The organism is Streptomyces sp. NPDC028305, from assembly GCF_055569495.1.
In genome coordinates, this window is sequence record NZ_JBVHTN010000014.1 from 171,514 (window position 1) to 212,930 (window position 41,417).

35 protein-coding genes (1 of these 35 running past the window's edge) are annotated in these 41,417 nt (G+C 74.1%); 14 read left to right on the forward strand and 21 right to left on the reverse strand.

From position 1 onward, the window contains the following. Window positions 1-157 carry the start of an acyl-CoA dehydrogenase family protein gene (locus ACZ4WQ_RS45020; RefSeq protein ID WP_311728095.1) on the reverse strand. It extends 983 nt beyond the left edge of the window, so only the first 157 of its 1,140 coding nucleotides appear in the window; its start codon is at window positions 155-157; its stop codon lies off the left edge, out of view. A 228-nt stretch (window positions 158-385) separates the two neighbouring features. Between ACZ4WQ_RS45020 and ACZ4WQ_RS45025 the strand changes: the two genes are divergently transcribed. After that, window positions 386-826, forward strand: coding sequence for an Lrp/AsnC family transcriptional regulator (locus ACZ4WQ_RS45025; RefSeq protein ID WP_311728096.1), 441 nt, complete (start codon window positions 386-388; stop codon window positions 824-826). A 66-nt stretch (window positions 827-892) separates the two neighbouring features. On the opposite strand, the gene ACZ4WQ_RS45030 is transcribed toward ACZ4WQ_RS45025, so the two are convergent. Continuing rightward, window positions 893-1,585: a ribonuclease H gene (locus ACZ4WQ_RS45030; protein WP_398377165.1), complete on the reverse strand. Its 693-nt coding sequence runs from the start codon at window positions 1,583-1,585 to the stop codon at window positions 893-895. 59 nt (window positions 1,586-1,644) lie between these two features. Then, complete coding sequence (locus tag ACZ4WQ_RS45035) at window positions 1,645-2,865, reverse strand: serpin family protein (RefSeq protein ID WP_385342868.1); 1,221 nt, start codon at window positions 2,863-2,865, stop codon at window positions 1,645-1,647. A 221-nt stretch (window positions 2,866-3,086) separates the two neighbouring features. On the opposite strand from ACZ4WQ_RS45035, the gene tal reads away from it, so the two are divergent. The 5 genes from tal to gnd are packed head-to-tail and all read left to right on the forward strand — an operon-like array spanning window position 3,087 to window position 9,252. Continuing rightward, window positions 3,087-4,205: a transaldolase gene (gene tal, locus ACZ4WQ_RS45040; protein ID WP_398377164.1), complete on the forward strand. Its 1,119-nt coding sequence runs from the start codon at window positions 3,087-3,089 to the stop codon at window positions 4,203-4,205. Between the two features lie 3 nt (window positions 4,206-4,208). Further along, window positions 4,209-5,750 carry a glucose-6-phosphate dehydrogenase gene (gene zwf / locus ACZ4WQ_RS45045; RefSeq protein WP_311728100.1) on the forward strand — a complete coding sequence of 514 codons (1,542 nt, stop codon included), beginning with the start codon at window positions 4,209-4,211 and terminating at the stop codon, window positions 5,748-5,750. Next, entirely contained in the window at window positions 5,747-6,712 is a 966-nt protein-coding gene (gene opcA, locus ACZ4WQ_RS45050) for a glucose-6-phosphate dehydrogenase assembly protein OpcA (protein WP_311728101.1), read from the forward strand. The genes zwf and opcA overlap by 4 nt, the downstream gene beginning before the upstream one ends. After that, complete coding sequence (gene pgi / locus ACZ4WQ_RS45055; RefSeq protein WP_311728102.1) at window positions 6,705-8,369, forward strand: glucose-6-phosphate isomerase; 1,665 nt, start codon at window positions 6,705-6,707, stop codon at window positions 8,367-8,369. Before opcA ends, pgi begins: the two co-directional genes overlap by 8 nt. 1 nt (window position 8,370) lies before the next feature. Continuing rightward, window positions 8,371-9,252, forward strand: coding sequence for a phosphogluconate dehydrogenase (NAD(+)-dependent, decarboxylating) (gnd, locus tag ACZ4WQ_RS45060; RefSeq protein ID WP_468022890.1), 882 nt, complete (start codon window positions 8,371-8,373; stop codon window positions 9,250-9,252). Window positions 9,253-9,452: 200 nt separating this feature from the next. Here gnd and ACZ4WQ_RS45065 read toward each other — a convergent pair whose 3' ends face one another. Then, window positions 9,453-10,781, reverse strand: a complete 1,329-nt coding sequence (locus ACZ4WQ_RS45065) for an enolase C-terminal domain-like protein (RefSeq protein ID WP_311728104.1) — start codon at window positions 10,779-10,781, stop codon at window positions 9,453-9,455. Between the two features lie 315 nt (window positions 10,782-11,096). Here ACZ4WQ_RS45065 and ACZ4WQ_RS45070 point away from each other — a divergent pair, with 315 nt between their 5' ends. From ACZ4WQ_RS45070 to ACZ4WQ_RS45090, 5 genes are all read left to right on the forward strand, one after another. Then, window positions 11,097-12,065: a TauD/TfdA family dioxygenase gene (locus ACZ4WQ_RS45070; RefSeq protein ID WP_385349791.1), complete on the forward strand. Its 969-nt coding sequence runs from the start codon at window positions 11,097-11,099 to the stop codon at window positions 12,063-12,065. An 86-nt stretch (window positions 12,066-12,151) separates the two neighbouring features. Further along, window positions 12,152-13,699 (forward strand): AlkA N-terminal domain-containing protein, encoded by a 1,548-nt coding sequence (locus ACZ4WQ_RS45075; protein ID WP_385349794.1) that lies wholly within the window; start codon window positions 12,152-12,154, stop codon window positions 13,697-13,699. Beyond that, window positions 13,696-14,190, forward strand: coding sequence for a methylated-DNA--[protein]-cysteine S-methyltransferase (locus ACZ4WQ_RS45080; protein WP_385349797.1), 495 nt, complete (start codon window positions 13,696-13,698; stop codon window positions 14,188-14,190). The genes ACZ4WQ_RS45075 and ACZ4WQ_RS45080 overlap by 4 nt, the downstream gene beginning before the upstream one ends. Continuing rightward, a complete protein-coding gene (locus ACZ4WQ_RS45085) occupies window positions 14,187-14,861 on the forward strand; it encodes an alpha-ketoglutarate-dependent dioxygenase AlkB family protein (RefSeq protein WP_385349802.1) in 675 nt (224 codons plus the stop codon). The genes ACZ4WQ_RS45080 and ACZ4WQ_RS45085 overlap by 4 nt, the downstream gene beginning before the upstream one ends. 103 nt (window positions 14,862-14,964) lie before the next feature. After that, window positions 14,965-15,939: a threonine/serine dehydratase gene (locus ACZ4WQ_RS45090; RefSeq protein ID WP_358845632.1), complete on the forward strand. Its 975-nt coding sequence runs from the start codon at window positions 14,965-14,967 to the stop codon at window positions 15,937-15,939. A gap of 83 nt (window positions 15,940-16,022) precedes the next feature. Here the strand turns inward: ACZ4WQ_RS45090 and ACZ4WQ_RS45095 are convergent, their stop codons facing one another. From ACZ4WQ_RS45095 to ACZ4WQ_RS45125, 7 genes are all read right to left on the reverse strand, one after another. Next, window positions 16,023-16,373 (reverse strand): MmcQ/YjbR family DNA-binding protein, encoded by a 351-nt coding sequence (locus ACZ4WQ_RS45095; RefSeq protein ID WP_385349805.1) that lies wholly within the window; start codon window positions 16,371-16,373, stop codon window positions 16,023-16,025. A gap of 77 nt (window positions 16,374-16,450) precedes the next feature. After that, window positions 16,451-18,259, reverse strand: a complete 1,809-nt coding sequence (locus ACZ4WQ_RS45100; protein WP_468022891.1) for a gamma-glutamyltransferase family protein — start codon at window positions 18,257-18,259, stop codon at window positions 16,451-16,453. 91 nt (window positions 18,260-18,350) lie between these two features. After that, window positions 18,351-19,370 (reverse strand): ABC transporter ATP-binding protein, encoded by a 1,020-nt coding sequence (locus tag ACZ4WQ_RS45105; RefSeq protein ID WP_468022892.1) that lies wholly within the window; start codon window positions 19,368-19,370, stop codon window positions 18,351-18,353. Further along, entirely contained in the window at window positions 19,367-20,386 is a 1,020-nt protein-coding gene (locus ACZ4WQ_RS45110) for an ABC transporter ATP-binding protein (protein WP_385349814.1), read from the reverse strand. Before ACZ4WQ_RS45110 ends, ACZ4WQ_RS45105 begins: the two co-directional genes overlap by 4 nt. After that, window positions 20,383-21,294 (reverse strand): ABC transporter permease, encoded by a 912-nt coding sequence (locus ACZ4WQ_RS45115; RefSeq protein ID WP_385349817.1) that lies wholly within the window; start codon window positions 21,292-21,294, stop codon window positions 20,383-20,385. Before ACZ4WQ_RS45115 ends, ACZ4WQ_RS45110 begins: the two co-directional genes overlap by 4 nt. After that, complete coding sequence (locus ACZ4WQ_RS45120) at window positions 21,291-22,244, reverse strand: ABC transporter permease (RefSeq protein ID WP_385349866.1); 954 nt, start codon at window positions 22,242-22,244, stop codon at window positions 21,291-21,293. Before ACZ4WQ_RS45120 ends, ACZ4WQ_RS45115 begins: the two co-directional genes overlap by 4 nt. A gap of 11 nt (window positions 22,245-22,255) precedes the next feature. Next, window positions 22,256-23,893: an ABC transporter substrate-binding protein gene (locus ACZ4WQ_RS45125; protein WP_398376943.1), complete on the reverse strand. Its 1,638-nt coding sequence runs from the start codon at window positions 23,891-23,893 to the stop codon at window positions 22,256-22,258. 243 nt (window positions 23,894-24,136) lie between these two features. On the opposite strand from ACZ4WQ_RS45125, the gene ACZ4WQ_RS45130 reads away from it, so the two are divergent. Next, window positions 24,137-24,844 carry a FadR/GntR family transcriptional regulator gene (locus ACZ4WQ_RS45130; RefSeq protein ID WP_311728116.1) on the forward strand — a complete coding sequence of 236 codons (708 nt, stop codon included), beginning with the start codon at window positions 24,137-24,139 and terminating at the stop codon, window positions 24,842-24,844. A 40-nt stretch (window positions 24,845-24,884) separates the two neighbouring features. Here the strand turns inward: ACZ4WQ_RS45130 and ACZ4WQ_RS45135 are convergent, their stop codons facing one another. The 6 genes from ACZ4WQ_RS45135 to ACZ4WQ_RS45160 all read right to left on the reverse strand — a co-directional run bounded on the left by ACZ4WQ_RS45135 (window position 24,885) and on the right by ACZ4WQ_RS45160 (window position 35,110). Next, a complete protein-coding gene (locus tag ACZ4WQ_RS45135; RefSeq protein WP_385349824.1) occupies window positions 24,885-25,373 on the reverse strand; it encodes a GNAT family N-acetyltransferase in 489 nt (162 codons plus the stop codon). Window positions 25,374-25,431: 58 nt separating this feature from the next. Next, window positions 25,432-26,376, reverse strand: coding sequence for a TIGR03564 family F420-dependent LLM class oxidoreductase (locus ACZ4WQ_RS45140; RefSeq protein ID WP_398376942.1), 945 nt, complete (start codon window positions 26,374-26,376; stop codon window positions 25,432-25,434). A 129-nt stretch (window positions 26,377-26,505) separates the two neighbouring features. Beyond that, on the reverse strand, window positions 26,506-27,966 hold the full coding sequence (locus ACZ4WQ_RS45145) for a DHA2 family efflux MFS transporter permease subunit (RefSeq protein WP_311728119.1): 1,461 nt from the start codon (window positions 27,964-27,966) through the stop codon (window positions 26,506-26,508). A 200-nt stretch (window positions 27,967-28,166) separates the two neighbouring features. Next, complete coding sequence (locus ACZ4WQ_RS45150; protein ID WP_398376941.1) at window positions 28,167-30,500, reverse strand: serine/threonine-protein kinase; 2,334 nt, start codon at window positions 30,498-30,500, stop codon at window positions 28,167-28,169. Between the two features lie 4 nt (window positions 30,501-30,504). Next, window positions 30,505-32,883: an outer membrane protein assembly factor BamB family protein gene (locus ACZ4WQ_RS45155; RefSeq protein WP_398376940.1), complete on the reverse strand. Its 2,379-nt coding sequence runs from the start codon at window positions 32,881-32,883 to the stop codon at window positions 30,505-30,507. Window positions 32,884-32,989: 106 nt separating this feature from the next. Further along, entirely contained in the window at window positions 32,990-35,110 is a 2,121-nt protein-coding gene (locus ACZ4WQ_RS45160; RefSeq protein WP_398376954.1) for a protein kinase domain-containing protein, read from the reverse strand. 51 nt (window positions 35,111-35,161) lie between these two features. Between ACZ4WQ_RS45160 and ACZ4WQ_RS45165 the strand changes: the two genes are divergently transcribed. Further along, a complete protein-coding gene (locus ACZ4WQ_RS45165) occupies window positions 35,162-36,022 on the forward strand; it encodes an SMI1/KNR4 family protein (protein ID WP_311728122.1) in 861 nt (286 codons plus the stop codon). Window positions 36,023-36,057: 35 nt separating this feature from the next. Here the strand turns inward: ACZ4WQ_RS45165 and ACZ4WQ_RS45170 are convergent, their stop codons facing one another. The 3 genes from ACZ4WQ_RS45170 to ACZ4WQ_RS45180 all read right to left on the reverse strand — a co-directional run bounded on the left by ACZ4WQ_RS45170 (window position 36,058) and on the right by ACZ4WQ_RS45180 (window position 38,769). Continuing rightward, window positions 36,058-36,822 carry a polysaccharide deacetylase family protein gene (locus ACZ4WQ_RS45170; RefSeq protein WP_385349838.1) on the reverse strand — a complete coding sequence of 255 codons (765 nt, stop codon included), beginning with the start codon at window positions 36,820-36,822 and terminating at the stop codon, window positions 36,058-36,060. 161 nt (window positions 36,823-36,983) lie between these two features. After that, window positions 36,984-37,952: a DMT family transporter gene (locus ACZ4WQ_RS45175; protein WP_398376939.1), complete on the reverse strand. Its 969-nt coding sequence runs from the start codon at window positions 37,950-37,952 to the stop codon at window positions 36,984-36,986. Between the two features lie 4 nt (window positions 37,953-37,956). After that, window positions 37,957-38,769, reverse strand: coding sequence for an SDR family NAD(P)-dependent oxidoreductase (locus tag ACZ4WQ_RS45180; RefSeq protein ID WP_398376938.1), 813 nt, complete (start codon window positions 38,767-38,769; stop codon window positions 37,957-37,959). A 207-nt stretch (window positions 38,770-38,976) separates the two neighbouring features. Between ACZ4WQ_RS45180 and ACZ4WQ_RS45185 the strand changes: the two genes are divergently transcribed. Next, window positions 38,977-40,101 (forward strand): MGDG synthase family glycosyltransferase, encoded by a 1,125-nt coding sequence (locus tag ACZ4WQ_RS45185; protein ID WP_398376937.1) that lies wholly within the window; start codon window positions 38,977-38,979, stop codon window positions 40,099-40,101. Between the two features lie 260 nt (window positions 40,102-40,361). On the opposite strand, the gene ACZ4WQ_RS45190 is transcribed toward ACZ4WQ_RS45185, so the two are convergent. Then, window positions 40,362-41,057: a prephenate dehydrogenase gene (locus ACZ4WQ_RS45190; protein WP_311728126.1), complete on the reverse strand. Its 696-nt coding sequence runs from the start codon at window positions 41,055-41,057 to the stop codon at window positions 40,362-40,364. Between the last annotated feature and the right edge of the window lie 360 nt (window positions 41,058-41,417).

Here is a 41,417-nt window from a genome sequence, read left to right on the forward strand (position 1 = left end):
GGCCCGCCTCTCCGAGCAGGGCGAACAGCCCCTCGGGATAGGTTTCGGCGCGTTCGTGTTCGTCGACCCGGGGGGCGAGCTCCTTGTCGGCGATGTCGCGGACGAGGTCCAGCAGGTCCTCGGCCTCCCGGGTGGGCAGCAGGCGATCGACGGGCATGGCGGTGCTCCAGGGTGCGTGCGTGCGGGCGGGTGAACGAGGTCGGGCGGCGACGGGATCGAGGAGCTCGGTGCGGCGTCAATATGGTGCCGTGGGGCACAAGGACCTTGCGAGATGTCGGGTGGAAGACGCAAAGCATTTCTACGAGCGGGCCGCTCAGGTAGGTTCGATTGCGCGCGAGGGGTTGTTTTATCGGCCGCGGCAGGGGCCGGGAGGCAGGGGGTCGGCATGACCGAGATCGACGATGTGGACCGCCAGTTGCTGCGGATGCTGCGCGAGGACGGGCGGCGCACCTACTCCGAGATGGCGCCCGAGGTGGGGCTGTCGGTGGCCGCGGTCAAGCGCCGGGTGGACCGGATGCGGAACAGCGGCGTGATCACGGGCTTCACGGTGCAGGTCGATCACGCCAAGCTGGGCTGGGGGATCGAGGCGTTCGTGGAGCTGTCGTACACGGGCACCACCCCCGTCGGGGAGATCGTCCGCACGGCGTACAAGGTGCCCGAGGTCCAGGCGGTCTTCACGATCGCGGGCGACCCCGACGCGCTGGTTCATGTCCGGGTGCGGGACATCGAGCATCTACAGCAGACCATCGACGGGCTGCGCCGCGCGGGGCAGGTCACCGGCACCAAGACGCTGATGGTGCTGGGCTCCTGGACGAGAAACGCCTGAGGAGGCGCTACCGGCCCCGCGGGCCGCGGGCTCGTGGGGTGGGGCCGCCCGGCCCCCGGCCCCCGGTCAGGTGGTGGCGGCGATGGCGCAGGCGGGGTGGCCCCAGCCGTCGGGGTTCTTCTTGATGGTCTCCCCCTTCGCGTACGGCGCTCCGCAGCGGCAGCGGCCGGGGAACTTCGCCGTGATGGAGCCGCCCGAGCGCGCCCCGCTCCCCCGCTTGGCCGCCTGCTTGCCGCCGCGCCCCGCCGGGCGGGCGGGCCCGGTGGGGGCCTGTGGCTCGGGCAGGGCCGAGCCGAGGGAGCTGCCGATGGCCTGCTGGGTGCGGGCCGTGTCGCTGGCCGCCTGGTCCGCGGCCGCGTTGAACGGGTCGCCGCCCACCTGGTGCGCCGCCACGTGGACGAACTCCACGTCCCGGCCGCCCAGCAGTTCGTCGATGCTCACCACGAGATCGCGGTTGGCCACCGGTGAGCCCGAGGCCGTCTTCCAGCCCTTTCTGCGCCATCCCGGCAGCCAGGTGGTGACCGCCTTCATCGCGTACTGGGAGTCCATCCGCACCTCGAGCGGCGCGGCCGGGTCGGTGGCCTCCAACAGGCGCAGCAGCGCGGTCAGTTCGGCCACGTTGTTGGTGGCGGTGCCGAGCGGCCCGGCCTCCCACCGCGCCACCGTGCCGTCGGCGCCCGCGATGACCCATGCCCAGGCCGCGGGCCCGGGGTTGCCCTTCGAGGCGCCGTCGCACGCGGCGATGATCCGTGTTGTCATTCCCCCGATACTGCCACCCCGGCGGACGCGTCCCGAACCTCGCGCACCCCGGCGGGTGGTCAGCGGCTGATGTGCATCCCGGGCCGGGGCGGCGCCCCGTACTCCTCCGGCTCCCCGACCCACCCGGCCATGAGGACCAGGCCGGACGCCCGGTGCACCGCCAGGAAGCCGAAGGGCCGGTCAAAGCGCGCGTGGACCAGCTTGGCCCGGTGCGGGGGCGCCATCGGGACGCCCCCGGGCGCCGCGGCCAGCGCGGTGACGGCGGCGGCCCGGAAGCCGAGGGCGCCGAAGGTCGCCGTCGCGCTCTGCCGCGCCGCCGAGATCGCCAGCGGCGCCCCGCTGATGCCGGGGAAGTGGCCGTGCGAGGCGTTGCGCGCGGAGCCGAGCCCGAACAGCGGCGCGTGGTCGAGCAGATTGTGCTCGCCGTTCACGGTGAAGGGCACCGCGGTGACGCGGAGTACGGGCGTCTGGTCCCAGCTCTGCACGGTCTCGACGGTCAGGCCGGGGGCGGGGGTGCCGGGCGGGAGCGCCTCGACCGCGGTGGCCGGGTACGTCCCGGCGAGCGCGGCCACGCCCGTGTGCAGCACCTGCCCGCCCGGGGCGCCCTCCGCACCGAGGAGCAGATGGACGTCCAGGCCGTTGTCTCCCGCGACCCGCAGCGTGGTCAGCGGGCCGTCGGGGGTGTGCGCGACGCCGATGTCCTCGGACAGCGGGCCGGTCCTGGACAGTCCGGCCAGCGTGCGCCCGGCCCAGGGGCCGTGGCGCGGGGCCGTCAGGGAGGGGTCGAAGGGCCGGCGCCAGGTGGTCCGTACGACCAGGGCGGTGGCCAGCACCAGCAGCGTGTCCGGGTCGACCACGGGGGGCATTTTCTCGATCATGCCGTCGGTGTGGCGGGCCGCCCAGGCGTTCATCCGCGCGAGGTCGGCGTCCACGTCGCCGGTGAGGGCTCCGTGGGTGTCCAGGGGCAGCCGGTTCAGCCACTCGGGGCGCAGCGGCAGTTCCTGACGTGTCCACAGCCCGAGCGCCGAGTCGACGCCCGGCAGCTCGCCCAGCGCGGTGAGCAGGTGCCGGCCCTGGGCGAGCGCGGAGTCCGCGCCGATGCCCAGCGCCCGCTCCAGCTCCCGCCGGGCCGTGCCGTCGGCGGCGTCGGCGAGCAGGGCGAGGGCCGGCCAGACGCCGGCCGCGGTGAGGACGGTGCCGCGCTCGCCCACGGCCTCCCGGGCCCAGTTCGCCGTCATCGCGTTGACGGCCCGCACCGCCGTGGTGTCCTCGGTGACCATGTGCTCCCCCGTGTGCTGTGCTGCGGAACGGCGGCTCGCGACCGCCTTGCGGGAGCAGCTTAACGATCTCCTGGGGGCCGCCCAGGGGGCCGTGCGCCAGATCACACGGGCCCCCGGAATAGGGGCGGAGGGCCTCACGTTCAGGTGATTGTTTCATAGCTGAACATAAAGGGATCGGGCCCACATGCACGCGATCCTGCGGGAGAAGCGGACCGAAAACAATGACTGACGCACTCAAGCGCCTGGCCGACGAAGGCGTAGCGATCTGGCTCGACGACCTGTCGCGCAAGCGCATCGCCTCCGGGAATCTGGCCGAGCTGATCGACCGGGACCATGTGGTCGGGGTCACCACCAATCCATCGATCTTCCAGAAGGCGATCTCCGGCGGCGACGGCTATCAGGACCAGCTCCGCGATCTGGCCACCCGCGGGGTGACCGTGGACGAGGCCATCCGCATGGTCACCACCGCCGATGTGCGCGACGCCGCGGACATCCTGCGCCCGGTCTTCGCGTCCACGGGCGGCCGGGACGGCCGGGTCTCCATCGAGGTCGACCCGCGGCTCGCCCACCGCACCGCCGCCACCGTCGCCGAGGCCAAGCAGCTCGCCTGGCTGGTCGACCGCCCCAACACCCTGATCAAGATCCCGGCCACCGAGGCCGGACTCCCCGCGATCACCGAGGTCATCGGCGCGGGCATCAGTGTGAACGTCACGCTGATCTTCTCCCTCGACCGGTACCGGGCCGTGATCGACGCCTATATGGCGGGCCTGGAGAAGGCCCGGGCGGCGGGGATCGACCTGTCGGGGATCCACTCGGTGGCGTCCTTCTTCGTCTCCCGCGTGGACACCGAGATCGACAAGCGCCTCGACGCGCTGGGCACCGACGCCGCCCGGGCCCTCAAGAGCCGGGCCGCCCTCGCCAACGCCCGCCTCGCCTACCAGGCGTACGAGGAGGCCTTCGACAGCGACCGGTGGCGGTCCCTGGAGCAGGCGGGTGCCAACCGGCAGCGTCCGCTGTGGGCCTCGACCGGCGTCAAGGACCCCGCCCTTCCCGACACCCTCTACGTCACCGAGCTGGTCGCCCCCGACACGGTCAACACCATGCCCGAGGCCACCCTGGCCGCCACCGGCGACCACGGCGAGATCACCGGCGACACCGTCCACGGCACCTACGAGGAGGCCCGGGCCGTCCTCGACCGGCTGGCCGAACTGGGTATCTCGTACGACGAGGTGGTCCAGCTGCTGGAGGACGAGGGCGTGGCGAAGTTCGAGCAGGCCTGGATGGACCTGCTCACCTCCACCGAACACGAGCTCCGGCGCCTGGCGCCCGAGGAGGTCTGAGCCATGTCGACCGCCACACCCGGCCGGTGGACCAACCCGCTGCTCGACCCGGAGGACCGCCGTCTGCCGCGCATCGCGGGCCCGTCCGGCCTGGTCATCTTCGGTGTCACCGGCGACCTGTCGCGCAAGAAGCTGATGCCGGCCGTCTACGACCTGGCCAACCGCGGCCTGCTGCCGCCGGGCTTCTCCCTCGTGGGCTTCGCCCGCCGCGACTGGGAGGACGAGGACTTCGCCCAGGTCGTGCACGACGCGGTCAGGGAGCACGCCAGGACGCCGTTCCGCGAGGAGGTCTGGCGGCAGCTCGCCGAGGGCATGCGGTTCGTACCCGGTGAGTTCGACGACGACAAGGCGTTCAGGACGCTCCGCGAGACCGTCGACGAGCTCGACGCGGCGCGCGGCACCAGCGGCAACTTCGCCTTCTACCTCTCCGTGCCGCCCAAGTTCTTCCCCACCGTCGTACGGCAGCTCAAGAAGCACGGCCTGTCCGACGCGCCCGGCGGCTCCTGGCGGCGCGCGGTCATCGAGAAGCCCTTCGGACACGACCTGGCCTCCGCCGAGGAGCTGAACCAGGTCGTCCACGAGGTGTTCGCGCCCGACCAGGTGTTCCGCATCGACCACTACCTGGGCAAGGAGACCGTCCAGAACATCCTGGCGCTGCGCTTCGCGAACCAGATGTTCGAGCCGATCTGGAACCGGTCGTATGTCGACCATGTGCAGATCACCATGGCCGAGGACATCGGCATCGGCGGGCGCGCCGGGTACTACGACGGCATCGGCGCGGCCCGGGACGTCATCCAGAACCACCTCCTCCAGCTCCTCGCGCTGACCGCGATGGAGGAGCCCGCCGGGTTCGACGCCCAGTCGCTGGTGACCGAGAAGCTGAAGGTCCTGGGGGCCGTCAAGCTCCCCGCCGACCTCGGCGCGCACACGGTGCGCGGGCAGTACGCGGCCGGCTGGCAGGGCGGCGAGCTGGTGCCGGGCTATCTGGAGGAAGCGGGGATCGCCCCGACGTCCGGGACCGACACCTACGCGGCCATCAAGCTGGAGGTCGACAACCGCCGCTGGGCCGGCGTGCCCTTCTATCTGCGGACCGGCAAGCGGCTCGGGCGGCGGGTCACCGAGATCGCGGTGGTCTTCCAGCGCGCCCCGCACTCCCCCTTCGACACCACCGACACCCAGGAGCTGGGTCAGAACGCCCTGGTCATCCGGGTGCAGCCGGACGAGGGCATCACCGTCCGGTTCGGCTCCAAGGTGCCCGGCACCTCCATGGAGATCCGGGACGTGACGATGGACTTCGCCTACGGCGAGTCGTTCACGGAAGAAAGCCCGGAGGCGTACGAGCGGCTGATCCTCGATGTGCTGCTCGGCGACGCCAACCTGTTCCCGCGCACCGAGGAGGTCGAGGAGTCCTGGAAGATCCTCGACCCCGTGGAGGACTACTGGGACACCCACGGCAGGCCCGAGCAGTACACCGCCGGGACCTGGGGCCCCAAGGCCGCGGACGACATGCTCGCACGAGACGGACGGAACTGGCGCCGGCCATGAACATCGATCTGACCAACACCACATCCAGCAAGATCAACGCGGCCCTGGTGGAGGCCCGCCGGGCCGCGGGCAGCCCCGCCGTCGGCATGGTGCTCACACTGGTGATCGTCACCGATGAGGGCAACCACTACGACGCGCTCAAGGCCGCCGCCGACGCCTCCCGGGAGCACCCCTCGCGCATCCTGGCGGTCATCAAGCGGCCCGGCCGCTCGCCGCGCGACCGCCGCGGCGCCCGCCTCGACGCCGAGGTGCGCGTCGGTGGTGACGCCGGAGGCGGCGAGACCGTCGTCCTGCGGCTGCACGGCGAACTCGCGGACTACGCGGACTCGGTGGTGCTGCCGCTGCTGCTGCCCGACGCCCCGGTCGTGGTCTGGTGGCCGGTCGACGCCCCGGCCCGGCCCGCACAGGACCCGCTGGGCGCGCTCGCGCAGCGGCGGATCACCGACACGTACGCCGTCGAGCAGCCGCTGGAACAACTGGCCGCCCGCGCCGCCTCGTACGCCCCCGGCGACACCGACCTGGCCTGGACCCGGCTCACCCCGTGGCGGGCCATGCTCGCGGCCGCGCTGGACCAGGCCCGCACGGAGGTCACCTCGGCGGTGGTGGAGAGCGAGGCGGACAATCCGAGCGCCGAGCTGCTGGCCCGCTGGTTCGCGAACCGGCTGAAGGTGCCCGTCGAGCAGGTCGTCACGGACGGCCCGGTGGTCACCGCGGTCCGGCTGCGCACCGCCGCCGGAGAGATCCACATCGACCGGCCGGAGGGCCCGGTGGCCACGCTGTCCATCCCGGGGCAGCCCACCCGCACCCTCGCGCTGAAGGTGCGCAGCACCGCCGAGCTGATCGCCGAGGAACTGCGCCGGCTCGACCCCGACGAGGCGTACGCCGCCGCCCTCCGCGCCCGGGTCACGGCCCCTGCGGTCGCCGAGAAGGTCTCCGCGAAGAAGGAGCAGAAGGATGTCTGACCCCGTCCGCCTCGACCGGCTGCCCGAGTGGGCCGCGCTGGCGAAGCACCGCGAGGAGTTCGCGGGGGTCCATCTGCGCGACCTGTTCGCGGCCGACGCCGAGCGCGCCGACCGCTATGTGCTGCGCGTCGGGGACCTGCACCTCGACTACTCCAAGCACCTGGTGACCGACGAGACGCTGCGGCTGTTCCGGGAGCTGGCGAAGGCGCGCGGCGTCGCGGAGCTGCGGGACGCGATGTTCCGCGGCGAGAAGATCAATGTCACCGAGAAGCGGGCGGTGCTGCACACCGCGCTGCGCGCCCCGCGCGACGCGGTGATCGAGGTCGACGGCGAGAACGTGGTCCCGGCCGTGCACGCGGTGCTGGACAAAATGGCCGCCTTCGCGCGGCGGGTCCGCTCGGGCGAGTGGACCGGCGCCACCGGCAAGCGCATCCGGACTGTCGTCAACATCGGCATCGGCGGCTCGGATCTGGGCCCCGCGATGGCGTACGACGCGCTGCGCCCGTACTCCGCGCGGGAGTTGGACGTCCGCTTCGTGTCCAATGTGGACGGCGCCGATCTGCACGAGGCCGTGCGGGGCCTGGATCCGGCCGAGACGCTGTTCATCGTCGCGTCGAAGACCTTCACCACGATCGAGACCATCACCAACGCCACCTCCGCCCGCGGCTGGCTGCTGGCCGGGCTCGGCGCCGACGCCGGTGAGGAGGCGGTGGCCAGGCACTTCGTCGCGCTGTCCACCAACGCGGAGAAGGTGGCGGAGTTCGGCATCGACCCCGCCAACATGTTCGAGTTCTGGGACTGGGTCGGCGGCCGCTACTCCTTCGACTCCGCCATCGGTCTGTCGCTGATGATCGCGATCGGCCCGGAGCGGTTCCGCGAGCTGCTCGACGGTTTCCACCTGGTCGACGAGCACTTCCGCACCGCCCCCGCCGAGGCCAACGTGCCGCTGCTGCTGGGGCTGCTGGGGGTGTGGTACGGCGCGTTCTTCGACGCCCAGTCGCACGCGGTACTGCCGTACAGCCATTATCTGTCGAAGTTCACCGCGTATCTGCAACAGCTGGACATGGAGTCCAACGGCAAGTCGGTGGACCGCGAGGGCAATCCGGTCGGCTGGCAGACCGGCCCGGTCGTGTGGGGCACCCCGGGCACCAACGGCCAGCACGCCTACTACCAGCTGCTGCACCAGGGCACCAAGGTGATCCCGGCCGATCTGATCGGCTTCGCCCGTCCGGTCGCGGAACTCGGCCCCGAACTGGCCGCCCAGCACGACCTGCTGATGGCCAACCTCTTCGCCCAGGGCCAGGCGCTGGCCTTCGGCAAGACCGGGGAGGAGGTGCGCGCCGAGGGCATCGCCGAGGAGCAGGTGGCGCACCGCACCTTCCACGGCAACAAGCCCACCACCACGATCCTGGCCGCCGAGCTCACTCCCTCGGTGCTCGGCCAGCTGATCGCGCTGTACGAGCACAAGGTGTTCGTACAGGGCGCGATCTGGAACATCGACTCCTTCGACCAGTGGGGCGTCGAGCTCGGCAAGGTCCTGGCCAAGCGGGTCGAGCCCGCGCTCACCGAGGGCGCCGCCGTGCCCGGCCTGGACGCCTCCACCGCCGCCCTGGTCGCCGCCTACCGCTCGCTGCGAGCACAGCAAAGGAACAGCTGACATGGAGCTTGGACTCATCGGCCTGGGCAAGATGGGCGGCAACATGCGCGAGCGCATCCGCCGCGCGGGCCACACCGTCATCGGCTACGACCGCGACCCCGGCCTCTCCGATGTCTCCGGCCTCGCCGAGCTCGTCGGCGCGCTCGAAGGCCCGCGCGTGGTGTGGGTGATGGTCCCCGCCGGCGGTCCCACCCAGGCCGTCATCGACGAGCTCGCCGGCCTTCTGTCCCCGGGCGACATCGTGGTCGACGGCGGCAACTCCCGCTGGACCGACGACGAGAAGCACGCGGAGGAGCTGGCCACGCGCGGCATAGGCTTCGTCGACGCGGGCGTCTCCGGCGGCGTCTGGGGCCTGGAGAACGGTTACGCCCTGATGGTGGGCGGCGATCCCGAGCACATCGCCGTCGTCAAGCCCGTCTTCGACGCGCTCAAGCCCGAGGGCGACTTCGGCTACGTCCACGCCGGGAAGGTCGGTGCCGGCCACTTCGCGAAGATGGTCCACAACGGCATCGAGTACGCGATGATGCAGGCCTACGCCGAGGGCTGGGAGCTGCTGGAGGCCGTGGACTCGGTCACCGACGTCCGTGAGGTCTTCCGCTCCTGGCGGGAGGGCACCGTCATCCGCTCCTGGCTGCTGGACCTCGCGGTGGGTGCCCTGGACGACGACGAGCACCTGGAGAAGCTGCGGGGCTACGCGGAGGACTCCGGCGAGGGCCGCTGGACCGTCGAGGCCGCGATCGACAACGCCGTACCGCTGCCCGCCATCACGGCCTCGCTCTTCGCCCGGTTCGCGTCCCGCCAGGACGACTCCCCGCAGATGAAGATGATCGCCGCACTGCGCAACCAGTTCGGCGGCCACGCGGTCGAGCCCCGCGAGGGCTGATCCCGCTCCGCCCGCCCGGGGCCTTCGGCACGCCGAGGGCCCCGGGCGGCGTGCGTGGCGCGGCTGGGCCCTGTCCGGCGGATCTTGACGCCTGCGGCGGCCACGCTGCGGAGCAGCAAATCGACGCAGCCCCCTCCCCGCCCCTGCCGCACATCGACACTGCGGGAAGGGGCGGGGGGGAAAGCTCCGCCGGACCGGGCCTAGCGCACCAGGCAGGGGCGCTTGTTGTCGAACGTCCAGTCCGGGACCAGGTATCGCATGGCGAGGGCGTCGTCACGCGCCCCGAGCGCCTTCTCCTGGTAGAGCTCGTGGGCGGCGAGGAGGCGGTCCATGTCGAGCCGGACGCCCAGGCCGGGGAGGTCGGGGATGGCGATCTCGCCGTCGACGATCCGGGGCGGGTCGACGGTGAGCCGCTCCAGACCCTCCTGCCAGATCCAGTGCGTGTCCAGGGCGTTGTACTCGCCCGGGGCGGCGGCGCCGCAGTGGGCGACCATGGCCAGGGAGATGTCGAAGTGGTTGTTCGAGTGGCATCCCCAGGTCAGCCCCATCTCATGGCACAGCTGGGCGACCCGGACCGAGCCCTGCATGGTCCAGAAGTGGGGGTCGGCCAGCGGGATGGTCACCGACTGGAGGGCCAGCGCGTGGGTCATCTGCCGCCAGTCGGTGGCGATCATGTTGGTCGCCGTGGGGAGGCCGGTGGCGCGCCGGAACTCCGCCAGGATCTCGCGGCCCGAGTAGCCCCCTTCGGCTCCGCACGGGTCCTCGGCGTAGGCGAGGGTGCCCAGCAGGGGCCGGCACAGCTCGATGGCCTCGCGCAGTGACCAGGCGCCGTTGGGGTCGAGGGTGATCCGGGCCTCGGGGAAGCGCTCCTTGAGCGCCCGGATGGCCTTGACCTCCTCATGGCCCTCCAGGACCCCGCCCTTGAGCTTGAAGTCGCGGAAGCCGTACAGGTCGTAGGTGGCCTCGGCCTGACGGACGATCGCCTCGGGCGTCAGCGCCTCCTCGTGCCGGATGCGGTACCAGTCCACGCCGGAGCCGGGTTCGCGCACATAGTCCAGGTCGGTGCGGTCGGGGTCGCCGACGTAGAAGAGATAACCGAGGACGCGGACGGAGTCGCGCTGCTGGCCGTCGCCCAGGAGTGCCGCGACGGGGACGTCGAGGTGCTGTCCCAGCAGGTCGAGCATCGCCGACTCGACGGCCGTGACGGCGTGGACGGTGGTGCGCAGATCGAAGGTCTGCAGTCCCCGCCCTCCGGAGTCCCGGTCGGCGAACCGGTCCCCGATCTCGCGCAGCACGCGCTTGTAGTCGCCCACGCGCGCGCCGACGACGAGGGAGGCGGCGTCCCGCAGTGTCTGGGTGATCTTCTCGCCGCCCGGCACCTCGCCCAGGCCCGTGCGTCCCTCGGAGTCCTCGAGGACGACCACGTTGCGGGTGAAGTAGGGGCCGTGCGCCCCGGAGAGGTTGAGCTCCATGCAGTCCCGGCCGGCGACCGGGTAGACGGAGAAGGCGGTGACGGTTGGCTGACTCATGGACGTCATGGACGGGTTCCCTGCCTCCGAGATAGCTCCACGCATGCACACTGCATCTACATATGAAGATGGAGGCTAGGCTGGTGAACGCGATGGGTCAATGGGGCCACGGTCACGGATCGCGATCAGCGGCGCTTTCTTACGGGGCGTGGCCCCGGCGAGTCGAGACGATCAGGGGGCGCCGTACGTAGCCCCTCCCAACACGCCGGTACGCGCCCGTCGCACTCCGGGGCCACCGGGGCGGCATCCTCAGAATCCGCTCAAATCTTCCACAGAAGACGAACATGCGAGCGAGGTGTTCATAGGGTCACGATCATGACCACGAGCCGCAGCCGTACGCACACCTTGCACATCCCCGACTCGTCCCAGGCCGCCGCGAAGGCCGCCCTGGGCGCGGTCGGCGAACTCGGCGACGCCGTGCCCGACACCGGCGTCGGCCTGTATCTGGAGTACGGCGCCAAGCATCTGCGCAACCACCTGCCCGCCCAGGTCCTCGACGCGCTCGCCGAGTGGCGGCACTCCCCCACCGCGTGGCTCACCGTGGTCAATCTGCCCGGCCCCCAGGAAGCCGTGCCCACCCCCAGGGACGGGTTCTGCGACGAGTCGCTCCTGAGGACGCCCAACCTCGTGCACTTCGGCATGCTCCAGCTGCTCGGGCTCACGCCGATCGCCTACCCGTGGGAGAACGACGGCCGGCTGATCAGGAATGTGGCACCCCGCGCCGCGTCCGCGAGCTCCCTCACCTCCTGGGGGTACGCCCAGCCGCTCGACTGGCACACCGACGACTCGGTGCTCGACCACCGGCCGGACGCGGCCCCCGCCGAGGCCATCCCCCACTACCTGTCCTTCTACGGCATGCGCAACGACGAGCGGGTGCCCACCGACCTGCTGCTCGTCGACACCGTCCTCAAGGCGCTGCCGGACCGGATCGCCGAGGCGCTGCGGCGCCCCGACTTCACGGTGACCGCGCCCGAGTCGTACACCGCCGACGGCGACGGCAGGCCGCTGAGCCGGACCGGCGTGCCCATGCTCTGGACGCTCCCGGACGGCAACGCCGCGCTGCGCTACGGGCCCGGCAGGCTCACCGGCCGCACCCCCGAGGCGTGTGACGCACTGGCGGAGTTCGAGCGCCACGCGGCCGCCCTGCCGGGGACTCCGGTGCTGGTCGAGGAGGGCGGGTTCCATATCTTCGACAACCGTCGCGTGATGCACCGCCGGGTGCCGTTCCAGCCGCTCGCCGAGGGCCGGGCCCGCTGGCTGCGGCGCTGCTACGCCCACGGCTGAGCGGTCACCCCCGTCGTCCCGCGCGGAAACGCCGTGTCCGATTTCCGCCAGCACTCCACCCCGCCCTGCCGCAGAGTGGAGGGGTGATGACCGACGACGGCAAGTACGAGGCGGTGTGCAGCCGCGACGCCCGCTTTGACGGCGAGTTCTTCTTCGCCGTCGCCACGACCGGGATCTACTGTCGGCCGAGCTGCCCCGCGATCACGCCCAAGCGCAAGAACGTCCGCTTCTTCCCGACCGCCGCCGCGGCCCAGGGCGCCGGTTTCCGGGCCTGCCGCCGCTGCCGCCCGGACGCGGTGCCCGGCTCCGCGGAGTGGAACGCCCGGGCCGATGTGGTCGGCCGGGCGATGCGGCTGATCGGTGACGGCGTCGTCGACCGCGAGGGGGTGGCCGGGCTCGCCGGGCGGCTGGGCTACAGCGCCCGGCAGGTGCAGCGCCAGCTGAACGCCGAGCTGGGGGCGGGCCCCCTCGCCCTCGCCCGGGCCCAGCGCGGACACACCGCGCGCATCCTGCTCCAGACGACCGGCATGCAGGCCGCCGAGATCGCGTTCGCGGCCGGGTTCGCCAGCGTGCGGCAGTTCAACGACACCATCCGCGAGATCTACGCCGCCACCCCCAGCGAGCTGCGCGCCGCCCGCCCCGGGCCCGCCGCGCGCTTCGGCCCGGTCGGCGCCGGGGACGGAGCGGCCGGGATCCCGGTGCGGCTCGCCTTCCGCGGTCCGTACGCCTCCGCCGAGGTCTTCGACCACCTGGGCGACCAGACCCTCGCGGGCGTCGAGGAGATCGTCGGCGCGCGCGGCTCCCGCACCTACCGGCGCGCCCTGCGCCTGCCGGGCGGGGCCGGCATCGCGGAGGTCGGCGAGGCGCCCGGCACCGGCGGCTGGCTGGAGTGCCGGCTGCACCTGGCCGATCTGCGCGATCTGACCACCGCCACCCAGCGGATGCGCCGCCTGTTCGACCTGGACGCCGACCCGTACGCGGTCGGCGAGCGGCTGGGCGCGGACCCCGCGCTCGCGCCGCTGGTGGCCCGGCGGCCGGGGCTGCGCGCGCCCGGCGCGGTCGATCCGCACGAGCTGGCGGTCCGCACGGTGCTGGGCCGGCATGTCTCACCGGCGAAGGGGCGCGGGCTCGGCGAGGCGCTGCTGGCGGCGTACGGCGAGCCGCTGGAGACGCCGAGCGGCGGGCTGACCCATCTCTTCCCCCGCGCGGACCGGCTGGCCGAAGCGGGCCTCAGCGAGCTCCACATGCCCGACGCGCGCCGTGACACCCTGCGCGCGCTCGGTACGGCGCTCGCCGACGGCACCGTCCGGCTCGACGCCGGCGCCGACCGCGACGAGGCGGAGAAGGCGCTGCTGGACCTGGACGGCATCGGCCCTCGGACGGCCGGCTACATCCGGATGCGGGCGCTGGGCGACCCGGATGTGCTGCTGCCCTCGGATGAGGCGGTACGGGCGGGGATGCGGCACACCGGCGCCGAGGCAGTCGACGCAGAAGCCTGGCGGCCCTGGCGCAGCTATGCCATGCACCACTTCTGGCTCGCCGCCGCGGACCGCGACACTTCTGACGAGCACACGCGCGAACGGCGTGAGCAACACGAGGATTATCAGGCTCACCACGAAAGGAAAGACCGATGACGGTCTACACGACGGTCGACAGCCCGCTGGGCGAACTGCTGCTGGTGGGTGAGGAGTCGAAGACCGCCGAGGGCGGCACCGCCCTCGCCTCCCTGTCGCTGCCCGGGCAGAAGGGCGGGGCGGTCGTGCAGGACGGCTGGCGGCGGTCGCCGGAGGCGTTCACCGAGATCGTCTCCCAGCTGCGCGCGTACTTCGCCGGCGAGCTGACGCGGTTCGACCTCGAGTATGTGACCCGCGGCAGCGCGTTCCAGCAGCGGGTGTGGCAGGCCCTGGACACCATCCCGTACGGCACCACGACCACCTACGGCGGGCTCGCCGAGCGGATCGGGGCCCCGCGCGGGGCGGTGCGCGCCCTGGGCACGGCGCTCGGCGGGAACCCGCTGCTGGTGGTGCGCCCCTGCCACCGGGTGATCGGCGCGAACGGCACGCTGACCGGCTACGCGGGCGGCCTGGAGCGCAAGCGGCAGCTGCTGGCCCACGAGGGCGTATGAGCGCGCTGATCCCACGGCCGCGCCTGGAGGTCGCGCCGGGCGCGGTGCATGTGCCCGGCTGGCTCACGCCACAGCAGCAGCGCGACCTCGTGGCGGCCTGCCGGGCCTGGGCCGTCGGGCCCGTCCCGATCCGGTACACCAGGCTGCCGAACGGGGGCGTCATGTCCATCCGGACCGTGTGCGTCGGCTGGCACTGGCTGCCGTACCGGTACAGCCGTACGGCCGACGATGTGAACGGCGCCCGGGTCGCGGAGTTCCCCCGCTGGATGGTGGAGCTGGGCCGCCGCGCGCTGGCCGAGGCATACGGGAACGAGTCGGCCGAGTGGGCCGCGGCCGACTACACACCCGACACGGCGCTGATCAACTTCTACGACGGCGCGGCCAAACTCGGTATGCACCAGGACAAGGACGAGAAGTCCGCCGCGCCGGTCGTCTCGCTGAGCATCGGGGACACCTGTGTCTTCCGGGTCGGCAACACCGCGACCCGCACCCGGCCGTACACCGATATCGAGCTGGCCTCCGGGGATCTGTTCGTCTTCGGCGGCCCTTCGCGGTACCTGTACCACGGCGTGCCCCGGGTCCATGAGGGCACCGGCGACCCCGCCACCGGGCTGCGCTCGGGGCGGTTGAACATCACGATGCGGGTGACCGGGCTCCATGACGCCTCCTGACCCTCCCGGGCGGGGTGGTTAGGGTGTCGATCACGGGCGATACGGCGACTCCCCGTCGCCGGCCGCCGCGTCCCCTGGCACTCTCACAGGAAGGTGGGCCGTGATGGACATCGCCAACATCACAGACATCCAGGCGATTGAGGCGGCCGCCGAGCGGATCGCCGGACGTGTCGTGCGCACCCCGACCGTGGCGAGCCCGGGACTGACCGATCTGCTGGGCGCGCCGGTCACCACCAAGCTGGAGTTGCTCCAGCGCACCGGCTCCTTCAAGGCGCGCGGGGCGACGGCGAAGCTCCTGTCGCTGAGCGAGGCCGAGCGCGCGGCGGGCGTGGTGGCGGTGAGCGGCGGCAACCACGGGATCGCGCTCGCGGTGATGTCCGGCGCCCTGGATGTGAAGGCGACCGTCGTGATGCCGCGGGCGGCGCCCGCGCGCGCCGCCCGGATCGCGGAGGCGGCGGGGGCCACGGTGCGGCTGACGGAGGACATGGAGGGCGCGTTCGCCCTGATGTCACGGCTGGAGGCCGAGGGGCTGACCCTGGTGCACCCCTATGACGACCCCGTGGTGGTGGCCGCGCAGGGCACCGTCGGCCTGGAACTGGCCGAGGACGCCGACGAGTTGACCGATGTGCTGGTCAGCATCGGCGGTGGCGGGCTGATCGCCGGGGTCGCCGCGGCGCTGCGCGCTCGGCGGCCCGGGGTGCGGATCTGGGGTGTGGAGACCGAAGGGGCCCAGGCCATGTCCGAGGCGCTGGCCGCGGGCGGCCCGGTGCCGGTCGCGCTGTCCTCGGTCGTCTCCACCCTCAGCGCGCCCTCCGTCTGCGAACTCACCTACGAGCATGTGTCCGCCCTGGTCACCGAGGTGCTGGTGGTGTCGGACGCGGAGGCGGTGCGGGGCACCCTCGACCTCGCCGAGCATGCGAAGGTCTGGGCCGAGCCCGCGGCCGGCTGCCTTCTGCCGGCCGCGCGGCGGGTGCTGGAGCGGGTGGGCGACGGGGCCCGGCTGGGGCTGGTGGTCTGCGGCGGCAATGCGAGCCCGTGGGACGTGATGTCCTGGGCGGACCGCTTCGGCCTGCGCTGAATCCGCCCGCCCGGCCCTGAGTTCGGCCGGAACGTCCGGTACGGCAGCGGGGTGGCCGGCGCCGCCATCCTGTTGCTGTGGGCTTACCGCCCCGTCTTCCCGGCCCGTGCCTCCAGGAGCCGGGGCGGCGCGGCCTGCTGCCAGGAGTCCACGAGGATGTCGCGCAGCTCGTCCCTGTCGTCCAGCGCGGCGAGCCGCACCCGCACCCAGGCGAAGCTCGCCTCGTGGTCGGCGATCCAGAACTTCTCCGGCTCGGCGAGGACCAGTTCGTTCCGCTCCTCCTTGGGACATCTGACGGCCATCGACGTCTCGTCCTCGGGGAGCGTGGCGAACATCTTTCCGGCGACCCGGAAGGTGGGCATGGACCAGGCGATCTTCTCCGTCGTCTCGGGGAGCGACAGCGCGATTTCACGGACATCGTCGGACGTGGTCATGGGACGACCGTAAGGCACGGCACCGACACCCGCCCGGCCAGGCCGCTCGCCACCGGAGAGCGGGCCCGGCCGCGGTGTCAGCGGCCCACCGCGTACCCCTGGGCGCCACGGGGGTTGGCGGCCGCCAGGAGGACGCCGGTGTCGGGGTCGCGGGCGACCGCGCACAGCCGGCCCTCGGTCCAGGCGCCGCCGACCGTGACGTCATGGCCGCGGCGGCGGAGTTCGGCGATGGCGGGCTCGCCGATCCTGGACTCGACCACGACCTTCCCCGCCGCCATCGACCGGGGGTGGAACGAGCCGGGGAAGCTCTCCTGATGCCAGTTGGGCGCGTCGATGGCGCCCTGGAGGTCGAGTCCCGAGCGCACCGGGGCGCGCAGGGCGACGGCGAGGAAGAAGTGGGTGCTCCACTGGTCCTGCTGGTCGCCGCCGGGGGTGCCGAAGGCCATGACGGGGGTGGAGCCGCGCAGCGCGAGGGAGGGGGTGAGGGTGGTGCGGGGGCGGCGGCCGGGGGTGAGGGAGCCCGGCAGGCCGCGGTCCAGCCAGGTCATCTGGAGCCGGGTGCCGAGCGGAAATCCGAGCGTGGGAATCACGGGGTTGGACTGGAGCCAGCCGCCGCTGGGGGTGGCGGCGACCATGTTGCCCCAGCGGTCGACCACGTCGAGGTGGCAGGTGTCGCCGCGGGTGGTGCCGTCGGGGCCGACGGTGGGCTCCCCGGCGCCGGGGGCGGTGGCGGGCCCGGGGGTGTGCGACGCCGACCGCGCGATCGCGGCCAGGGCCTGTTGGCTGAGGCGCGGCTCGCGGCCGCCGGGCCGCCCGGGCCGGAGCTCGTGGCTGGCGCGCTCGCCGATGAGCGCCCGCCGCTCGTCGTTGTACGGGGCGGAGAGCAGGTCGTCGAGGGGGACGTCGGCGGAGTCGCCGTACCAGGCCTCGCGGTCGGCCATGGCCAGCTTGCCGCCCTCGATGAGGGTGTGCAGATAGTCGGGGGTTCCGTAGTCGTCGGCGGTCAGTCCGGGCGGCAGCAGGGCGAGTTGCTGGAGGAACACCGGGCCCTGGCTCCAGGGTCCGGCCTTGCACACCGTCCAGCCGTTCCAGTCGTAGGAGACGGGGGCCTCGTAGGTGGCGGCGAAGGCGGCGAGGTCGTCGCGGGTGAGGGTGCCGGCGTGGCGTTCCCCGGACGAGTCCATGGTGGGCCGGGCGGCGGCCTCGGCGAGCGCCTCGGCGATGAAGCCCTCGCGCCAGATCCCGCGGGCGGCGTCGATCCGGGTCTCGCGGCCGGGGCCCGCCGCCTCGGCCTCGGTGAGCAGCCGCCGCCAGGTCGCGGCGAGGGCGGGGTTCTTCAGCAGCCGCCCGGGGGCGGGGGCCCTGCCGCCTGGCAGGTAGAGCGCGGCCGAGGTGGTCCACTCGGTCTCGAAGAGCTCCCGTACGGTCTCGACGGTCTCGCCGACGCGCTCGACGGCGGGGTGGCCGTGCTCGGCGTAGCCGATGGCGTACTTCAGGACGTCGGCGAGTTGTTTGGTGCCGTGGTCGCGCAGCAGCAGCATCCAGGCGTCGAACGCGCCGGGCACGGCGGCGGCGAGCGGGCCGGTGCCGGGGACCAGGTCGAGGCCGAGCGAGGTGTAGTGGTCGATGGTGGCCCCGGCGGGGGCCGGGCCCTGCCCGCACAGCACGGTCGGGGCGGAGCCCGCCGGGGCGAGGATGATCGGCACCTCCCCGGCCGGGCCGTTCAGGTGCGGTTCGACGACATGGAGGACGAACCCGGCGGCCACGGCCGCGTCGAAGGCGTTGCCCCCGTCCTCCAGGACGGCCATGGCGGACTGGGAGGCCAGCCAGTGGGTGGAGGACACCATGCCGTGGGTGCCCTGGAGGGTGGGGCGGGTGGTGAACATGAAGCGGCTCTCCTGGTCTCGGTACGGCTCGATCGTTCCACGCGGGGCGGGCGAGGCGGGCTTGCGTTCCCGTGGCGTCGGCGGGCCCTGGTCAGCGGGGCGGGGCCGAGGCGTCCGGCGCGGTGCCGTCGTCGGCCACCAGATGGCAGGAGACCTGCCGTCCGCCGCCGGGCAGCTCGCGCAGGGCGGGGGGCTCGGTGCGGCAGCGGTCGGTGGCGAGCGGGCAGCGGGTGTGGAAGCGGCAGCCCGCGGGCGGGTCGAGCGGGCTGGGCAGCTCCCCGCTGAGCAGGATCCGGGCGCGGGTCCGCTGCCGGGGCGGGTCGGGCACGGGCGCGGCGGACAGCAGCGCCTGGGTGTAGGGGTGCTTGGGGTCGGCGAACAGCTCGGCGGCCGGGGCCTGTTCCACCAGCTGCCCCAGGTACATGACCGCGATCCGGTCGGCGAGGTACTCGACGGCGGCCAGGTCGTGGGTGATGAACAGACAGCCGAAGTGCCGGTCCCGCTGGAGGTCCGCCAGCAGATTGAGGACGGACGCCTGGACGGAGACGTCCAGCGCCGAGGTCGGCTCGTCGGCGACCAGCAGCCGGGGGTCGACGGACAGGGCGCGGGCGATGGAGACGCGCTGCCGCTGGCCGCCGGACAGCTCGTGCGGGCGCCGCCGGGCGTGTTCGGGGCGCAGCCCCACCTGTTCGAGCAGCGCGGCGACCCGCTCGCGCAGGGCGTCGCCGGCGGCGATGCGGTGCAGCCGCAGCGGTTCGGCGACGATGGCGCCCACGGTCATCCGGGGGTCGAGCGAGGAGGACGGGTCCTGGAAGACGAGGTGGAAGTCCTTGCGCAGCGGGCGCAGCGCGCGCCGGGACAGGCGGGTGATGTCGCGGCCGTTGATGCGTACGGTGCCGTCGGTGGGGCGGTCGAGCCGTACGGCGCAGCGCCCCACGGTGGACTTGCCGCTGCCCGACTCACCGACCAGGCCGAGGATCTCGCCCCGGCCGATGGTGAGGCTGACGCCGTCGACGGCCTTGACGGTGCCCGCGCCCCCGCCGAAGTGGCGTTTGAGGCCGGTGATGTCAAGGACGGGGTGGGCGGGCTCGGCCGGGGGTGCGGCGTTCACTGGGCGGCCTCCTCGGACCGGTGGGGCAGGGGCGTCCGTACGGGGTGCCAGCAGGCGGCGTGGTGCGCCTCGCGCAGCGGCCGCAGGTCCGGACGGGCGGTGGCGCACTGCTGGTCGGCGGCGGCGCAGCGGGGCTGGAAGGTGCACCGGTCGGGCTGCTCGGTCAGGCTGGGGACGAGGCCGGGGATCTCCTGGAGCCGTGGTCTGCCCTGGCGGGCCGCGGTGCGGTCGCGTACGGGCACGGCGCCCAGGAGACCGCGGGTGTAGGGGTGGCGCGGATCGGCGAACAGGTCGTCCACGAGGGCCTGTTCGACGGCGCGTCCCGCGTACATCACCAGCACCCGGTCGGCGATGTCGGCGACGACGCCGAGGTCGTGGGTGATCAGGACGATCGCGGTGCCGAGCCGCTCCCGCAGGGAGCGCAGCACCTCCAGGATGCCCGCCTGGACGGTGACGTCCAGGGCGGTGGTGGGTTCGTCGGCGATGAGGACGGCGGGGTCGCAGGCGATGGCGATGGCGATCATCACCCGCTGGCGCATGCCGCCGCTGAGCTGGTGGGGGTAGTCGCCGGCGCGTCGGCCGGGCGCGGGGATGCCGACGAGGTCGAGCAGTTCGACGGCGTGGTCGCGGGCCTCGCGCCGGCTCATCCCCCGGTGGCGGCCGAGGACCTCGCGGACCTGGCGGCCGATGGTGAGGACGGGGTTCAGCGAGGTCATCGGCTCCTGGAAGATCATCGCGATCTCCTTGCCGCGGACGTCCCTCAGTTCCTTGTCGGGGGCGCCGACGAGCTCCCGGCCGCCGAGCCGTACCGAGCCGGTGACCTCGGCGGTGGGCGGCAGCAGGCCCATGACGGCGGTGGAGGTCACGGACTTGCCGCAGCCTGACTCGCCGACGACGGCCAGGACTTCGCCGGCGGCCACGTCGTACGACAGGCCGTCGACCGCGTGCACCGAGCGGCCGGGGCTGCGGAAGACGACGGACAGGTCCCGGACGCTGAGCGCGGGGGGCGTGGTCATCGGCTGTCTCCACGGGGGTCGAGGATGTCGCGCAGCCCGTCGCCGAGCAGATTGAACGCGAGGGTCGCGGCCACGATCGCCACGCCCGGGAAGACGGCCATCCAGGGGGCGGCGGCGATATACGCCTGTGCGCTGGAGAGCATCACCCCGAGCGAGGGGGACGGGGGCTGGACGCCGAGGCCGAGAAAGCTGAGCAGCGCCTCGCCGATGATGGCGCCCGGGATGCCGACGGTGGCCTGGACGGTGAGCGCCGACAGGGAGTTGGGCAGGATGTGCCGGAAGAGCACGGTCCGGTCGCCGCCGCCGTTGGCCACGGCTGCGGCGACGTAGTCGAGGTGTTTGAGGCGCAGCGTCTCCGCCCGGGTGATGCGGATGACGGCGGGGATCTGGGACACGCCGATGGCGATGGTGGCGTTGAGCAGCGAGGGGCCGAGGATGGTGGCGAGGCCGACCGCCAGCACCAGGAAGGGGAAGGCGAGCAGGGTGTCGGTGAGCCGGGAGACCACGGAGTCGGCGAGGGGCCCGTAGTAGCCCGCGGCCAGGCCGAGCGGCACACCGACGGCGAAGGCCAGCGCCACCGCGAGCAGTCCGATCTGGAGCGAGGCCCGCACCCCGTGGAGGACCCGGGAGAGCTGGTCGCGGCCGAGGTCGTCGGTGCCGAGCCAGTGTGCCCAGCTCGGCGGGTGGAGGGCGGCGGTGAAGTCGGGCCGGGTGGGGTCGTAGGGCGCGATCAGCGGCGCGAACAGGGCGATCAGGACCAGGAGCGCGGCGGCGACGGCGCCGGTGAGGGCGAGCGGGTTGCGGAGCAGCAGCCGGACCGGGGAGGGCGGCGCGTCGGCCGCGGGGGCGGGTTCGCCGGTGGCGGGGGCGGTGGGGGCCGGGTTGGCCGGGTTGCCTACGACAGTCACCGGGCACCTCCGAGCCGGATGCGGGGGTCGATCAGCGAATAGGCCAGGTCGACCAGCAGGTTGACCAGGATGTAGGCGGCGGAGGTGAACAGCACCACGCCTTGGACCATCGCGTAGTCCCGCGAGAACACCGCGTCGATGGTGAGCTTGCCGAAGCCGGGCAGGACGAAGATCTGCTCGGTGACCACGGCGCCCGAGATGAGATGGCCGAGTTGCAGACCGAGGACGGTGACGACGGTGACCAGGCTGTTGCGCAGCGCGTGCGAGCCGATCACCTGGCGGCGGGAGAGGCCCTTGGCGCGAGCGGTGCGGATGTAGTCGGCGGACAGCGAGCCGAGCATGGCGGCGCGGGTCTGCCGCATGACGACCGCAGCGAGGCCGGAGCCGAGGACGATCGCCGGAAGCACCATGTGCCGCAGGTTCTCCACCGGGTCGACGCCGAAGGGGACGAAGCCGGAGGCGGAGAACACGGGGACGGCGATGGCGAAGGTGAGGATGAGCACGATGCCGAGCCAGAAGGCGGGGATCGAAAGGCCCAGCAGCGCCAGGGCGTTCACCAGCCACTCCTCGGGCCTGCCGCGCCTGACCGCGGCCACGACCCCGGCGCTGACGCCGACGAGGACGGCGAGCAGCAGGGCCAGCGCGGAGAGTTCGAGGGTGACGGGCAGGGCGTCGAGGACGGAGTCGAGCACGGGGAGGCCGGTGCGGGAGGAGGTCCCCAGGTCGCCGGTGACGGCGTGGCGCACATAGCGCAGGTACTGGATCACGATGTTGTCGTCGAGCCCGTAGGCGCGGCGGATCCCGGCGATCGCCTCGGGGGTGGCCTCCTCGCCGGCCAGGGCGGTGGCCGTGTCGCCGGGCAGGGCCCGGACACCGGCGAAGACCACGACGCTGACCAGGAAGAGGGTGATGAGCGACTCGCCGACCCGGCGCAGCAGATAGCGGGGCATCGGCCGGGACATCAGCGGTCTCCCTTCGTGTATCCGGCTTCCTTCACCCGGATCAGTCCGTCGCCGAGGACCCGCAGTCCCGCGATGTCCTTGGTGGCGGACACATAGTTGTTGGGCTGGATGAGGTAGAGCACGGTGTGCCGGCTCCTGACGCGCTCCACGAGCCGTTCGTAGATGTTCTTGCGGTCGGCCATGTCGGCGGTGGAGTGTCCGTCGGCGATGAGCTTGTCGACGGTGGGGTCGGACAGTCCGCCGTAGTTCTGGGCGCCGCCCGTGCCGGCGAACGCGTCGATGTTTCCGGCCGGGTCGAGCCGGCCGGACCAGTTGGTGGTGGCGGCCTGGAAGTCGCCGGAGCGGGCGTGTTGCAGTCCGGTGGCGAACTCGGTCGGCCGCAGGGTCACCTCGAAGCCGGCCTCCTTGGCCATGGCCTGGACGACCTGGCCGAGCCGGCTGTCCTCCGGTGTGGTGCTGACCTGGAGCCGCACCCGCACCGGGGTGGACACCCCGGCCTGTCTCAGCAGCCGCCTGGCCTTCGCGGGGTCGGCGGCGGGGCAGTCGGCCGCGGCGGAGTAGGGGGTGCCCTCGGGGAGCGGGCCGCAGGTGGGCCGGTACATGCCCTGGAAGACGATCTTGTTGATCAGCGCCCGGTCAAGGGAGAGGTCGAACGCCTCGCGCACCCGTACGTCCCGGGCGATCGGGCTGTCGATACGGCCCGGCGGCGCCCCGGCGCCCTTGGTGTTGCCGATGTTGAGGGTGAGCCCGTAGTAGCCGAGCGAGGGCGAGTGGAACAGCTGGAGCCCCGGCTCGGTGAGCGCCCTGCCGACCTGGACCGGGTCCATCTGGTCGCCGACCTGGATGTCGCCGGAGAGCAGGTTCGCCATGCGGACGTTGCCGTCGGTGATGGTGCGGTAGACGACCCGGTCGAGGTGGACCTTGTCGGCGTCGTAGTACCGCGGGTCCTTCCGCAGCACGATGCGGTCGCCGACGACCCGCTCCTCGTAGCGGAACGGGCCGACGCAGGTGGGGTGGCTCGCGAACCGGTCGCCGTAGGTCTTCAGCGCCTTGGGGGACATGACCATCCCCAAGCGGTCGGCGAGGAGCGAGAGGAGGGGGACGTACGGCTCGCTCAGCCGCAGCCGGAGCGTGTCGTCCCCGATGGCGCTGACAGCGGTCACGGGTTTCAGCTCGCCCGCGCGGGTGGAGCCGGTCAGCGTCTTGTGCCGTTCGAGGGAGGTCTTGACGGCCCGTGCGTCCAGGGGGGTGCCGTCGGCGAACCGGATGCCCTCGCGCAGGCGGATGGTGACGGTGCGTCCGTGGTCGGTGGTCTTCGGGAGCGCGGCGGCGAGCTGCGGCACGATCTTGTTGTCCTGGTCGACGTCGTACAGCTTCTCGCACATGGCGGAGAAGACGGTCCGGCCGACGGCGGTGCTGGCCAGGGTCGGGTCGAGTTTGTCGGGGTCGGACTTGAGCGCGACGGTGAGCGTGCCGCCGTCGCGGACGGGCCGGGGGTCGGCCATCCGGACCGGGCCGGTCTCGGTCGCGGGACTGGCCAGGGAGGCGCAGCCGGCGGTGGCGCCGAGCGCTGCGCAGAGGACGAGGGCGATGGCGGCCCGGGGCGAAGGCGGCAGGGGCAGGCGGCGTGGGCGCATGGCTGTCTTGCCTTACTGGTGGGGACCGAGGGGTGGGAGGGGCGCGGCGCGGCCCAGCATGGCGGAGAAACGCCGGTTGGTCCATTGGTAGGACCAAGTGGATGTCGGGTGACGCTAGTGCGGCGGCCCCGGGCGGCTGGTTTCCGCACCGTCACCACCTGGTTAAATCGCCTTGCTCCGGCTTCTTCGCGATATGAGAGCCTGAGCCACCGACCGGATCGTCAGAAGGCTGAGAACCAACGAATGGACTGGCGGCAACTGCGGCACTCCACCCTGTCGAGGCCGGACGCGCTGGCCGTCGGTCTGGAGCGGCTGATCCTCAGCGGCGAGCTGCCGCCCGGCTCGCGGGTGCCCCCCGAGCGGGAGCTCGCGGAGAGCCTCGGGGTCTCCCGCGGCTCGGTCCGCGAGGCGCTGCGCGCGCTCGCCTCCCGCGGGCTGGTCGCCCGCCGCCCCGGCGCGGGCACCGTCGTCCTCGACCCGGGGGCCACGCCGCGCGGCGACGTCCTGGCCGCGGGGCTCGACGCCACGGCCGAACTCCTCCAGGTCATGGAGGTGCGCGCGTGCATCGAACCGTCGGTGACCGCGCGGGCGGCGACGCGCGCGACGCCCGCCGACATCGTCCAGCTCCACGCGCTCCTCGACGCGATGCGGCGCGAGCCGTCGCGGCAGGAGTTCACCGACCTGGACCGCACCTTCCACCGGGCCATCGCCCAGTACACCCGCAACCCCCTGCTGCTGCGGCTGCTCGACCGGGTGTACGAGATCGGGGAGCCGGGGCGGCGCTCCTCGCCCCTGTCGGCCGCCCGGCGGCGCTCGACGATCGAGGAGCACCAGGCCATCCTGCGGGCGGTCGAGGCCCGCGACCCCGAGGCGGCCCGGGCCGCCTCCGAGGCGCACCTGGAGTCCGTACTGCGCCGGATCGAGGCCCAGCAGCGGCGGAGCGCCGGCTGAGCGGCGCGGGTCCGGGGAACCCCGGGCCCGCGCCCGTGCCTCACAGTGCGCGGTGCATGATGTGCAGCCCCACGTATCCCTCCGTCGGGTGGTGGAAGCCCTCCGGGAGCGTCCCCAGCACCTCGAAGCCGAGCGACTCGTACAGCCGCACCGCGTGCACGTTGGTCTCCACGACCGCGTTGAACTGGATCCGGCGGAAGCCCGCCGCCCGGGCCCAGTCCAGCGAGTACTGGCACAGCGCCCGGCCCACGCCCTGTCCGGAGTGGGCCGGGGCGACCATGTAGCTGGCGCTCGCGACGTGCGCGCCGTTGCCCATCTGGTTGTTGTTCATCTTCGCCGTGCCGAGGACCGTGCCCGCGTCGTCGACGGCGACGACCGTACGGTTCGGTGGCGTCAGGAGCCACCAGTCGCGGCCCTGCTCCTCGCCGAGGTCGAGCGGATAGGTGTAGGTATCGCCCGCGGCGACGATCTCATGGAAGAAGGGCCAGATGGCGGGCCAGTCCCGTGGCGTGGCTTCCCTGATCAGCATCCGGACATGATGCCGGTGGGGCCCGCGGGGCGACCAGCGATTTCCGCGCGGCGCGGGATCAGCCGCGCCGGGCCAGTTCGCCGAGGAGCCGCCAGGTGCGGCGCTCGTCCTCGGGGGAGCCGATCGCGGTCTGGGTGTAGACGAGTTCGGTGGCGCCCGCCTCGAAGTACGCGGCCACTTGGGCGGCGAGCAGTTCCTCGTCGCCGATCGCGACCAGGTCGGCGGGGTTGTCGATGCCCTCGCGGTCCAGCGCGGCGCGGTAGGCGGGGAGGTTCCGGTAGGGGGCCATGTTCTGCTCGGCGCGGGCGCGGGCGCCGGCCACATCGGCGGTGACGACACCGGAGACGATCACGGCGACGCGGGGCGCCGGGCGGCCGGCGGCTTCGGCGTACCGGGTGATGGTGGGGACGGTGTACTCGGCCAGGGTGCGCGGCCCGGAGAGGATGGGCAGCGCCCCGTCGGCGAGTTCACCCGCGGCGCGCAGGGTCTGCTCCCCCGCCGCCGCGACCAGCACCGGCACCCGTGGCCGAGCGCCCGGCACGCTGCCCGGCAGCGAGGTCCTGGCGACCAGGGTCTCCCCGTCGAGGTCCACCACGCCGGTCTCCAGCAAGGAGCCCAGCGCCTCCAGGTGTTCGCGCAGATGGCGGACCCGGGGGTGGGGCGCGAGCCCGTAGACCTGCTCGACGAACGACTTGATCGACAGTCCGACGCCCAGCGTGAAGCGCCCGTGGGAGGCCGCCTGCGCGGTCTGTGCCTGCATGGACAGGGCGATCGGGTGCCGGGGGTAGATCGGCACGACCGCGGTGCCGACATCGATGCCGGGAACCTCGCGGGCCGCCAGGGCGGCCACGGTGATGGCGTCGTGGTCGAACCGCTGGGTGAACCAGGCGGCGGACAACCCGGCGTCGGCCAGCTCCTTGACCTGGCCGATCAGGGTGTCGACGGAGTTGGCCTCGCGTGACAGCCGGGTGTGGTCGGTGGGCAGGGCGACACCGATGCGCATGACGTGCTCCGAATCGACGGTCGGCGGGTGGCGGACGGCGGCCCGCCGACGCGGCGGGAGCCGGGAAAGAATCTTAACCCAGTAACGAAAGTTACCGGGTCACGATTCATCGGACGGGCCGACATGGCGTCAGGTGTGTTCCGGGGCGCGCTCCTCGGCGGGGGCGTCCGCCGCCGGCGCCACCGCCGGGCGGCGGCGCGGGAGGCACAGCGCGGGGAGGACGGCGGCGAGCATGAGGGCCACCGCCCACAGGTAGGTGTCCGCGAAGGGCCCGGCGTGGGTGGGGGTGGTGGAGCCGCCACCGTTGATGGAGAGCGTGACGGAGAACAGGGCCACGCCGGTCGCGGCCGCCACCTGGGAGGTGATCTGAAGGGCCGTCGAGGCCGAGGGGGCGTCCTCCCCCGACAGCCCGCGGGTGGCGGCGGCCATCGTCGGCATCATCGTCATGCCGACGCCGGTGCCCAGCACCAGCAGCGAGGCGCCCACCCGCCAGAACGCGGTGGTGTCCGACAACTGTACGGTCAGCAGCGTCATGCCGAGCGCCGCCGTGGAGATCCCGCCGACCACCAGCCACCGCGGCGGGACCCGGTCCGCGAGACGTCCGGAGAACTGCATGGTCACACCGGCCGCCAGCCCCAGGGGGGCGCCGAGCAGGCCGGAGGCCGTGACGCTCTCGCCCCGCACCACCTGGAAGTACATGGGCAGCAGCAGCATGCTGCCGAAGTAGCCGACGACGAACAGGCCCAGCGTCGCCGCACCGGCCGCGAAGGACCGGTCGCGGTACAGGCGCAGATCGATCAGCGGGTGCGGGGAGACCCGGGCCCGGAGGACGAAGCCCACCACCAGCATGGCCCCCACCACCGCCGGGATCACCACGCCCGGGCCGCCGAAGTCACGGCGCTCGGCGCCGGTGGACAGGCCGTAGATCAGCGCGGCCAGGCCCGGGGACAGCATCAGCAGGGCGGGGAGATCCAGCCGTTGGCCGGGGCCTCCGGCGGCGCGCGGCAGGGCGCGGGAGACGACGAGCAGGGCGACCACGCCGACGGGCACATTGATGGTGAACATCCAGCGCCAGGAGAAGGAGTCCACCAGCCAGCCGCCCAGAACCGGCCCGCTGACGGGGCCGATGAGGATGGGGATGCCCATGATGCTCATGATGCGGCCCATGGTCTCCGGGGTGGCGGCCCGCATCATGATAGTCATCCCGGTGGGCACGATCATGCCGCCGCCCAGGCCCTGCACCATCCGGAAGGCCACCAGCGACTCGATCGACCACGCCGTCCCGGCCAGCAGGGAGCCGAGGGTGAACAGCGCGATGGCCGTCATGTAGACGCGCTTGGTGCCGAACCGCCGGATCGCCCAGGCCGTCACCGGGATCACCGCGGCCAGGGCCAGGGAGTACCCGGAGGCCACCCACTGGACCGTGGCGAGCGGCGCGTCGAACCGCTTGGCCAGCGGGTTGATGGCGACGTTCACCACGGTGGTGTCCAGCACCGACATGATGGAGCCGAGCGTGACCACGGCGGCGAGCACCCCGAGCCGGGGTGAGGAGGGCGGGGCGTCGCCGGGAGCGTGTTGTGTATGTGACATGACGGAGCCTTGTCTTCGTGACCGGTGCGTCGGGTGGATCACCCGCCCGCATCCCGAGACTCCGATATCAACCAAGGTTTAAGTCAACCGAGGACCGGCTCCGGCATGTTGTTCGGCCCCGCGCGGCACCCCCGGGCCGGTCCCGCCCGGGGTCCGGCGCCCGGCGCGTCAGGCCCCTGGCGCGTCAGGCCCGTGGCGCGTCAGGTCAGCGGCAGCGCCCGGATCGACTTGCCGCGCACGACGTACAGCCGCCCCTGGCCCGCCAGCGGCTCCGTGGTGCCGAGCACGGAACCGGACGAGTCGCGCAGGGTCCACCGCGTCCGTCCGGTACGGAGGTCCACCGCGACCGCGGCGGCGCGGGTGTCGGAGGACGGCGGAAAGACCAGCCCGTCGGCCACCCCGGTGGCGGCGGGCGGCAGGGCCAGGTCGGTGTCCGCCTTCCACTTCCACCGCACCTGGTGGGACGCAAGGTCGACGGCGAACACATGCGTGCCCAGGACGGTGAAATAGGCGACGCCGTCCGCCACGGCCGGGGCGCCGAACGTCGGCCCGTCGCCCGTGCCGGAGGGCAGCTGTCCGGGGTCGATCCGCCAGCGCCCGCGGCCGGTGCGCAGATCGATCGCGCTCAGCCCCAGGCCGCAGACCAGCACGGTGCCCCGCGCCACCGCCGCCGTCCACGGGGGCACCATGCCGCCGCCGTCACCCGGGATCAGCTCGCCGCCGGGCAGCGCCACGCGCCACCGCCGACGGCCGTCCGCCGTGTCGTACGCGGCCACCGAGCCGGCGTCGACGAGCACCAGCCGGCCGTCCGCCACCCGGCCCGGGAGCTCCCCCGCCTCGCCGCGCGCGATCTCCCGGCGCCAGCGCACCTTCCGGGCCACCGTGTCGTACGCGAGCAGATAGCGGCGGCGGGTGTTCGGCAGGCCGTCGCTGTGCGGGCCCGAGTGGCCGACCACATACGCGGTGCGGCCGTCCGCCGCGGCGACCGGGCGGTCCATGAAGCGGAAGGTCACCCCCAGCGGATCCGAGTACCAGGTTCTGCCGTCGGCGGCGTCGACCATCGCCAGCCGGTCGTCCCCGTCGGCGTAGGCGGCTTTCATGACGAGCAGTCCGCCGCAGGCCGTCGGGGTGTATCCGGCCACCGCGGGCGCGGTCCAGCGCAGGGTGCCACGGCGGGCGTCCACCCCGAGGATGCCCGCCCCCGGGTCGGCCTGCACGGCGACGACACCGCGGTGGAGCAGCGGCCGCCCCAGGTCCCCGATCGGGCCCCGGTACTCCCACAGCGGCTGTGGCGCGGTGCCCGCGCCCCCGCCGCCGGGGCCGGGCCGGGGGCCGCCGGGCGGGCCGTCGCCGCCGGAGCCGGCCGCCGCCCACCACACGCCGCCCGCCACCCCGGCGGCGGCCAGGGCCCCGACCCCGCCGAGCAGCAGCCGGCGGCGGGCCGGGCGCGGGCCGTCCGGGGAAGGCGGCGCCTCCGGGACGGCGGGGGGCGGCGTGGCCTGTGGCCGCTCGTCCCGCCGCACCGCCGTGTCCCAGACGGTCGCGGTGCGCAGCGCGATGTCCTGAAGCACGCCCGCCGGGAGCAGCCCGGCGAACCGCTGCCGCTCGCGCTCCCGTTCGCCCGCGTGTTCCCCGTCCCGCTCCCGTCGCCCCTCGGATCGGCCGTCGTGTCCGCCGTCGTCGCCCGTGCCCGCCAGGGCGCGCGCGATCCGTTCGGCGGCGGGCCGGTCGGCGGGGTCCTTGGCCAGGGCGCCGACGACCAGCGGCCACAGCTCCTCCGGCACCCCGGCGAGGTCCGGCTCCTGATACGCCACGCGGTACAGCACGTCGTTGGCCTCGCCCTCGCCGAACGGCGCCCGCCCGGTGGCGGCGTACACCAGCAGGCCGCCCAGCGCGAACACGTCGGCGGGCGGTCCGACGCTCTGCCCGCCGACGGGGCGCGCCTGTTCGGGCGAGAAGTAGGCGGGGGTGCCCACCTGGCGGCCGGTGCGGGTCAGCCGCTCGGCGCCCACGGCCCGGGCGAGCCCGAAGTCGATCAGCTTGGGCCCCTCGGCGGTGATCAGCACATTGGAGGGCTTCAGATCGCGGTGCACCAGGCCCTGGCGGTGCACCGCGGCAAGGCCCTGGGCGAGCGCCGCCCCCAGGGCGCGCAACGCGGCGTACGGCCAGGGGCCATGGGCCTCGACCGCCTGCGCCAGCGACGGACCGAGCAGATATTCGGAGGCCAGCCATGGCCGCGGCCCGGTGGTGTCGGCGTCCACGACGGCCGGGAAGAAGTCGGCTCCGCCCAGGGAGCGGGCGGCCTGGAGCTCCTGCCGGAACCGCTCCCGGAACTCCTTCTCGTCGGCCAGCGCCCGGTGCACCGCCTTGAGGGCCACGGTCCGGCCGCCGTCGGAGCGGGCCAGGAAGACGGTGCCCATCCCGCCCGAGCCGAGGCGGGCGAGCAGCCGGTAGCGGCCGAACGCCTCCGGGTCGTGGCCGAGCAACGGCCGTACGGGCGAGGCGGGCTGGTCGGCCGTCACGGTCACGGTCATCCCTTCACTCCACCGGAAGCATGAACACGGCGGCGCCGTGAGCGATGACGGCGGACGATCCCGCCGGGTAGACGTAGTAGCCGTCCAGGAGCTCGCCACCGCTCTCCTGGAAGCGCCACCGCACACCACCCGTCCGGGCGTCGAGCGCGAACACCCCCGCCGCCGCGGCGGCCAGCACCGTACGGCCGGAGTCGCTGACGGAGAGCGTGGGGGTCGCCTTCCACACGGTGTCGTCGGGCAGCGCGGACCGCCACAGCTCGGTGCCGCGGTCCGGGTCGACCGCGTACACCAGCTTGGTGCCGTCGGACACGTACAGCACATCGCCCTTTCCGCCCGGCCCCTGACGGACCACCGGGTGACCCAGCGGGGACTTCGTCGACGCGTAGCCGTTGATGTCCAGCGACCACCGCTGCCGTCCCGAGTCGATGTCGACCGCGCGCAGCGTCGCCCCGTGTGCGGCGTAGAGCAGGCCGCGGGTGGGGGATATCCCGACCTTGTCCCCGGTGCCGACCCCGGCGAAGCGCCTGCGCCACTCCTGGTGTCCGTCGGAGAGCCGCAGCGAGATCAGCTCCACCTCGCCACCCCGGTATCCCATACCGATCAGGGAACGGCGGGTGGGGAACGCCCCGATGTCATGGCCGTAGGCGGCGGGCAGCCGGGTCCGCCACCGCTCGCGGCGGGTCCGGGTGTCGTACGCGACCACATGGGCGGGCGGGTCGTCGCCGCCGGCACCGGTGGCGGTGAAGTAGGCGCGCCGGCCGTCGGCATCGACGGAGAGCATGGTCCGGAAGGTGAGTCCGGAGCCCGAGTACGTGGACTCCACCCAGCGCTGGTGACCATCGCGGGCGTTGAAGGCGGTGAGCCTGCCGCCGACGGCGACGAGGGCGAGTTCGCGGCTGATGGGCTCGGGGGTGGCGTCGGTGCCCAGGTCGTCGCGGCGCCAGCTCGGGCGGCCGGTGCGCAGGTCGAGGGCGACGGCTTCCTGGGCGTTGGTGATGATGGCGAGCCTGTTCCGCCACACCAGGGGCGGGACGGACGTGGCGTCCGTCAGGTCGAAGCGCCACCGGGCCAGCGGGGCGGTGCCGGCCGGCGGGCGCGGCTCGGGGCGGGCTGAGGGGCGCCGGGCCGGTCCGGGGGCGGTGAGGGCCGACAGTCCGCCGCGGCCCGCCACCCATCCGGCCACCGCCCCGCCCCCGGCCAGCAGTCCGGCGGCCCCCGCGGCGGCGGTGGTGAGCAGGGCGCGGCGGGACGCCGCCGTGGTACGGGCGGACGGCGGGTCCGCGACGGGATGCGCACGGCCCTGCCCCTCGCCCTGCGTGGGTGCCGTGAACATCTCGTCGCCCGGGAACACTTCGCCGTCGGCGGCCGGTTCGCCGCGGGCGCCGGGCGGGACCGCGGCGGGCTGGTCGGCGGCCACCGGCTCCTCCAGCACCAGCACCTGCGCGGCCTCGCGGGCCAGCCGGGCCACCACCGCGCTCGGCAGCCGCGGTGGCGGCGGTGGCGCGGCCGGGTCGGGGCCGCCGAGAGCGGCGCGCAGCGCGGCGGCGTCAGGGCGGCCCGCAGGGTCCTTGTCCAGGCAGCCCGTCAGGATCTCGGCGAGCGGGGCGGACAGCGGGCCGAGGTCCGGCGGTTCGGCGGCGATCCGGTACAGCACCTGCGGCGGGGCGTCGTCGCCGAACGGGGGGCGGCCGGAGGCGGCGTGGGCGAGGACCGCGGCCAGGGAGAACACGTCGGAGGCGGGGACGGGAGCCCGGCCGCGCGCCTGTTCCGGTGACAGGAAGGGGGCGGGCCCGGCGAACCGGCCGGTGTCGCTGTCGTACGCGTCCCCTCGGCCGCCGCCGGCTCCCTCTCCGTCCGCTCCCCCGCCCGCTCGCCCGCCGTGGGCTCCCTGTCGAGGGAGGCGCGCGTGGTGAAAACCCGTCAGGCGGGGGCCGTCCCCGGCCACCAGGACGGCGTCGGCCGAGATGCCACCATGCACCATCCCGGCCGAGTGGACCCGCTCCAGCGCCTCGGCGAGCGCCGCGCCCAGCGCCCGTACCCCGGGCTCCGCGAGCCCCTGGGGCGCGGCCCGGACGGCCTCGGCGAGCGGCACGGCGGGCACGTACGCATGGGCCACCCACGGGACAGCCGCGTCCAGTTCGGCGTCCTCAACGGGGCGCACCCAGCGCCCGGCGGCGGCCCGTGACGCCGCCACATCGCGGCGCAGCCGGGCGCGGAGCCGCTGGTCGTCGGCGAGCGCGGCGCGCACCAGCGTGACCTCGACGGCCGGCCCGCCGCCGACGCGCCGCCCCAACAGCCGCACGCCGCTGTCCGTCTCCCCCAGCCGGGCCAGCATCAGAAACGGCCCGAGTCGACGCGGATCCGCGTTGTGCAAGGTGTGCATATGTCGGCAGCCCTCCCGGCACGGTGCCGCGCCCCCGCTATGTGTACGTACCGCAGCCTAGGGGTGTCGAAGCATGGCGGGCGCGGGTGAGCGCCGGCGAGCGCGATCACAGGACGGGCATGGCGCGCAGGGTGCCGGCGTGGGCGAGGAAGACCCGGTTGGCCGCGCCGGTCAGGCGCCAGGGCTCGTCGCCTCCGCCGCCGAGCGACCACGCCGCCGCGGCCTGCCGCAGGTCGACGGTCACGACGCCGTCGTCCGGGCCGGAGAGATCCTGGCCGAGCGGATGGTAGAGGGACCGGCCCTGGACCACGGGGGCGGTCGTGGGGAGGGCGTGGGTGCCGGGGAGGACGGACCAGCTCTGTTCGCCGGTACGGGCGTCGACCGCGATCAGCTGGTCCTGCCAGACGACGTAGAGGGAGCCGTCGGCCGGGGCGGGCGAGCCCCAACTGCCGGTGCCGGGGGCGGGGGTGGTCCAGCGCCGTGCGCCGTCCGCGAGGGCGAGGGCCCGCAGCGAGGCGCCGCCCAGGTAGACGGTGCCGTTCGCGACGGCGGGCGTGAGAGCCACCCCCGCGCCGGTGTCCTGGTGCCAGGCGGCCGTGCCGTCGTCGGTGCGGTACGCGGTGACCGTCCCGTCGGACCCCGCGACGACGAGGCGTCGCCCCGCCGCCGCGGCCGCGGCTCCCTTCGCCGTGCCGGTCGCCGCCGGTGTCGTCCAGCGGGCCCGGGCGCCGGTCAGCGGCTGTGCGCGCAGCCGCCGTTCGCCGTCGAGTACGTACGCGGTGTCGGCGTCGGTGGCGAGGAGCCGCGCCGCGCCGTCCGCCCGGGACCAGCGTTCGCGCCCGTCGCGGGCGTCCAGGGCGGTCAGCCGGCCGCCCGCGGTGACCGCGAGGACGACGCCGGCGGCGGCGAGCAGGCCCGCGCCGGTCAGCGGAGCGCCCCGATCGGTCCAGGTCCACGCGGGTTCCCCGGTGTCCGCGGCCCAGGCGGCAAGGCCCTTGGGGGTTCCGGCGACCACGACCCGGTCGGCCGTGAGCGGGCCCACGCCGTCGGTGGCGAGGCCGTCGCGGGTCCAGAGCGGGGCGGGCGCGGTGCCGGGGGTGTACCGCGCCAGCGGGGTGGCGGCCGGGACGCCGGGGCGTCGGCCGTCGCCCCGCAGCAGCCACCACCCCGCCCCGCCGCCCGCGGCGCAGACGGCGACGGCGGCCGTGGCGGCGCCCGCGACCGTCACCCGGCGCCGGGACGGGGCCGTTTCGGGGGCGGCGGAGCGGACCGTACGGTCGACGTCCGCCGCGCGGCGGGCGAGTTCGGCGGCGAGCGGGCCGGTGCGCCAGGCGGGGCGGCGCGGGGCCAGGCGCCGTATCGTGCCCTGCGCCGTGCCCCGTACCGCGCCCCGTTCGGTGCGCAGCCGCCGCGCCACCTCGCGCGGTTCGGGGCGCTCGGCGGGCTCCTTGGCCAGACAGTCGGTCACCACCCCCAGCAGGGCCGCGGGTACGCCCTCCAGGTCCGGCTCCTCATGGACGGTGCGGAACTGGACGGCCGCCGGGTGGCCGTCGCCGAAGGGCAGGCGCCCTCCGGCGGCGAACGCGAGCACGGCGCCCAGCGCGAAAACATCGCCGGGTGGCCCGGTGCGCCGGCCGAGCACCTGCTCGGGGGCGGCGAAGCCGGGGGTGGCGGGGGCCGACCCGGCGCCGGTGAGGGTCATTCCGTGCTCGGGCCGGGCGATGCCGAAGTCGATGACGTACGGGCCGCCGCGGGTGAGCACCACGTTCGACGGCTTGAGGTCCCGGTGCACCAGCCCGGCCGTGTGGATCCGCGCCAGCGTTCCGGCCAGCGCCGCCCCCAGCGCCCGTATGTCCGCCTCCGCGAGCGGCCCGAAACGGTCCACGGCGCGGGTGAGGGTCAGGCCCGGGAGGAACTCCGAGGCGAGCCAGGGCCGTTCGCCCGACAGCCCGTGGCCGAGGACGGCCGCGAGGCCGGGCCCGCGCACCGACCGCGCCATTTCGGCCTCCCGCCGGAAGCGGGCCGGCAACCCGGGGTCCTCGCCGTCCGTGCCGTCTATGCCGTCTATGGTCCGCAGCGCCTTCACGGCGGCGGTCCGGCCCGCCGTGTCCACCCCCAGGTAGACCTTCCCCATGCCGCCCGCGCCGACCACCCCGAGCAGCCGGTAGGGCCCGAGCCGGGTCGGGTCGTCACCGGCGAGCGGGGCGACGGTCGGGTTCTCGGTCATGGCCACGAACGGCGATCGTAGACGGCCGCGGCCGCCGTCTACGCTGTGCCCGTGATCTCTCCCCGCGCCCCGCTGTCCGAGCTCGTCCGCCGTGTGCCGCCCCCGCCCGAACCGGTGGACGGCCACGGCGACTGGGAGGCGGCGGAGGCCGCGCTGGGGGTGCGGCTGCCCGCGGACTTCAAGGCGCTGGTGGAGACGTACGGGCGGGGCGAGTTCCGCGACCACATCGCGGTGCGCACACCGTTCGGCGACGACAATCCGGTCCGGCTGGAGGCGGATCTGCTGGAGGACTACGCCGATTCGCGGGAGATGTTTCCGGAGCACTACCCCTACCCGCTGTTCCCGGAGCCGGGCGGGCTGATCGCGTGGGCTGTGACCGGCAGCGGACACCATCTGTGCTGGCGGACGGTGGGGCCGCCGGACGAGTGGCCGGTCGTGGTGTGGTCGCGCGACGACGATTACGAGGAGTACGGGCCGGGCGCCGTCGACTTCCTGGAGGGGTGGCTCACCGGGCGGATCGTCTCGGAAGCCCTGCCCGACAACCAGCCCGGCCTGGCTCCGTGGTTCGACCCGGCACGCGAGCTGGCCCATGTCTACGTCCGGCTGGCGGAGGGCGAGCGGCCCTATCCGGAGCGGCTGCGGATCCTGCGCGAGGCGCTGGCACCCACCGCCGACCGGGGCGGCATGGTGTCCGAGTACGAGGGCAGACGGCAGGACCACTTCGCCACCGTGGACGGCGGCTGGGAGCTGACGTACGAGACGGCGTACGGCCATCAGATCCGGGTGGCCTTCCCTCCCGAGGACAGCGAGCGGGCGCGGCTGGCGGTGCTGGGCGCGGCCGGGTCGATGGGGTGCGCGGTGCTCGGGCTGTCGACGGTCCACGGCACGGCCGTGTGGGAGCCCTTGCCCTGAGCCTTGCCACGTCGTGTGCGGTGGCCGGGGCCCGCTCAGCCGTCGATCCCGTGTTCGGCCAGCGGACCCACCGCCCAGCCCTCGTCCCGGCAGGCGCGGACGAAGGCGGGCAGCGCGCCGAGGGCGGCCCGCCAGCAGCCGGGCGCGGCCGTTCGGTCGGAGTCGTGCAGCAGTACCGTGTCGCCGCCGCGCAGATCGCGGCGCACGGTGGCGAGCACCGAGGCCGGAGTGGCCTGGGCGGTCCAGTCGCGGCCCCAGGCCGTCCACAGCACGGGGCGGAGCCCGGCCCGTGCGGCGGCCAGCCGGCGGCCGCCGGTCAGGATCCCGTACGGCGGCCGGTACCAGCGCGGCACCGCGCCCGTGGTCAGCCGCACGGCGCGGGCGGCGTGTGCGACCTCGCGCAGATCGCGGGTGACCGCGGGCAGCCATGGGCGGCTGTGTGTCCAGCCGTGGACGGCCAGCTCGTGGCCCCGGAGGGCGATGTCCCGCGCGGTTTCGGGGTGGCGCAGCACGCTGTCGCCGAGGACGAAGAAGGTGGCCCGTACGGCGAGCTCGTCGAGGGCGTCGAGGAAGTACGGGGTGGACCGGGGGTCGGGGCCGTCGTCGAACGTGAGGGCGATGTGGTCGGAGCGGCCGCGGCCCGCCAGGGCCGGGAAGGCGCGCCGCACGCCCGGCAGCCGGACGGCGGCGGGGGCCGCGTGCGCGACCGCCACCAGGGTCCCCCCGGCCACGGCCAGGGTCTCGGCCCGGCGACGCGCGGTCCCGTGGCGGCTGCCGTGTCCGGCCGTTCCGTCGCTCATGGGCGGCTCACCTGCGCTGCCCCCCACGGTGACGCAGGACCGCCGCTTCCGGGCACGCCACAGCTCCCGGTCACGCGGGGCCGTCGCCCCCGGCCGGGAAGCGCCACCGCCGCCCGTCACGAGGCGCCGTGGCCCCCGGCCGCGCCGGGCCGCCGCCCCGGTCATGAAGCGTCCCCGCTTCCGGTGCGCCGCGCCGCGCGAGGCGGGCGGGCCGGGCGCGCCGTGGCGCGGGTGGCCGTGTCCCAGCCGTCGGCGACGGTGGGCGAGCGGGAGAGGCCGACGATGCCGACCGCCATGAGAACGACACCGGCCGCCTCGGGCACGATCCGCGGCCCCAGGGCGACGCGCTCGCCGAACAGCACCCAGCCCAGGGCGATGCTCACCAGCGCGTCGCCGAGGGTGAGCGCGGGCTGTGACGCCGCCAGGGTGCCGGCCCGCAGGGTGCTCTGGAGCAGCAGAAAGCTCAGCAGCCCGACGCCGCACACCGCGTAGAGCGGCCAGCTGGTAAACACGGCGGCCACTCCGCCGGCGAACCGGCCGGTGAACTCCTTGATCAGCGCCGCGGTGCAGGCGAAGCACACGGCGGTGGCGCACCCGAGGACGGCGGCGCGGGCCGGGCCGCGCAGCGCCCGGGCCACCGCGGTCAGGGCGCCGACGGCGAGCACCGTCAGCACCCCCACCGGGAGCCAGCGGCCGTTCTCGGCGGTGCTGTGGCCGTGCGAGGGGTCGGCAGCGACGAGAAAGACCGCCAGCCCGGCGGCCAGCGTCACGAACGCCAGCCAGGTGCGGCCGTCCGGGCGGTGGCGGAAGACCAGGCTGCCGACCATCAGGGTGAACAGCAGTTCGGTCACCAGCAGCGGCTGGACGACGGAGAGCCGCCCGACGGCGAGCGCGCCCACCTGGGCCACCGCCGACACCACCATCGCCGCCGCGCCGGCCAGCCAGAACGGGCGCCGCAGCAGCCGGGCCAGCCGGAGCAGCGACCCCCCGGGCCCGTGCCCCGCCCGCCGCTCGTGTTCGTGCTCCATGGCGGCTTCCTGCTCCATGGCGGCGCGCCGCTGCAACACCGACGCCGCGCCGTTGCCGAGGGCGGACAACAGCGCCAGCAGGACCGTCAGCGCGTCGTGCACCGCGTCACCCGAAACGGGCCGCCAGCCGGCGGTAGAGCGCCGGGGCCGCGCTGCGGACCAGCACGGGCAGGCGCAGCCAGCGGGGCACGTACACCTCGTCACGGCCCCGCGCGACGGCGTCCCAGACCGCGTCGGCGACCTGGGCGGGGGGCAGCGGGCGGGGGCGGCGGCGGGTGTAGGGGGTGCCGCGGCGGGCGAAGAACGGGGTGTCCACCACGCCCGGGACGACATGGGTGACCCGTACGCCGGACCCGCGGAGCTCGTACCGCAGGGCGTCGGCGAAGGTGCCGAGCGCCGCCTTGGCGGCGGAGTACACCGCCTCGCCCCGCACCCCGACGCCCGCGACCGATCCGATGAGCACGATGTGTCCGCGCCGCTCGGCCAGCATGCGCGGCAGCACCAGACGCACCAGGCGTACGGCGGCCAGCAGGTCGACGGAGATCACCCGGTCGATGGCCGCGGGCGGCATCGAGCCGAAGGGGCCCGCCCAGCCGACTCCCGCCCCGGCCACCAGCAGGTCGACCCGCCCGGCGGCGCGGAAGGCCGCCCGGACCAGGTGGCCGCTGCCCTCCGCGGTGGCCAGGTCGGCGGGGAGGGCGGTGGCGGAGGTCCGGGCCGCCACGCGGTCCAGCCGCTCCTGGTGGCGGCCGCTGACCAGCAGCCGCCAGCCGCCCTCCGCGGCGAACCGGTCCGCGACGGCGGCGCCGATGCCCGAGGAGGCGCCGGTCACCAGCGCCACGCCCGGCCCGGCGGCCGGGCGCTCCGCGCCCCGGGCCGGGCCACGGTGGGTTTCTGTGTCCGGGAGGGGGCGGGTCATGGCGACTCCCTGTGACGGCCGGCCGGGGCAGGCGGCCGCCATACGGTTTGACGACTCTCGGAGCGGTTACTTCCAGTTAGCCACGATCGGCTTCACCACGCACCACACGCGCCGCACGCGCCCGGCTCTGCCGGACGCCCCAGCGGAGGTGACCATGCACCCGCCGCCCGATGAACAGTACGCCGGACGACCTCCCGGGGAGCTCCGGTGAGCAGGCGTTTCCTCGTGGTGAGCGCCAGCATGGGCTCCGGTCACGACGCGGTGGCCGGGGAGCTCGCGCGGCGCCTTACGGCCCGGGGACACCGGGTGGACCGGACCGATGTCCTCGCCCTGCTCCCGGCCGGGATCGGCCCGTTGCTGCGTTCCGGCTACCGGACGGTGATCCGCCGCCTCCCCGTCCTCTACACGGGGATCTACGCCGCGTTCTTCCGCCCCGGCCCCGGCCCGCGCCCGGGCAGTGCCCCGCTGGCGGCGCTCGCCGAACACCGGCTGCTGGCCCTGGTGGAGCGCTGGCGGCCGGATGTGGTCGTCCCGGTCTTCCACCTCGCCGCACAGCTCACCGGCGGGCTGCGCGCGGACGGGGCGCTGACGGTGCCGAGCGCCGTGGTCGTCACCGACTTCGCGGTGCACCGCCAATGGCTGCACCCGGGCAACGATCTGTATCTGTGCCTCACGGCCGAGGGGGCCGACACCGTGCGGCGGGCCGTGCAACGGCCCGCGGTGGCCACCGGTCCGGTGGTGGCCGGGCGCTTCTCCGCCCCCGCCCCGGGGGCGGACGGCTGGCGGGCGCGGTTCGCGGCCCATGCGCCCGGGAAGCCGCCGGTGACGCTGGCCGCGGGGGCCTGGGGGGCCGGCACCCGGCTGGCGGCCACGGCGCGGCTGTTGGCCTCGGCGGGCTATCTGCCGGTGGCGCTCTGCGGCCGCAACGAGCGGCTGCGCCGCGAGCTGTCGCGGTCGCCCGAGGTGTGGGCGGTCGGCTGGGAGCCGGACCTGGCCGGCGTGCTGGCCGCCTCGCGGGCCGTGGTGGACAACGCCGCCGGGCAGACCGCGCTGGAGGCGCTGGCCGCCGGGGTGCCCGTGGTCGGCTACCGCCCCATTCCGGGGCACGGCCGGGAGGGTGTCCGACACATGGCGGCCCTGAGCGTGAGCGAACACGCACGGGACGCATGGGACCTCGTACGTGTGCTCGACACGCTCACCGCGCCGGGCGAGGCGCGCGAGCGCCGCATCGCCGCGGGCCGCCGACTGTTCACCGGCGACGCGGCGGCCGCTCTGGCCGAGGTGGCCGAGGCGGGCCGGGTGTCCGAGACGGCCCGCGGGGCGGGCCACTAGGGTCTGTCGTCAAAGGGGGCGTCCGGCCGCGAGCGGCGTCTGGTGCGGTGCCTCGCAAGGCGGAGCGTCGCCCTCGTACTGGGCGTACTTGGGCGATGCGACAACGCAGCGAGGCGCCGTGCCAGGCGCCGGGAGCAGGACGCCCCCTTTGACGGCAGGCCCTAGGACCTGTCTTCGAAGAGGGACACATCGAGGAGGCGCCTGCCGGGCGGTGGATGGGCGGTGTCCGCCCGTCAGGCGCCGACCTCCTCGGCCTGGGGTCAGGCCTCGTACAGGCCGCGGCCGGCGGTCTTGGCCCGGTCCGCCTTGCGGAGTCGCTCCAAAGTGTTGCGCACGGAGTTGACGTTCGTCCGCGTCTCGTCGCGCCCCAGGGCCTCGTTGACCTCAGCGGCCCGCAGCGGACGGCCCGCCTTGCGCAGGGCGGCCAGCACGTTCTCCGAGAGCCCGCCGGAGCGCTCCGTCGTAGCCTCGGCCTTGGGAGCCTCGGCCTTGGGAACCGCGGCGGCCTTCTTGGCCGTCTTCTTGGCGGTCGTGGCCTTCTTCGCCGCGGTCTTCGAAGTCCGGGCGGTGGCGGGGGCCTTGGCCTTGCCCTTGCTGCGCTGACGGCCGATGGCGGCCTTGCGCGTGGCGGTGGCGGTGGCCCGGGCGGCGGGAGCCGGCTCGGGGTCGGGCTCCGGCGCCGCCTCGGGGGCGGGCTCGGCGGCCGCGGCCACCGTGTCCTCGGTGGCCTCGGCCACCGGCTCAGCGGCCACCGCCTCCTCCGGCGCCGCGGCGGGCGCCGGCACGCTGGAGAGCGCTTGAAGGCTGTTCAGAGCCCCGCTCACCGCCTCCAGTCGCTTGGTGACAGCCTCCAAATCCTTCTTGAGAGCCTCCTGCTGTTCCTCAAGTCGCGGGAGCTCTGACTCCAGCGCCTCGATCGTCGATCCCACACTGTTGTCCGCACTCAATGCGTTCACCACCACTTCGTACCCTTTCTGCGCCCATCGCAGCTGCGATTATGCCTGGTGTTCAGATGTGTACGGTGCCCTCCACACCGCCACACAACACCATCGAATCCACTTGCGCGACCACTTCGAACACACGCGTTTCCCCGCGTGTGAATGTCCGACTGGGTGTCAGCCGCGGTGCGAAAGGCCGGTGCGGGGGTGCAACCGGGTCCCGGGAGACACCGGTTGGCGGCAGAGAAGTGGCCGCCCGCGTCATCAAGAGCGGCGACAAATGCGGGATGGGGAATAAAACAGCGAAACCGTCCCACAGACCCAGGAATTAGAATATAAATAATCCAAGCATAGGCTAGGTTTACAGGACGGTCAATG

Bases quoted from the DNA above. Each gene is read 5' to 3' on its own strand.
- ACZ4WQ_RS45100 (WP_468022891.1), bottom strand. From the start codon at position 18,259: ATGTTCACCACCCGCCCCACCCTCCAGGGCACCCACGGCATGGTGTCC.
- zwf (WP_311728100.1), top strand. From the start codon at position 4,209: ATGTCGACCGCCACACCCGGCCGGTGGACCAACCCGCTGCTCGACCCG.
- ACZ4WQ_RS45130 (WP_311728116.1), top strand. From the start codon at position 24,137: ATGGACTGGCGGCAACTGCGGCACTCCACCCTGTCGAGGCCGGACGCG.
- ACZ4WQ_RS45180 (WP_398376938.1), bottom strand. From the start codon at position 38,769: ATGACCCGCCCCCTCCCGGACACAGAAACCCACCGTGGCCCGGCCCGG.
- ACZ4WQ_RS45085 (WP_385349802.1), top strand. From the start codon at position 14,187: ATGAGCGCGCTGATCCCACGGCCGCGCCTGGAGGTCGCGCCGGGCGCG.
- ACZ4WQ_RS45140 (WP_398376942.1), bottom strand. From the start codon at position 26,376: ATGCGCATCGGTGTCGCCCTGCCCACCGACCACACCCGGCTGTCACGC.
- ACZ4WQ_RS45070 (WP_385349791.1), top strand. From the start codon at position 11,097: ATGACCACGAGCCGCAGCCGTACGCACACCTTGCACATCCCCGACTCG.
- ACZ4WQ_RS45080 (WP_385349797.1), top strand. From the start codon at position 13,696: ATGACGGTCTACACGACGGTCGACAGCCCGCTGGGCGAACTGCTGCTG.
- tal (WP_398377164.1), top strand. From the start codon at position 3,087: ATGACTGACGCACTCAAGCGCCTGGCCGACGAAGGCGTAGCGATCTGG.
- ACZ4WQ_RS45095 (WP_385349805.1), bottom strand. From the start codon at position 16,373: ATGACCACGTCCGACGATGTCCGTGAAATCGCGCTGTCGCTCCCCGAG.
- ACZ4WQ_RS45035 (WP_385342868.1), bottom strand. From the start codon at position 2,865: ATGGTCACCGAGGACACCACGGCGGTGCGGGCCGTCAACGCGATGACG.
- gnd (WP_468022890.1), top strand. From the start codon at position 8,371: ATGGAGCTTGGACTCATCGGCCTGGGCAAGATGGGCGGCAACATGCGC.
- ACZ4WQ_RS45145 (WP_311728119.1), bottom strand. From the start codon at position 27,966: ATGTCACATACACAACACGCTCCCGGCGACGCCCCGCCCTCCTCACCC.
- ACZ4WQ_RS45065 (WP_311728104.1), bottom strand. From the start codon at position 10,781: ATGAGTCAGCCAACCGTCACCGCCTTCTCCGTCTACCCGGTCGCCGGC.
- ACZ4WQ_RS45160 (WP_398376954.1), bottom strand. From the start codon at position 35,110: ATGACCGAGAACCCGACCGTCGCCCCGCTCGCCGGTGACGACCCGACC.
- ACZ4WQ_RS45170 (WP_385349838.1), bottom strand. From the start codon at position 36,822: ATGAGCGACGGAACGGCCGGACACGGCAGCCGCCACGGGACCGCGCGT.
- ACZ4WQ_RS45150 (WP_398376941.1), bottom strand. From the start codon at position 30,500: ATGACCGTGACCGTGACGGCCGACCAGCCCGCCTCGCCCGTACGGCCG.
- ACZ4WQ_RS45120 (WP_385349866.1), bottom strand. From the start codon at position 22,244: ATGCCCCGCTATCTGCTGCGCCGGGTCGGCGAGTCGCTCATCACCCTC.
- ACZ4WQ_RS45125 (WP_398376943.1), bottom strand. From the start codon at position 23,893: ATGCGCCCACGCCGCCTGCCCCTGCCGCCTTCGCCCCGGGCCGCCATC.
- opcA (WP_311728101.1), top strand. From the start codon at position 5,747: ATGAACATCGATCTGACCAACACCACATCCAGCAAGATCAACGCGGCC.
- ACZ4WQ_RS45090 (WP_358845632.1), top strand. From the start codon at position 14,965: ATGGACATCGCCAACATCACAGACATCCAGGCGATTGAGGCGGCCGCC.
- ACZ4WQ_RS45110 (WP_385349814.1), bottom strand. From the start codon at position 20,386: ATGACCACGCCCCCCGCGCTCAGCGTCCGGGACCTGTCCGTCGTCTTC.
- ACZ4WQ_RS45025 (WP_311728096.1), top strand. From the start codon at position 386: ATGACCGAGATCGACGATGTGGACCGCCAGTTGCTGCGGATGCTGCGC.
- ACZ4WQ_RS45135 (WP_385349824.1), bottom strand. From the start codon at position 25,373: ATGCTGATCAGGGAAGCCACGCCACGGGACTGGCCCGCCATCTGGCCC.
- ACZ4WQ_RS45155 (WP_398376940.1), bottom strand. From the start codon at position 32,883: ATGCACACCTTGCACAACGCGGATCCGCGTCGACTCGGGCCGTTTCTG.
- ACZ4WQ_RS45075 (WP_385349794.1), top strand. From the start codon at position 12,152: ATGACCGACGACGGCAAGTACGAGGCGGTGTGCAGCCGCGACGCCCGC.
- ACZ4WQ_RS45030 (WP_398377165.1), bottom strand. From the start codon at position 1,585: ATGACAACACGGATCATCGCCGCGTGCGACGGCGCCTCGAAGGGCAAC.
- pgi (WP_311728102.1), top strand. From the start codon at position 6,705: ATGTCTGACCCCGTCCGCCTCGACCGGCTGCCCGAGTGGGCCGCGCTG.